The sequence below is a fragment of the Pseudomonas sp. PDM22 genome (genome assembly GCF_014851965.1).
In the GTDB taxonomy this organism is placed as follows: Bacteria; Pseudomonadota; Gammaproteobacteria; order Pseudomonadales; family Pseudomonadaceae; genus Pseudomonas.
On record NZ_JACVAR010000006.1, the window covers coordinates 164,731 to 221,930 of the forward strand.

Genomic DNA, 57,200 nt, shown 5'->3' on the forward strand with positions numbered 1-57,200 from the left:
TGCTCGGCCGCTATGGCGTGGACGCCCTGGTGATCGACAAGGCCCATGACATCCTGCCCATGCCGCGCGCCATCGCCCTGGACAACGAAGCGCTGCGCATCCTCCAGCTCGCCGGGCTGGAGGAAGACGCGTTCGAAACCGTGGTCATCCCCCAGGTGAAGATGCACTGCCCCATCGTCGGCCAGTTCGGCCAGGCCAACACCAGCGGCCGCATCGACGGCCACCACAAACTGGTGACCTTCTACCAACCGGACCTCGAGCAGGCGATGCGCCGACAGGCCCGGCACTACGAGAATCTGCGCTGCCGGGGAGGCCTGGAATTGCAGGAGTTCACCCAGAACGACTGCGGCGTCAGCGCCACCCTGCTTGACGGAGCCGGTGTGCAGCACCATGTACGTTGCCGCTATTTGGTCGGCGCGGACGGCGCAAGCTCGCGGGTACGCGGGTTGATCGGCCAGGAATTCAACGGCCAGAGCTATTCCGAGGACTGGCTGATCGTCGATGCCGGCTCACGCCAGGGAAAGGCCATCGACCACGTCGAATTCCTCTGCGACCACCGCCGGCCGACACCGCACATGCCCGCCCCCGGCGGCCGCGAGCGCTGGGAGTTCATGCTCCGCCCCGGCGAAACCCGCGACGAAATGGAAGACCAGGAGCGCATCCGCAGCCTGCTGGCGCCCTGGATCGAGCCGCAGCACCTGACCATCGAGCGCCAGGCGGTCTATCGCTTCCACGCCCGCTGCTGCGAACGCTTCCAGCAGGGTCGGATTTTCCTCGTCGGCGATGCCGCGCACATCACTCCGCCCTTCGTCGGCCAGGGGCTGGTGGCCGGCTTGCGCGACGTGGCCAACCTGGCCTGGAAGCTCTCCTGGGTACTCCAGGAACGCGCCTCGCCGCGGATACTCGACAGCTACGATCAGGAGCGCCAGCCCCACGCGCGGGAGATGATCGACCTGGCCAAGCTCATGGGTCGCCTGGTCATGCCCGGCAATGCCCTGGCCGCCGCCCTGATCCACGGCCTGATGAAGGCACTGAGGCTGATCCCGGCGGCGCGGCGGCACTTCGAGGAGCTGGACATCAAGCCCAAGCACCGCTTCCGCCGCGGCCTGTTCGTGCGCAGCCCGCGGCAGGCGCGACTGGTCAGCGGCGGGCTGTTCCCCCAGGGCTGGGTGCGCAACGCCGGACGTATCTGCCTGAGTGACCGGTTGCTGGGCGATCGCCTGCAACTGGTCGGCCTGGGCACCGACCCGCGCCAGTGGCTCGACGCTGCGCAACAGCAGCAATGGCTGGAACTGGGAGGCAGCTTCCTGCAGATCGTCCATGCCCGCGACGACAGCCGCGTGGATCTCGCCGAAACCCTCGACGGATCACTGCTCGCGCCCTGGCCTGATCCGACGCTGGTGGTGGTGCGCCCGGACCGCATCATCATGCATCAGGGCCGGCCCGAGCAGGCCGCCGAGTTGCTGCGCCATTGCCAGGCGCTGCTGCGGGCATGAGCGGGTACCGGTTGGCCATGGGCATCCCGTATCATCGCCGCAGCCCCGCAGACGAATGATCGCCATGACCGACCGCCAGCCCCGCGAAGACCACAGCGAACCCCTCACCCGCGGCCACAAGAAGCGCGCCCGCACCCGCCAGGGACTGCTCGATGCGGCGCTGCGGGTGTTCGCCCGGCAGGACATCGCGGCCACGGTGTTCCAGGATCTGGCCGCCGAGGCACAGGTCTCCACCGGCACCATCTACAACTACTTCAAGACCCGCGAGGAGCTGGCCGAGGCCGTGGGCATCTCGCTGGCCGGCGACTTCTCCGAGACCATCACCCAGCTCAGCGCCGGCATTTCCAGCGGTGCCCGGCGACTGGCCATTGGCGTGCGCATGTTCGTCCTGCACGCACAGGCCGACCCGCAATGGGCCAGCGCGCTACTGCGGGTGATCCACTATGACCAGGCCATGCATTCGACGCTGGCCAACCATGTTCGCGACGACCTGCGCGGCGGGCAGGCCGAAGGCGTCTTCAACTACGCGAACGAAGATGTCGCCCTGGACCTGGTGCTTGCCTGCGCCACCGGAGCCATCCGCGCCAGCCTCGAGAGCCGGGCGCCGGAGGGCCAGGACATCCTGCTCAGCGAGATGGTCCTGCGCGCTCTCGGCGCCACTCCCGCCAGGGCGGCGAAGCTAGCCGCCCTGCCCTTGCCGCAGGGCGACTGAACGCGCCTCAGGCCTGAGCGACCCAGAGCCGGTAGCGGCGCGACAGCTTGCGCAGCTTCAGCTGGTTGCCGATCAGCGCCAGCAGTGGCGAAGTGCGCGGGTTGGTCGGGCGGCCCTGGCTGAGCAATGTCAGTTGCTTCTTCACTACCGACTGGGTCGCCACGGCGGCGAAGGCCTTGTTCTTCCACGCCACGACTATCGGTTCGACCTGTGCGCCCTCGCCGGCCTGCCAGCGCCGTGGCAGCGTGGGATCGACTGCCAGGGCCGTGGCCATCCCCACCATCGCCACCGGGCCCTGCAGGGCGCGTTCGGCGACTTCGCGCCGGCGAATGCCACCGGTGACCATCAGCGGCATGCGTGCCGTCGCGGCGATACGCTCGGCGAACTCGAGGAAGTTGGCCTCCCGCGCCAGTGTGCTGCCGTCGCGAGTCTGCCCCTGCATCGCCGGGCTTTCGTAGCTGCCGCCGGACAGCTCGACCAGGTCCACGCCGCGCTCGTTGAGCAGACGCACCACGGCCTCGGCGTCCCGCGCCTCGAAACCGCCGCGCTGGAAATCGGCGGAGTTGAGCTTCACCGCCACGCAGAATTCCGGAGCCACCCGCTCGCGGATCGCCTCCACCGTGCGCAACAGGATACGCGCGCGGTTCTCCAGGCTACCGCCCCAGTCGTCCTTGCGCTGATTGCTCAGCGGAGAGAGGAACTGGCTGAACAGGTAGCCATGCGCGGCATGTACCTGCACGCCAGTGAACCCGGCGCTCTCAGCCAGCAGAGCGGTGTTCAGGTAGCGCTGGATCAGCCCGTCGATTTCCGCGCCGGACAAGGCACGCGGCTGCGCGAAGACGCCCTTCAAACCGGGAATGTCCACGGCGATAGCCGATGGCCCGAGGGCTTGCTGGCCAAGGTCGGCCATCAGTTGGCGGCCCGGATGGTTGACCTGCATCCAGGCCTGCGCGCCCCGGCTGCGACAGACCTCGGCCCAGCGACGAAAACGCGGTAGCAGGCGGTCATTCTCCAGCACTACTCCGGCCGGGCCGGTCAGCGCGCGGCGGTCGACCATCACGTTGCCGGTGATGATCAGCCCGGCCCCGCCTTCGGCCCACCGCTGGTAAAGGCGCAGCAGCGTTTCGCCAGGCGCGTGGTCGGCATCGGCGAGGTTTTCTTCCATCGCCGCCTTGGCGATGCGGTTGCGGATCACCTGTCCGTTGGGCAGGCGCAACGGTTCGAACAGGGTGCTCATGGGATCGCTTCTCCGTTAATCACTGGGACCTGGCTCAACGGCTGCGCACCCGCTCGACGTAGGCGCCCAGCGGACGGGTGAGACTGCGCTTGATCCGGCTGGCGAACGACTCGCCGCTGTAGATCGGCGCCGCCACCACCTGCTCGCGGGCATCGCGGTACTGCGGGAACAGGCTCAGCGCGTGCCCCCGGTTGATCCCGTAGCGCTGCGCATCCGACCACAGGGTGTTCTGCTCCAGGGTCTGGCAGGTCAGGGTGGTGACCGGCGCCGACGCGAAGGGGAAGTCGCTGCCGAAGAGAATCTGCGAGGGCTCCACCAGCTCCTTGAGCGCCGCCATGGAGTAACGCGACGGCGACAGCGCGGTGTCGAAGTAGAAGCGCTTGAGGTAGGTCATCACCCCCTGCGGGGCCTTGTCCTGGAACTGCGGCAGGGCATTGGCAAGGGACACGCGCCAGGCCACGTAGGGCAGGAAGCCGCCGCCGTGTGCGAGGACCCAGCGGATGCGCGGGTACTTCTCCAGGGTGCCGGTGAGGATCAGGTTCACTGCCGCACGGGTGGTGTCGCAGAGGAACTCGACGAGGAAACCCGGCGCGGCTATGCCCAGCTTCTCGCTGCTTTCGTGCATGTTCGGGTGGACGAAGACGATGGCCGCGCGGCGGTCCAGTTCGGCCATCAGCTCGTCGAAACGCTCGTCGCCAAGGAACACCCCATCGGTGCTGCCCAGCAGCACCACGCCTTCGGCCTTCAGCTCGTCCAGTGCGCGGATGGCCTCGCGACAGGCCGCTTCGGTGAAGGGAGTGGGCAGCACGGCGAAGTTGCCGAAGCGCCCCGGATGATCGGCCCGCATCTGCGCGGCGAAGTCGTTGCAGCGCATCGCCAGCTCGCGGGCCTGCTCCACTCCTCCGCCGAAATGCACGCCCGGCGCCGACAGCGAGGTAATGGCGGTCTGGATGCCGTTGAGGTCCATCACCTCGATGGACTTCTGCGGCGTCCATTTCGGCAGCGGCGCGCCGGCGACCATGTCCAGGCCTTTTTTCGCCATGACCTCGACGAAGGCCGGCGGAATGATGTGATGGTGCACGTCGATTCGACCTTGTTGGATCGTCATTCTTGTTGTCCTTGTGTGATCCGTGCGGGGCTAGGCAGCCCGGGCGATCTTCATGGCTTCGTTGAACCACAGGGCCACCGCGAAGCGCCCCTGCAACTGGCACTGCCCGCCTTCGACGGCGCGCAGCATGTCGGTCTCGTCGCGGCTGAGCATCACCCGCAGCGCGTCCGCGCTGCGTTGCCAGTTCTGGATGAAGTCCGGCCTGCGGTGCTCGCCACGGTGCAGGCTGAGCACCCCGCCGCGCAGTTGGTAATAACCGCCGACGCCATCACCGGTGCGAATCTGCAGCACGAACGAGTCCTCGTGGAGCAGCTCGCGCAGGCGCGCCGAGCGGCGTTCGGCCCGGCGCAGCAGCGGGATGGACGCCAGCAGGAGCAGGCGCAGTTTCAGCGAATCGATGAACAGGCTCATGGTCAGCGGGCTCCGCGCAGACGGTTGAACAACGAATAGCAATCGACCGGCAGGCTGTCGCCACGCCAGCACACATGCTGGTCCGGGCGTACCAGTACGAAGCGCCGTTCGTACAGGCTGGCCAGGTACTTCTCGTGAATCGGCAGAACGCTCAGCGGCACGCGGCATTCCTCGGCGGCCTCCTGCAGCGGTGCGCAACTCTCGGCGTCCACATCGAAGGCCAGCAAGGTATAGCCGCCCAGGGCCAACTGGTCGAAGACCGCCGTGCCATCCTCGCGGAACGCGCTGGGCAGGCGCGCGCTGGACCAGGTGGTGGGGGTGTAGCGAATCTCCTCGTAGGCCGGCTCACTCGCGGTGTCTGCTTCGATCGCCGGAGAGCCGTGATAGCGATAGCCGATCTCCACGCCCAGCGACTCGTAGAGCCGCGACACCTTGCGTTCGAACTCGCGCCCGGCGGCCTCTCGCGCCGCCTCACCGGCCGGCCCCTGGGCGAGGAGCGCGTCGTCGCGGCGCATCTGCGCCTCGAAGGTCGCTGCCGCGCATTTCTTCACGTGGTCGCGGTTGCGCCGGGCAACGGGCAGGCGCTCCGCCTCGTAGCTCTCCAGCAGGCGCGGGCCACCCCAGCCGGCCAGGCAGGCCGCGAGCTTCCACGCCAGGTTGTGCGCCTCGGCCACGCCGGTGTTCATCCCCAGTCCGCCGGTGGGCATGAACTGGTGGGTAGCGTCGCCGGCAATGAATACACGCTGCCGGCCGAAGGAACGGGCTACCAGGAACTGCGGGCGCCACTGGCCAGACTGGACGATCTCATAGCGCAGCCGGGTGCCGAGGGCAGCGTCCACCACGCTCTCCAGCGACTCGCCGGGGCGCGGCGCAAAGGGCCGGTGCAGCACGTAGTCGTTGCGGCTGGCATCCGGCGATACCAGCAGCCCGGCAAAACCCGGCCGGGTCAGCCAGGTGTGCCAGTAAGGCTGGTTGTTCGGAAACAATCCAGCGATCTCGTCGGAGCGCAGGTGGATGATGAACAGCTCGCCGACCAGGTCGCGGGTGCCGTCGTAATCGATGTTGAGGAAGTTGCGCACGCGGCTGTTGGGGCCGTCGCAGCCGATCAGGTACTGGGCGAAGAACTGCTGCGCCTCGCCGCTATCCACTTCGTGGGCCATCGCCACCACGCCGGTAGAGCCCTGCTCGAAGCCGTACAGGCGCCAGCCCATGCGCAGCTCGATGTTCGGGTCAGCTTGCACCTCGGCCATCAGCACCGGTTCCAGGTGCATCTGCGCGATTCGCTGCATCGACTCCAGCGGCAGGCTGCCGTCGCGGCAGGCGCGGATGGCCTGTTCGGCCTGGCTGACCGGCTGGTAGATGAGGTGACGGTCCGCCATCACGCTGTAGAACGGCCCGTTGGCCGACGCCGCCATTGCCGAGTACTGGTTGGCGTCGACCGGGTTGCCGGCCGCGCGGATGCGCTCGGCCAGGCCCAGCTGGCGGAAGATTTCCATCGAGCGGCAGTTCACCACGTCCAGCTTGGGATGCGTGGTGGTCTCCCGGCGATCGTTGAGCAGCACCGAGCGAATGCCCAGGCGGCTGAGGTTGAGCGCCAGGGTCAGGCCGACCGGACCGGCGCCGCTGATGAGAACGGGGGTGTCGATCATGCCGCCACTCCTTGGGTCTGGTTGCTGTGGCGGACCAGCGACAGGCCGGCGAGGAAGCGCTCGGCGACGCGGCCCAGCTGGTCGGCGTGGCCGGCATCGAAGACATAGCGGTCGGGGCGGATCAGCACGAAGTCCATGTCGGCTTCATCGAACCAGTCCTGCAGCGCCCCGGTGGGGTCGCCCAGCACCGGGCTGGTCGGGTCTTCGGCGAACTCCAGCACGCGCAGGTCCACCTGTTGCGCCAGCCGCTCCAGTTGCGCGTGCTGGCTATCGAGGCAGCCGCGCCGGGCGAGCAAGGCAAAGCCGTGACCCAAGGCTTCGTCGAGCAGCACACGCTCACCCTGCTCCTCGCGCAACACTTTCGGCTGCAGGGCCAGGTGCCCGGACAGTCGGTGCCCCCAGCCGCAGAAGCCGGCGGCCAGTGGTTTCTTGCGATTGGCCTTGTCGGCGAAAGCCTTGTTGGCGAAAGGCAGCATCCCGGCGATGCGGAACAGCAGCCAGTCGCGCAGGAAGGCCACGCCGCGGTGGCGGGTCTGGATGACGTTGCCGAGGAACATCGCGCCGTTGATGATTTCGCGCACGTGGGCCGAGCGCTCGGCCTCGTAGTCGTCGAACAGTTTCTCCTGCGCGGCCCCGCGCAGCACCATGTCCAACCGCCAGCACAGGCTGCTGGCATCGCGCACGCCCGAGCACATGCCCTGGCCGAGGAACGGCGGCATCTGGTGAGCCGAGTCGCCAGCCAGGATGATCCGGCCGTTGCGCCAGTCGTTGGCCCACAGGCCGTGGAACTTGTAGTAGGCGATGCGGGTGATCTCGATCTTGTCGAGGTCGACGAAGTCGCGCAGCTGCTGGCGCACCAGGTAGGGATCGGTGGCCTCGCGCTCGGACTTGCCGCCGGTGACCATGAACTGCCATTCGTAGTACGGGCCGGCCATCGGCACGTAAGTCACCGGCTGCGCCGGGTTGCACACCTGCGAGTGGTTGGCCGGCAGCAACGCATCCTTCTCGCCGGAGCGCGTCTTGGTATCGACGACCACCCAGGCCTCGTCGAAATCCGCTGACTCCAGGTGCAGCCCGGCCTCGCGGCGGACGAAGCTCTTGCCGCCATCGCAACCGATCAGGTAGCGGCCCTGAAACACCCGCTCGCGGCCGTCCCGCTGCACGGCGGTGGCGCGCACACCTTCGGCATCCTGCTCGACGCCGGTGACGCGGCAGCCGTACACCGAGGTGATATTGGGGTAGCGCTTGAGCCCGTCGTGGAAATGCCGTTCCAGGGTCGGCTGGTGGAACCACCAGGCGCCGGGATGGCCGTAGCGGCGGTCCTGGCTGCCGATGCGCGAGCGGGTCACCGGCTTGCGACCGGGGCGCAGGATGATTTCCATGTCGGTGAACGACTCGCTGGTGCGGCCGATGTCGTCGGCCAGGCCAGCGGACTGGAAGATGCGCATGATCTCGTCGTCGAAGTGCACGGCACGCGGGGCATAGTAAAGGTCCTCGTCGCGCTCCAGGCCGATCACCGACCAGCCATAGCGGCCCAGCAGGTTGGCCAGTACCGCCCCGGTGGGGCCGAGGCCGACGATGATCACGTCACAGGTTGTCGTTGTTGTTGTGGACTGTTGCATTGCTTGCTCCAGGGGAAGACATCGCCGAATCATTTTGAACACTAGTGTTCAATTCAGTCAACTGGAGATCAATTTTGATTCGAATTGCCTAACCAAACCCGCCGGCCAGAGCCTTTCCAGAGCACCGCCGCCGTACTGGAAAGGTCCGGAAGTCGGAAGAAACCGAGGAGAAAGCAGGAAAAATGACGACCAATGGACCCTGTTGACTTATTTTGAACGCAAGTGTTCAATCGCTCCAAGCTTGACCTTGGAGCCATTTCTTCATGGAAACCCTCAACCCCGTACAACGCCGCATCCATCAGGCCGCCCTGCGCCTGTTCGCCGAGAAGGGCGCCAGCCAGGTGAACATCAGCGATCTGGCGCAGGAGGCCGGTGTGGCCCGGGGCACCATCTACAACAACCTGCAGTCGATCGACGACCTCTTCCAGCACGTGGCCAGCCACCTGGCTGCGGAGATGCACCAGCGCGTGGTGAAGAGCTTCGGCGAGACCTCGGACCCGGCCCTGCGCCTGGCCAACGGCATGCGCTTCTTCGTCCGCCGGGCCCACGAGGAACCGCACTGGGGCGCCTTCATCAGCCGCTTCTCGATGAGCGAGGAATCGCTGCGCGGCATGTGGTTCGGGCCACCCACCGCCGACCTGCTCAGCGGGCTCGCCAACGGCCGCTACAGCTTCCGCCAGGAGCAGCTGCCGTCGGTGATATCGATGATTGCCGGGTCCGTGCTCAGCTCCATCTTCCTGGTCCTGGAGGGCCACCGCACGTGGCGCCAGGCTGGCAGCGATGCCGCGGAACTAACCCTGCGCGCGCTCGGCGTGGCGCCGGAGGAAGCACACAGCCTGTCCACCGGTGAGCTGCCGGTGCTACCGCCAGCGGACTGATCCAGCCGAACCTGCCAACGCTACTTTTCAGGGGCGATGGCGAAGCCTTGCCTGACGAAAGCCACGGAGAACAACAAACATGAGCCGTCAGCACTCCTCTACTTCCCTGGCAACGCCGCAGCCGGCGCGCCATCCGCAGCCGACGGTCAAGGCCCGCGCGCTGGCGCACCTGATCTTCGAGCGCCCGGACCTGGAGCAGGCCGAACGCTTTCTTGCCGACTTCGGCCTGACCCTGGCGCGCCGCGATGCCGACTGTCTCTATCTGCGCGGCACCGGCCCGGCGCCCTACTGCTATCGGGTGCAACAGGCGGCACAGGCGCGCTTCGTCGGCTTCGGCCTGGCCGTGGAATCGCGCGAGGACCTGCAACGGCTGGCACGCCTGCCGGGCGCCTCGCCGATCCAGAAGCTCGATACGCCCGGTGGCGGCGAAACCGTCAGCCTGCGCGACCCTTCCGGCTTCGTCGTCGAGGCGATCCACGGCCAGCAGCCGGCCAGCCAACTGGCGCACCGGGCGGCCCTGTCGCTGAACCAGGTCGACGACGCACCGCGGATCAACGCCACCCAGCGCCCGCCCGTGGCGCCGCCGGACATCATCAAGCTCGGCCACGTGGTGCTCGAAGTGGCCGACTACCAGGCCACCGCCGGCTGGTACACCGAGCATTTCGGCCTGATTCCCAGCGACGTGCAGGTGCTGCCCGATGGCTCCCCGGCGGTAGCCTTCCTGCGCCTGGACCTGGGCGACACACCCGCCGACCACCACACCCTGGCACTGGCCCAGGGCTTCATGGCGGCCTACAGCCACAGCGCCTACGAAGTAGTGGATGCCGACGCCGTCGGCATGGGTCAGCGGGTGCTGCGCGAACGCGGCTGGAAGCATGCCTGGGGTATCGGCCGGCACATCCTCGGCAGCCAGATCTTCGATTACTGGCAGGACCCCTGGGGCGACAAGCACGAGCACTACTGCGACGGCGACCTGTTCACCGCCGAGCGTCCCACCGGACTGCACGGCGTCAGCCCCGAAGCCATGTCGCAGTGGGGCCAGCGCATGCCCAAGAGCTTCACCAAGCCGGCGATGAACCTGCAGAAGCTGCGCATCCTGCTGCACAACCTGCGGCACAGCCCGGACCTGACGCTGCGCAAGCTGATCACCCTGGCGCGGATGTTCGGCTAGGCCCGCTGCACCACCAACAGCACAACAACAATCGCCGCCCCGACGCGGCCCACAGCAGTACCAGGAGTCGCCCCCATGCCCGTGCACCTTGTCCGCTTCGAACACCAGAACGAAACCCGCTGGGGCGTGCTGCGCCAGGGACGCATCAGCCCCCTGCCCGGCCGCTACGTCAGCACCGGCGAGCTGATCCGTCAGGTGCAGGTCGAGGAATTGACTGAGCTGCGCGGTGACGAACTGCCGCTGGATGCGGTGAAGCTGCTCTCGCCCATCACCCGCGACCAGCAGTTCGTCTGCCAGGGCGCCAACTACCGTCAGCACATGATCGAGTCGGGCATGAACCCGGACGCCAAGCACTTCAACATGATCTTCACCAAGGCGCAGAGCTGCATCGTCGCCGCCGACAGCGACCTGATCAAACCGCGCCAGGTACGCTTCCTCGACTACGAGATCGAACTGGGGCTGGTGCTGCGCCGCGAGATCACCGGCAAGGTCGCGGTGAACGACGCCAACCTGCACGAGTTCATCGCCGGCGTGGTGATCGTCAACGACTACTCGGCGCGGGATATCCAGATCCCGCAGATGCAGTTCTACAAGGGCAAGAGCTTCCGCACCTTCGGCCCGGTCGGCCCGTACCTGTGCCTGCTGCAGAAGAACGACATGCGTTACCTGAAGGATCTGCAGCTGCGCCTGACGGTCAACGGCGAAGTGCGCCAGAGCGACAGCACCGCCAACCTCGTGCACGGCCCGGCGGAGACTCTGAGTGAGCTCTCCGGCGTGCAGGACTTCGCCGCCGGCGACCTGATCGCCACCGGCACGCCGGCCGGCTGTGCGCTGTCGGTGCCGTCGCCGGCCAAGCAGCGCATCGCCGCGCTGCTACCCGAGCACATCAAGTGGAAAGCCTTCCTCAAGACGCAGGCGGGGCGTAGCCAGTACCTCAAGGCCGGCGATCTGGTCGAAGCCAGCATCCGTAGCGCCGACGGCGTGATCGACCTGGGCGTGCAGCGCAACCGTGTGGTGGAGCAAGCCTGATGGCCGTGCAGACCCTCGCCGACATCCAGGCACTGGAGAGCGTACCGCTGTCCCGTCGCGAACTGCCCGCCAGCACCTATGAGGCCCTGCGTCGCTGCACCGCGCAGCACGGCCAGGCAACGGCGCTGAGCTTCTTCCTCGAAGCAAAGGATTTCCGCCGTACCCACGACTGGACCTACGCCGAGCTGTTCGCCGACATCACCCGCGCCGCCAACGCCTTCCATCGGCTTGGCGTCGGGCCGAAGGACGTGGTCGCCTTCCTCCTGCCGAACCTGCCGGAGACCCATTTCGTCATTTGGGGCGGCGAGGCCGCAGGCATCGTCCTGGCGATCAACCCGCTGCTGGAAGCCGCGCAGATCGGCGACCTGCTGCGTGCCGCCAATGCTCGGCTGGTAGTGACCCTGGCGCCGACACCCGGCAGCGACCTGTGGCCCAAACTGGCCAGCCAACTCGACAGCTTGCCCGGGGTGCGCGATGTGCTCTGGGTGAGCATGGCGCCCTACGTCGGCAGCGTGGCGTCTCTCGCGCTGCGCTGGATGGCCCGGCGCGAACGCGCTCGCCACCCGCGCCTGCGCATCCACGACCTGCGCCGCCTGATGCGCCGCGAGAATGGCAAGCAGCTCAGCAGCGGCCGGGTGATCCGCGCGGAGGAGCCCTCTTCCTATTTCTGCACCGGAGGCACCACCGGTCTGCCGAAGATCGCCAAGCGCAGCCACGGCTCGGAAGTCTTCAACGCCTGGGCCATGGCCGCCAACATGCAGCCACGCCAGAGCGGCCAGGTAATCTTCTGCGGGCTGCCGCTGTTCCACGTCAACGGCCAGCTGGTGACCGGGCTGATGCCCTGGACCCATGGCGACCGGGTAATCATCGGCACGCCCCAGGGCTATCGCGGCGAGGGCGTGATTCCGGCGTTCTGGGCGATGGTCCAGCACTTTGGCATCAACTTCTTCTCCGGCGTGCCAACCGTCTATTCGGCACTCCTGCAACAACCGGTCGCCAACCATGACCTGTCCAGCCTGCAGTACGCGCTGTGCGGCGCCGCGCCTATGCCGGTGGAACTGTTCCGCGAGTTCGAGCGCGTGGTAGGCGTGCGTATCCTCGAAGGCTACGGCCTGACCGAAGGCGCCTGCGTCTCGTCGAGCAACCCGCCCGACGGCGAGCGCCCGATCGGCTCCATCGGGCTGCGCCTGGCCTACCAGGGCATGCGTGCGGTGATCCTCGATGACCACGGCGACTATCTGCGCGACGCCGAAGCCGACGAAGTCGGGGTGATCGCCATCCACGGCCCGAACGTCTTCCTCGGCTACCTCGACGACAGCCACAACAAGGGCCTGTGGATCGACATCGGCGGACAGCGCTGGCTGAACACCGGCGACCTCGGGCGACAGGACGCCCAGGGCTACTTCTGGCTCACCGGGCGCAAGAAGGAACTGATCATCCGCGGTGGCCACAACATCGACCCGAAGCAGATCGAGGAGGCACTGCAGGCGCACCCGGCGGTTGCTCTGGTAGCCGCGGTGGGCAGCCCCGATCCGCATGCCGGCGAGATTCCCGTGGCCTACGTGCAGCTCGCCGCCGGCCAGCGTACCGACAGCGCCGCGCTGCTGGACTTCGCCAACCAGCGGATCAGCGAACGCGCCGCGGTGCCCAAGCGCATCGAGATTCTCGACGCCCTGCCGGTCACGCCGGTGGGCAAGATTTTCAAGCCCGCATTGCAGCAACGCGAGATCGCTCGGGTGATCCACCAGGAAGCGGACAACCAGGGTCTGGCCGGCATCGCCGTGGAGGTGGTGCAGGACGCCCGTCGCGGGCTGGTGGCGCAGGTTCGCGCCGGCACCGGACGCGATGAACTGGCCCGCGCGCTGGGCCGCTACAGCTTCGCGGTGGACTGGCACGGCTGAGACCAATCGCACCACCGCCTCGCTCGCACCCGAAACAACAATAAAACGAAGGAAGTGCCATGCGCCCCCAACTGCCCCGAGCCCTTGCTCTGCTGCTCGTCCTCGCCCTGCCCGGCTGCGAACGCATCCAGCACGCGGCCCTGGATACGATGGTCAAGGACCACACCGACCAGTCCCTGATCCAGGGCGGCAACGCCATCCGCGTCATCCTCTGCGGCACCGGCACGCCGCAGGTCAACGCTACCCGTGGCCAGGCCTGCACCCTGGTGGCTGCCGGCGGTCGACTGTTCCTCTTCGATGCCGGCGAAAACGCCATGCGCAACCTGGAGACCAATCACGTGCCGGTGCAGGCGCTGAACCAGGTGTTTATCACCCACTGGCATTCCGACCATTTCAATGGCCTCGGCGCGCTGATCAACCACAGCTGGATCTACGGCCGGCAGACGCCCTTCGTGGTCTACGGCCCGCCCGGCGTCGAGCAGGTCGTCGAAGGTCTGGCCATGGCCTACGCCCAGGACGCCGGTTACCGCAGCGCCCACGCCCTGCCGCCGACCAACCAGCAGCTGGCGTTCGCCGAGCCGCGCCGGGTGGAGATCGTCGAGGGGCTGGAGTCGGTGCGTGTCTATGACCAAGGCGGGGTGACCATCGACGCCTACCGTGTCGATCACCACCCGGTGGAACCGGCCTACGGCTACGTACTGCACTACCAGGGCAAGAAGCTGTTCATCAGCGGCGACACCCGCGTCAGCGAGCGCTATCTCGAGGCCATGCGCGATGCCGACCTGGTGGTGCACGAGGCGATCAACGCCCATCTGGTCTGCGAAGGCGCCGCCGCGCTGGAACGCACCGGGCAGCCGGATCGCGGCGCGCAGGCCGTGCGCGTGCTCGACTACCACGCCGACACCCTGGAGCTGGCGCGCATGGCCCAGCGTGCCGGGGTGCGCCACCTGCTGCTTACCCACCTGATTCCCGCCCCGGACAACTTCCTCGCCCGACGCATGTTCGTCAGCGGCATGGCCGATGAGTATTCGGGCGAGATCACGCTCGGGGAGGACGCCCTCGACCTGAGCCTCTAGCGCCTCCACCTCACCACCTTCATCAACTGGCCCGCAGACCGCGGGCCAGCGGGGAGCCGCTGCGCCCGAAAAAGGGCCGGCAGACGACAGAACAACAACAAGAGGTCGTTTCAGATGAACCGCAGATCACCCGCCTTGCACAAGCTTGCGCTACCCGCCGCCATCGGCCTGGCCCTCTACGGTAACGGCGCGCAAGCCTTCACCTTCTCCCTTGGCGAGATCGAAGGGCAGTTCGACTCCAGCCTGTCAGTCGGCGCCAGCTGGGCCATGCGCAACGCCGACGCCGCACTGCTGCACAGCCACAGCTCGGATGACGGCAAGCGCAACTTCCGCGAGGGCGACACCTTCTCCAAGGTGTTCAAGGGCATCCACGACCTGGAGCTCAAGTACGGCGACTCCGGCGCCTTCCTCCGCGGCAAGTACTGGTACGACTTCAAGCTCAAGGACGAGCACCTGCACTTCAAGGACATCGATGACAACGGCCGCGAGGAAGGCGCCAAGGCGTCGGGCGCCGAGTTCCTCGATGCCTTCCTCTACCACAACTACAGCATCGGCGACCTGCCCGGCACCGTGCGCCTGGGCAAGCAGGTGGTGAGCTGGGGCGAGAGCACCTTCATCCAGGGCGGCATCAACGCCATCAACCCGATCGACGTCGCCGCCTTCCGCCGGCCCGGCTCGGAGATCAAGGAAGGCCTGATCCCGGTGAACATGTTCTACGTCTCGCAGAACTTCAGCGAGCACCTGTCCGCCGAGGCCTTCTACCAGTTGCAGTGGCAGAAGACAGTGATCGACAACTGCGGCACCTTCTTCTCCACCACCGACGTGATGGCCGACGGCTGCAACGGTCTCGCCGCCGGCCCGGTGATCAATCAGAACCCGCTGGCGGTACAGGCCCTGGCGCCAGCCGGAATCAACCTGACCGACGAAGGCATCGTCATCCCTCGCGGCAAGGACAACGAAGCGCGCGACGACGGCCAGTGGGGCGCGGCGCTGCGCTGGTTCGCCCCGGAACTGGACAGCGAATTCGCCGGCTACTTCATCAACTACCACAGCCGCCAGCCCTACCTCAGCGTGCGCAGCGGCCCGCACGCCGCCGACCTGGGCTTCGCCCCGCAACTGTGTGGCAACCTCGGCATTCCCGACGCGCTCTGCGGCGCGGTGATCGGCAGCAGCGCCGGCCAGCAACTGACCCAGGCCTATCGGCTGGGCAGCGCGCAGTACTTCGCCGACTACCCCGAGGACATCCAGCTCTACGGGCTGAGCTTCAGCACCAGCCTGCCCACCGGCACCACCCTGGCCGGCGAGATCAGCTACCGGCCGAACATGCCGGTGCAGATCAACCCGGTCGACCTGGTCACCTCGACCCTGGGCATACCGGCGCTCACACCGGTCTACGGCGATGCGCCGGCACCGGCCAACGACGCGGTCCTCAAGGGTTACCGGCGCAAGGAAGTGACCCAGGCGCAGGTCACCGCCACGCACTTCTTCGACCAGGTGATGGGCGCCGACCGCCTGACCCTGATCGGCGAGATCGGCGTCACCCACGTCGGCGGCCTGGGCGGCGACGACGAGCTGCGCTACGGCCGCAGCCCGGTGTTCGGCCAGGGCGCGTTGTACCCCGACAACAGCCTGTGCACCGGCAACAGCGTCACGCCGCAGTACTGCAACGACTCCGGCTTCGTCACCAGCACCGCCTGGGGCTACCAGACGCGGGCGATCTGGGAATACGCCGACCTCATCGACGGCGCCACGGTGCGACCCAACCTGGCCTGGTCCCACGACGTCCACGGCTACGCCCCGGAGCCGGGCTTCAACCAGGGCGCGCGGGCGATCAGCATCGGCGTCGATGGCACCTACCTCAACACCTACAACATGAGCCTTTCCTACACCAACTTCTTCGGCGGTAAGTACAACGTGAATACCGACCGGGACTTCCTTGCCCTGAGCTTTGGCGTGTCGTTCTAAGCGGAGAAAAACCGATGAACAAGAAACTTGCGTGCGCTTCACTGCTGTTCCTGGCCCTGCCCTTCAACCTCCAGGCTGCCGTTCCCGAAACGGAAGCGGCGAAACTGGGCAACACCCTCACGCCCCTGGGTGCGGAGCGCGCCGGCAATGCCGACGGCAGCATTCCCGCCTGGGACGGCGGCCTGCCAGCCAACGCAGGCAGTCGCGGCGCTGACGGCCGCCTGAGCGACCCCTTCGCCGCGGAAAAACCGCTGTTCACCATCACCGCGAAGAATATGGCGCAGTACGCGGCGAACCTCACGCCGGGCCAGCAGGCGATGCTGCAGCGCTACCCGGATTACCACCTCAACGTCTATCCCGCGCATCGCTCGGCGACCTACCCGGCAGCGGTACTGCAAGCTGTGTCCGCGAATGCGCGCCATGCCAGCCTGGTCGAGGGCGGCAATGGCCTGAAGGACTTCCAGACGGCGATTCCCTTCCCCATTCCGCAGAGCGGCGTCGAGGCGTTGTGGAACCACATCACCCGCTACCGCGGCGGCAGCGCCCAGCGTCTGCACGTGCAGGCGACGCCCACCGCCAGCGGCACCTACACGCCCACCTACTTCCAGCAGCAGTTCAGCTATCGCGACCAGCTCACCGACTACAGCCCGGACAAGGACAACAACGTCCTCTTCTACTACAAGCAGCTGGTCACCGCGCCGGCGCGCCTGGCGGGCGATGTGGTGTTGGTCCACGAGACCCTCGACCAGGTCCGCGAGCCACGCATGGCCTGGGTCTACAACGCTGGCCAGCGCCGCGTGCGCCGCGCCCCGCAGATCGCCTACGACGGCCCCTACCCGGCCTCCGATGGCCTGCGAGTCGCGGACAACCTGGACATGTTCAACGGCGCGCCGGACCGCTATGACTGGAAGCTGGTGGGCAAGAAGGAAATCTATGTGCCCTACAACAGCTTCGCCCTGGACTCCACCACCCACCGCTATGACGACCTGGTCAAACCCGGCCACCTCAACCAGGACCTGGTGCGCTACGAGAAACACCGCGTCTGGCAGGTCGAAGGCACCCTGCGCGCCGGCGAGCGACACATCTATGCACGCCGCGTGCTGTTCCTCGACGAGGACACCTGGCAGGCCGTGCTCGCCGACCACTACGACGGCCGCGGCACCCTCTGGCGCGTGGGCGAGAGCTTCATGACACCGCTGTACGACAAGCAGATTCCCTGGCTGGGCGTGGAGGCCATCTATGACCTCATCAATGGTCGCTACCTGGTGTCCGGCCTGACCAACCAGGAGAAGTCCCAGGTGGAGTTCGGCTTCAAGGCCAGCAGCGTCGACTACACCCCGACGGCGCTGAGGAACCAGGGCATCCGCTGACCTTCAGCGAACGGGATAAATCGACCTGCATGAAAAAGGCCGCCTTGTGGGCGGCCTTTTCGTGGATGACAGGATATCAGGCCATCGCTTCCTGGGGTTTGCCCAGCAGGCGATCAATCACCACCATTACGGCCAGCATCACGACCGAAGGGATCAGCCAGGCGAGGCCCTGTTCGGCCAGCGGCAGGTGTTCCATCCACGCCGGCATCCAGGCGTCGAGCTTGGCCCCCTTCAGGGCATCGATGAGGCCGAAGACGAAGGAGATCACCATTACCGGGGCGACGATGCGGGTCTGCGAACGCCACAGGCTGGCGCAGAAGCTCAGCGCCACCAGCACGATGCACGGAGGGTAGATGGCGGTCAGCACCGGGATCGAGAACTGGATGAGCTTGGTCAGGCCCAGGTTCGATACCAGCAGCGAGAAGCCGGCGAGGATGACCACCAGGCTGCGGTACGACAGCGGCAGGATGCGGCAGAAGTACTCGGCGCAGGCGCAGGTCAGGCCAACGGCGGTGACCAGGCAGGCCAGCGCGATGAGCACGGCGAGGAAGGTGCTGCCCAGCGAGCCGAAGGTGTGCTGTACATAGGCGTGCAGGACGGCAGCGCCGTTGGCGGCACCGGCGGCGATGTCGTGGCTGCCCGAGCCCAGGCGGAACAGGCTGATATATACCAGCGCCAGGCCGACCCCGGCGATCAGGCCGGCGATGATGGCGTAGCGGGTGATCAGCCGCGGCGAGTCGACGCCACGGGAGCGGATCGCGTTGACGATGACGATGCCGAAGACCAGCGCGCCGAGGGTGTCCATGGTCAGGTAGCCATTGACGAAGCCCTGGGAGAACGCCGCGGCCTGGTAGGCCGGTTCAGCGACGCCGATGGGACCGGCCGGCAGCATGAAGGCGGCGATGCCCAGGGCGGCCAGGGCAATGATCTTCAGCGGCGCGAGGAAGCGGCCGACGGTATCGAGCAGCTTGCCCGGATACAGCGAGATCACCAGTACCACCGCGAAGTACACCAGGCTGTAGAGGAACAGCGGCAGCGCGCCCTCCCCGGTCAGCGGCGCCAGGCCGACTTCGAAGGACACGGTGGCGGTACGCGGGGTGGCGAACAGCGGCCCGACCGACAGGTAGCAGACAGCCGCCAGCAACCCGCCGGCGACCTTGCCGATGGGGTGGCTCAGGGTGTCCATCGCCCCACCGACCTTGGCCAGCGCGACGACGGTGATCACCGGCAGGCCGACCGCGGTGATCAGGAAGCCCAGCGCGGCCATCCACACATGCGGCCCTGACTGCAGGCCCACGATCGGCGGGAAGATGATGTTGCCCGCGCCGACGAACAGCGCGAAGGTCATAAAACCAAGTGCCAGGACGTCCTGGCCTTTCAAGACTTTCATGAAGGGAAATACCACAGTGCTGAAACGGTTTCGTGGTCTCCCAAGGCACACACACCATACAGACGTGACAAAGCCGCATCGAACGGAATTGGCCGACTCACGCTGGGCGAGCCTGGGCATCCTGTGATGCTGCTGTCATCGGTACGGTGATTTGTTCTTGGAAGTCCGATAGCAGAGGTTTTCCATGGGCTCGTGGCCCGGTTGCTCCTGCATTCTGGTTATCCCGACATCCTTGCCGGTCAGGAATCGCCGTCGCTTCCGGGTAGGAATTGACGGTGAGCGAGCCTTCCCTTGTGGGGAACGCGACGCTTCATATAGTTGCTAGCCTAACGATCTATTCCGATGAACTGCACTGACATACGTCAGATCGTCCGCGGAATGAAAGCGGGTGTCGCCTGAACGACACTTTGTAGACGCCGCCATAACGACAGAGGCCACCCGAAGGTGGCCTCTGTTGACAGACGGTTAAATAAGCGAGGCGCTTACTTGACCGGCCAGCCGGTCAGCTCGGCCAGGGCCTTGCCGATGTCAGCCAGGGAACGCACGGTTTTCACGCCAGCGTCCTGCAGGGCAGCGAACTTCTCGTCCGCAGTGCCCTTGCCGCCGGAGATGATGGCGCCGGCGTGGCCCATGCGCTTGCCGGGCGGTGCGGTTACACCAGCGATGTAGGACACCACCGGCTTGGTCACGTTGGCCTTGATGTAGGCAGCCGCTTCTTCTTCGGCCGAACCACCGATTTCGCCGATCATGACGATGGCTTCGGTTTTCGGGTCTTCCTGGAACAGCTTCAGGATGTCGATGAAGTTGGAGCCCGGGATCGGGTCACCACCGATGCCCACGCAGGTGGACTGGCCGAACCCGGCGTCGGTGGTCTGCTTCACGGCTTCGTAGGTCAGGGTGCCGGAACGCGACACGATGCCTACCTTGCCCGGCAGGTGGATGTGACCCGGCATGATGCCGATCTTGCACTCGCCGGGAGTGATCACGCCCGGGCAGTTCGGGCCGATCAGGCGTACGCCCAGCTCGTCGCACTTGACCTTGGCTTCCAGCATGTCGATGGTCGGAATGCCTTCGGTGATGCAGACGATCAGCTTGATGCCGCCGAAGGCCGCTTCCAGGATCGAGTCCTTGCAGAACGGAGCCGGAACGTAGATGACCGAAGCGTCAGCGCCGGTAGCTTCCACGGCTTCCTTGACGGTGTTGAACACCGGCAGGCCCAGGTGGGTGGTGCCGCCCTTGCCGGGGGTCACGCCGCCAACCATCTTGGTGCCGTAGGCGATGGCTTGCTCGGAGTGGAAGGTACCCTGCGAGCCGGTGAAGCCCTGGCAGATGACTTTGGTGTCTTTATTGATCAGGACGCTCATTACTTACCCTCCGCGGCCTTGACGACTTGCTGGGCAGCGTCGGTCAGGCTGGTCGCCGCGATGATGTTCAGACCGCTTTCGGCCAGGACCTTGGCGCCGAGGTCGGCGTTGTTGCCTTCCAGACGAACGACAACCGGGATTTTCACGCCGACTTCTTTCACGGCGCCGATGATGCCTTCGGCAATCATGTCGCAGCGAACGATGCCGCCGAAGATGTTCACCAGAACGGCAGCGACGTTGCTGTCGGACAGGATGATCTTGAACGCTTCGGTCACGCGCTCTTTGGTGGCACCGCCGCCAACGTCGAGGAAGTTGGCCGGCTTGCCGCCGTGCAGGTTGACGATGTCCATGGTGCCCATGGCCAGGCCAGCGCCGTTGACCATGCAGCCGATGTTGCCTTCCAGCGCGACGTAGTTCAGTTCCCACTTCTGCGCATGGGCTTCACGAGCGTCGTCCTGGGACGGGTCGTGCATGGCGCGCAGCTTGGGCTGACGGTACATGGCGTTGGAGTCGATGTTGATCTTGGCGTCCAGGCAGTGCAGGTTGCCGTCTTTCTTGATCACCAGCGGGTTCACTTCCAGCAGCGCCAGGTCGTAGTCCTGGAACAGCTTGGCCAGGCCCACGAAGATGTGGGTGAACTGCTTGATCTGGTCGCCCTTCAGGCCCAGCTGGAAGGCCAGCTCGCGACCCTGGTAAGGCTGCGCGCCAACCAGCGGATCGATGGTCGCCTTGAGGATCTTCTCAGGGGTTTCGTGCGCAACTTTCTCGATGTCCACGCCACCTTCGGTGGAGGCCATGAAGACGATGCGACGGCTGGAACGGTCGACAACGGCGCCGAGGTACAGCTCCTTGTCGATGTCGGTGCAGGATTCCACCAGGATCTTGCTGACCGGCTGGCCATTGGCGTCAGTCTGGTAGGTCACCAGACGCTTGCCCAGCCAGTTGGCGGCGAACGCCTTGGCGTCCTCTTTGCTCTTGACCAGCTTCACACCGCCCGCTTTACCGCGGCCACCGGCGTGTACCTGGGCTTTAACGACCCACTCGGTACCACCGATTTTTTCACAGGCTTCTGCGGCCTCTTCGGGTGTGTCGACGGCGAAGCCCTTGGATACGGGCAGGCCGTACTCAGCGAACAGCTGCTTACCCTGATATTCGTGGAGATTCATGCTTGTCTACCGTTTTCGTCTTGGGTATTGCGCATTCGGCGCGGCGCTCGTGGCACCACGCCACCTGTGACCGAGTCCCCCTCGGGGGAGAAACGATCCGGCGGGATGGACGGCAGCCCCTCGCAAAAGACTGCCGCCCTCCCCGCCGTGGTCCCGTTCCTTAGCGCTTCTTGCGGTTGGCGATGTGGATGGCGTGGCCATTCACTGCCAGGGCCGCTTCGTGCAGCGCTTCGGACAGAGTCGGGTGGGAGAAGACCATCATGCCCAGGTCTTCGGCACTGGTGCCGAATTCCATGCCGATCGCGCCCTGCTGAACCAGCTCGGCGGCGCTCGGGCCGATCACGTGGACGCCCAGTACGCGGTCGGTCTTGGCATCGGCGATGACCTTGACCAGACCGCCGGTGTCGTTGGCAGCCATGGCGCGGCCGCTGGCGGCGAACGGGAAGGTACCGACGTTGACTTCGACGCCTTCACCCTTGAGCTGCTGCTCGGTCTTGCCGACCCATGCGATTTCCGGGTGGGTGTAGATCACCGACGGAATCAGGTCGTAGTTCATCTGGGCCTTGTGGCCGGCGATGCGCTCGGCAACCATCACGCCCTCTTCCGAGGCCTTGTGCGCCAGCATGGCGCCGCGGACCACGTCACCGATGGCGTAGACGCCCGGAACGCTGGTCTTGCACTGGTCGTCGACGAAGATGAAGCCACGCTCGTCCAGGGTCACGCCGCTGTCGGCAGCCAGCAGATCGGTGGTCACCGGGCGACGGCCCACGGCCACGATCAGCTTGTCGAAGACTTCCTTCTGCTCGCCGTTGGCGTCGGTGAAGGTCACGGTGACCTGCTTCTTCTTCACGTCCGAACCGGTGACGCGCGCGCCCAGGCGGATGTTCAGACCTTGCTTGGTCAGGGTCTTCAGGGCTTCCTTGGCGATCTGCTCGTCGGCAGCCGGAAGGAATTTGTCCAGGGCTTCCAGGACGGTGACTTCAGCGCCCAGGCGAGCCCAGACCGAACCCAGTTCCAGGCCGATGACGCCAGCGCCGATCACGCCGAGCTTCTTCGGTACGCTCTGGAATTCCAGGGCGCCGGTGGAGTCGACGATGATGTCTTCGGTCAGCGGGGCCGGCGGGATTTCGACCGGCTTGGAGCCCGAAGCGATGATGATGTTGTCGGCTTCCAGAACCTGGGTCTTGCCGTCCAGGCCGGTCACTTCGACCTGCTTGTTGGCCAGGACCTTGCCGTGGCCTTCGAAGGAGGTCACGCCGTTGGCCTTGAACAGGGTGGCGATGCCGCCAGTCAGGTTCTTCACGATGTTGGCCTTGCGACCAATCATCGCCGGAACGTCCATCTTCACTTCGCCAGTGGAGATACCGTGAACGTCGAAGCTCTCTTTGGCTTCCTTGTACTTCCAGGAGCTGTCCAGCAGCGCCTTGGACGGAATGCAGCCTACGTTCAGGCAGGTACCGCCGAGAGCGACCTTGCCCTCTTTACCGATGTACTTCTCGATGCAAGCGGTCTTCAGGCCGAGTTGGGCGGCACGGATGGCGGCTACGTAACCGCCGGGGCCGGCACCAATCACAACCACGTCGAATTTCTGGCTCATGTCTCAATCCTTATTCCGGTGAAGCGGACGGCCCCTTTCGGGGCCGTCGTGTAGTACGGGGCCGTCGTGTGAACTGACGTATCAGACGTCGAGCAGCAGGCGAGCCGGATCTTCCAGCAGATCCTTCATGGTGACCAGGAAGCTTACCGCTTCCTTGCCATCGATCATGCGGTGATCGTAGGACAGCGCCAGGTACATCATCGGCAGGATCACTACCTGGCCGTTAACGGCCATCGGGCGTTCCTGGATCTTGTGCATGCCGAGGATGGCGGTCTGCGGCGGGTTGACGATCGGAGTCGACAGGAGGGAACCGAATACGCCACCGTTGGAAATGGTGAAAGTACCACCGGTCATGTCTTCGATGGACAGCTTGCCGTCTTTGGCTTTCTTGCCGAAGGTGGCGATGCCGTTCTCGATCTCGGCCAGGCTCATGAACTCGGCGTTGCGCAGAACCGGTACGACCAGACCGCGGTCGCTGGAAACTGCCACACCGATGTCCTGGTAGCCGTGGTAGACGATGTCGTTGCCGTCGATCGAGGCGTTGACGCCCGGGAAGCGCTTCAGGGCTTCGGTGGCGGCCTTGACGAAGAAGGACATGAAGCCCAGGCGAACGCCGTTGTGCTTCTTCTCGAACAGGTCCTTGTACTTGTTGCGCAGGTCCATGATCGGCTTCATGTTGACTTCGTTGAAGGTAGTCAGCATGGCCATGGAGGACTGGGCTTCGACCAGACGCTCGGCAACCTTGGCGCGCAGGCGGGTCATCGGCACGCGCTTCTCGACGCGGTCGCCAGCGGCGAACACGGGAGCAGCGGCAGCGGCCGGAGCAGCTGCCTTGGCGGCCGGAGCGGCAGCCGGGGCATTCTTCTTGGCTTCAACGGCAGCTACGACGTCTTCCTTGGTCACGCGACCGCCCTTGCCGGTGCCGGCCAGGCTGTTCGGGTCGATGCCGTTCTCTTCGGCCAGCTTGCGGGCAGCCGGCGAGAGGATGTTGTCGTCGCCGGCAGTGGCGGCCGGGGCAGCAGCAGCCGGTGCGGCAGCCGGAGCCGAGGCAGCAGCCGGAGCGGCAGCGGCAGCACCGCCTTCGCTCAGCTTGCCCAGCAGTTCGTTGGAAAGAACGGTGTCGCCTTCGTTCTTGACGATCTCAGCCAGGACGCCGTCGGCCTCGGCCAGTACTTCGATCACGACCTTGTCGGTCTCGATGTCGACGATCAGCTCGTCACGCTTGACGGCTTCACCGACCTTCTTGTGCCAGGTTGCGACGGTGCCGTCGGCAACCGATTCCGGGAAGGTTGGGGCTTTGATTTCGATAGCCATTATGTGTGTTTCCTTAAATTCGGTATCAACTGCGCGTTGGCGTTAAACGGTGAAGGCGTCCTGCAGCAGTTTTTCCTGCTGCTCGGCGTGCATCGAAGCGTAGCCGCAAGCCGGAGCTGCCGAGCCTTCGCGGCCCGCGTATTCCAGGTTGAGACCTTTCTTGTGCGCGGCGATGACACGACGCATGTGGTGCTGCGAGCAGAACCAGGCGCCCTGGTTCATCGGCTCTTCCTGGCACCAGACGATGTGCTTGAGGTTCTTGTACTGCGACAGCACCTCGGTCAGATCGTCTTCCGGGAAGGGATACAGCTGCTCGATACGAACGATCGCGATGTTCTCGAGACCTTCGGCACGACGCTTCTCCAGCAGGTCGTAGTAGACCTTGCCGCTGCACAGCACGATGCGGTCGACTTTCTTCGGATCCAGGCTGTCGATCTCGTTGATCACAGTCTGGAACGAACCGTCGGCCAGATCTTCCAGGGTCGAGATGGCCAGCTTGTGACGCAGCAGCGACTTCGGAGTCATCACGATCAGCGGCTTGCGCAGCGGACGGATCACCTGACGACGCAGCATGTGGTAGACCTGAGCCGGAGTAGTCGGCACGCAGACCTGGATGTTCTGCTCGGCGCACAGCTGCAGGTAACGCTCCAGACGCGCGGAGGAGTGCTCCGGACCCTGGCCCTCGTAACCGTGCGGCAGCAGCATGGTCAGACCACACAGACGTTGCCACTTGGTTTCGCCGCTGGTGATGAACTGGTCGATCACGACCTGTGCACCGTTGGCGAAGTCACCGAACTGCGCTTCCCACACCACGAGTGCATCCGGGGTGGTGGTGGCGTAGCCGTATTCGAACGCCAGTACAGCTTCTTCCGAGAGGTAGGAGTCGTACAGGCTGACGCGCGGCTGGCCGTCGAACAGGTTGGCCAGCGGGATGTAGACCGAGTCGTCCTTCTGGTTGTGCAGCGCCGCGTGGCGGTGCGAGAAGGTGCCGCGGCCGACGTCCTGACCGGTCATGCGGACCGGGTGACCTTCGAACAGCAGGGTGGCGTAGGCCAGGTTCTCGGCGAAGCCCCAGTTGATCGGGAAGCCACCGGCAGCCATCTTGGCGCGGTCTTCGTAGATCTTCTGTACCTGACGCTGCATGACGAAGCCGTCCGGGGTTTCCAGCAGCTTGTTGGACAGGTCCTGCAGGGTCTTCAGGTCGCAACGGGTGTCGTGACGGGCGGTCCAGGCGTGGCCGATGTACGGACGCCAGTCGACGAAGAGCTCCTTGTTGGGCTCCTTCACCAGGCTCTTCACCACGTGCAGGCCGTTGTCGAGAGCGTCGCGGTATTCGTCGACCTTCTCCTGGGCCTGCTCGGTGGTCTGCACGCCAGCGGCGATCAGCGCGTCGGCATACAGGTCACGGGTGGTGCGCTGCTTGGCGATCTGCTGGTACATCATCGGCTGGGTGCCGCTCGGCTCGTCGGCCTCGTTGTGGCCGCGACGACGGTAGCAGACCAGGTCGATGACCACGTCACGCTTGAACTGCATGCGGTAATCGATGGCCAGCTGGGTCACGAACAGGACCGCTTCCGGATCGTCGCCATTCACATGGAAGATCGGCGCCTGGATCATCTTCGCCACGTCGGTCGCGTACTCGGTGGAACGAGCATCGTCCTGACGGCTGGTGGTGAAGCCGACCTGGTTGTTGATCACGATGTGGATGGTGCCGCCCGTCTTGTAAGCACGGGTCTGCGACATCTGGAAGGTTTCCATGACCACGCCCTGCCCCGCGAAGGCGGCATCGCCGTGGATGGAAATCGGCACGACCTTGTCGCCGCTGCCGTCTTTGCGACGGTCCTGGCGAGCGCGTACCGAGCCCTCGACCACCGGGGAAACGATTTCCAGGTGCGAGGGGTTGAACGCCAGGGCCAGGTGGACTTCGCCGCCGGTGGTCATGACGTTGGAGGAGAAGCCCTGGTGGTACTTCACGTCACCCGAGCCCAGTTCGACCAGTTTCTTGCCTTCGAACTCGTCGAAGAGGTCGCGCGGGTTCTTGCCCAGGGTGTTGACCAGGACGTTCAGACGGCCACGGTGGGCCATGCCGATGACGATTTCCTTGACGCCGTAGGAGCCGGAGCGCTGGATGATCTCGTCGATCATCGGGATCAGGCTCTCGCCGCCTTCCAGGCCGAAGCGCTTGGTGCCCGGGTACTTGGTGCCCAGGTACTTTTCCAGGCCTTCGGCAGCGGTCAGGCGCTCGAGCAGGTGGGAACGGGCGTCGGCGGAATACGTCGGACGGCCGCGCACGCTTTCAAGGCGCTGGGCGAACCAGTGGCGCTGCTCGGAATCGACGATGTGCATGAACTCGGCGCCGATGGTGCTGCAGTAGGTCTGCTTCAGCGCATCGATGATTTCACGCAGGGTCGCTTCTTCCTTGCCGATGTAGAGCTCACCGGTACGGAAAGTAGTGTCGAGGTCTGCAGCGGTGAGCCCGTAGTGTTCGAGCGACAGATCGGAGGGAGCGGTACGCACCCAGAGACCCAGCGGATCGAGCGATGCTGCCTGATGTCCACGCAGACGGTATGCCAGGATCAGACGCAGGACTTCAACCTGCTTTTTCTCGTGCTCGGTGCTTACGCTGCCAGCGGAAACAGGCGCAGCGCGGCGCTGGTTCTTGGCCAGGAGTACGAAATGATCACGGATAGAGGAATGCGAGACGTCGGGGGCAGGATTGCCGTCGGCGGGGAGCTTCTGGAAGTACGTGCGCCACTCTTCTGGCACAGCGTTCGGGTCGTGCAGGTAGAGCTCGTAGAGCTCTTCGACGTAGGCAGCGTTTCCACCGGATAGATGGGCACTGTTCCACATCCGCTGCATTACGCTTTCGTGCATGCTTGGTCACCCTCGGTAAGGGGACTCCACCTGTGGAATCTCTGGCGCGAAGTCATACACAGCGACTTCAAGCCACCGATCCCCGCAGATAGTCCGGGTACCAGCCCGGATGCCCCTGCTGGTCATATATACGTTTTCAAAACAGGACCCCCGCTTTGTGGGCTTGGGTCCTAGGGACTGTACCGCCGGAAAATGTTCCGGCGGTACAGGTGTCGCTCTTGCAATGATCTTTGGGCGCGAGGCCCTTGGATCAAGTGCCGCTCTGCAGCAGCATGTTACGGATGTGACCGATTGCCTTGGTGGGGTTCAGACCCTTCGGGCAGACGTTCACGCAGTTCATGATCCCGCGGCAGCGGAAGACGCTGAACGGGTCATCCAGGCTCGCCAGGCGCGCCTGAGTTTCGGTGTCACGGCTGTCGGCCAGGAAGCGATAGGCTTGCAGCAGTGCGGCGGGACCCAGGAACTTGTCGGGGTTCCACCAGAACGACGGGCAGGAGGTCGAGCAGCAGGCGCACAGGATGCACTCGTACAGACCGTCCAGCTTCTCGCGCTCTTCCGGGCTTTGCAGACGTTCGATGGCCGGCGCTGCATATTTGTTCTGCAGGAACGGCTTCACGCTCTCGTACTGCTTGTAGAAGATGCGCATGTCGACGACCAGGTCACGGATGACCGGCAGGCCGGGCAGCGGGCGAATGACCAGCTTGCCGCCCTTCAGGCCAACGGCCGACAGGGGGGTGATGCAGGCCAGGCCGTTCTTGCCATTCATGTTCATACCGTCGGAACCGCACACGCCTTCACGGCAGGAACGACGGTAGGAGAAGCCCTCGTCCTGTTCCTTGATCAGCGCCAGCACGTCCAGGACCATGATGTCCTTGCCGTCGGTATCGACCTGGAAGTCCTGCATGTAAGGTGCAGCGTCCTTCTCAGGGTTGTAGCGGTAAACACTCACTTGCAACATGGCGGGCACCCTTAGTAAGTACGAACCTTGGGTTCGAATGCCGGAACAGTTTTCGGCGCGAAGTTGACGGCACGCTTGGCTACACGCTTCTCACCCGGGAAGTACAGGGTGTGGCACAGCCAGTTCTCGTCATCGCGCTCCTCGAAGTCTTCACGGGCATGCGCGCCGCGGGACTCTTTGCGGGCTTCTGCCGCAATCGCAGTGGCTTCGGCCACTTCGAGGAGGTTCTGCAGTTCCAGCGCTTCGATACGCGCCGTGTTGAATGCCTGGCTCTTGTCGTTGATCTTGACCGCAGCGATACGCTCACGCAGATCAGCCAGCTGAGCGATACCTTTCTGCATGTATTCGCCGGTACGGAACACACCGAAGTAGTTCTGCATGCAGGATTGCAGCTCGCGCTTGAGCGGAGCGACTTCTTCGCCGCTGGTGCGCTCGTTCACGCCGTTCAGGCGCTTGAAAGCGGACTCCAGGTCGGACTCGGAAGCCTGGCGGTGCTCGATACCATCCTTGAGCGCCTTCTCCAGGTGCAGACCGGTGGCACGACCGAACACAACCAGGTCGAGCAGCGAGTTGCCGCCCAGGCGGTTGGCGCCGTGTACCGATACGCAAGCCACTTCGCCTACGGCGAACAGGCCTTCGATGATCTGCTCGTTGCCGTTGGCGTCCATGGTCAGGGCCTGGCCATGGATGTTGGTGGCAACGCCGCCCATCATGTAGTGGCAGGTCGGGATAACCGGGATCGGAGCGACAACCGGGTCAACGTGGGCGAAGGTCTTGGACAGTTCGCAGATGCCAGGCAGGCGGCTGTGCAGAACTTCTTCGCCGAGGTGGTCGAGCTTCAGCAGTACGTGGTCCTTGTTCGGGCCCACGCCGTTGCCGGCGATCACTTCTTTAACCATGGAGCGGGCAACCACGTCGCGGCCGGCCAGGTCTTTCGCGTTCGGAGCGTAACGCTCCATGAAACGCTCGCCATGGGCGTTGATCAGGTAGCCACCTTCACCGCGGCAACCTTCGGTGACCAGTACACCAGCGCCGGCGATGCCGGTCGGGTGGAACTGCCACATCTCGATGTCCTGCACCGGCACGCCAGCGCGCAGGGCCATACCGATGCCGTCACCGGTGTTGATCAGGGCGTTGGTGGTGGAGGCGTAGATACGGCCGGCACCGCCAGTGGCCAGGACCACGGCTTTGGAGCGGATATAAACGGTGTCGCCGGTTTCGATGTCGATGGCGATGACGCCAACCACATGACCGTCCTGGTTCTTCACCAGGTCAACCGCGTACCACTCATTAAGGAAGGAAGTACCGCTCTTCAGGTTGGCCTGATAGAGAGTGTGCAGCAGGGCGTGACCGGTACGGTCAGCCGCGGCGCAGGTACGGGCAGCCTGGCCACCCTTGCCGAAGTCCTTGGACTGGCCACCGAACGGACGCTGGTAGATGCGACCCTGCTCGGTACGGGAGAACGGCAGACCCATGTGTTCCAGTTCGAACACGGCTTCCGGGCCGACGGAGCACATGTATTCGATAGCGTCCTGGTCACCGATGTAGTCGGAGCCCTTGACGGTGTCGTACATGTGCCAGCGCCAATCGTCGTTCGGGTCGGCCGAAGCGATGGCGCAGGTGATGCCGCCCTGGGCGGATACGGTGTGCGAACGGGTCGGGAAGACCTTGGTCACCACGGCAGTCTTGTGACCGCCCTGGGCCAGTTGCAGCGCAGCGCGCATGCCGGCGCCGCCACCACCAACGATGATGGCGTCGAAGGAAAGAGTACGAATGCTAGCCATGGATCAGTTACCCCAGAGAATCTGCACACCCCAGACGAAGAATGCGAACATGGCCATGCCGCATACCGCCTGGACGAGGAAACGCACGACGGTCGCGGACTTGCCCAGCGCCATCGGAGTCAGGTAGTCGGTAGTGATGGTCCACATACCAACCCACGCGTGCACGCTCAGGGAAACCAGCGTCAACAGGCTGAAAATCTTCATCAGGCTGTGGGAGAACAGACCATGCCACTCGGTGTAGGTGATACCCGGGTGGGCGATCAGGAAGCCCAGCAGGAAGAGAACATAAGCCGCGAGAACGACCGCGGAGACGCGCTGGACCATCCAGTCATAGAGACCCGAACGCGACAAGTTAGTGACGTTAGTTACCATACCCATACCCCCGCCAGAACGATCAGCACCACTGCGACAGCGATGACGATTTTCGAACCACGCTTACCGCCTTCCAGCGTTTCGCCAATACCTGCGTCCATGACGAGGTGACGAATACCGGCTACCAGGTGGTACAGGAGCGCAGACAGCAGGCCCCAGATCACAAGCTTGACCAACGGATGGGTCAGACACGCCTTCACCTGCTCGAAGCTTTCTTCCGAAGCGAGGGAACGATCCAGTGCGAACAGCAGCACTGCGATGCCCACGAACAGAATGACGCCAGAGATGCGGTGGAGAATCGACGTGTAAGCAGTGATAGGGAGTTGGATGGTCCTTAGGTCTAGGTTTACGGGTCGTTTGCTATTCACGGCTTTTTTCACACTGAGAGCCCTTCTATGAATCAGGGCTAGTTGTCGGGAGGTGCACTTGTCAGGTACCCATCACCTTCGGGAGTGACAACCACCAATCAAGCGAGGCCGGACGGCCCTTGGCGGCTGGTCGCCGAGTATAGACAGTTAGGCTCCTAATGACAACGGAAAGACCTTCACCTAAGGACTAATTGCCGCACCCCCCGAAAAGGCGTAAACAGGCAAATTTTTCCGGCAAAACAGGGGCTTGGAGGAGCCAAACTTCTCCGATTGTGCAAATTGACATTCGGATTTATCTCTCTATAGTGGTGCGGGCCCTGCGTGGGGGGTCGTACAGATGATTTCAAGCATAAATAGGAGGCCATCATGGCTGACAAAAAAGCGCAGTTGATCATCGAGGGCGCTGCCCCCGTCGAACTGCCTGTCCTCTCCGGCACGCTGGGTCCCGATGTTGTCGACGTGCGGGGCCTGACCTCCACGGGTCACTTCACTTTCGACCCCGGCTTCATGTCCACCGCCTCCTGCGAGTCGAAGATCACCTACATCGACGGTGATAAAGGTGTACTGCTGCACCGCGGCTACCCGATCGAACAGCTCGCCGAGAAGTCCGACTACCTGGAAACCTGCTATCTGCTGCTCAACGGCGAACTTCCGACTGCCGAGCAGAAGGAAAAGTTCGTCGGCACCATCAAGAACCACACCATGGTTCATGAACAGCTGAAGACCTTCTTCAACGGTTTCCGCCGTGATGCGCACCCGATGGCCGTGATGTGCGGCGTGATCGGTGCCCTCTCCGCCTTCTATCACGACTCCCTGGACATCAATAATCCGAAGCACCGGGAAGTCTCGGCGCATCGTCTGATCGCCAAGATGCCGACCATCGCTGCCATGGTGTACAAGTACTCCAAGGGCGAGCCGATGATGTACCCGCGCAACGACCTGAACTATGCAGAAAACTTCCTGCATATGATGTTCAACACCCCTTGCGAGACCAAGCCGATCAGCCCCGTGCTGGCCAAGGCGATGGACCGCATCTTCATCCTGCACGCCGATCACGAGCAGAACGCCTCCACCTCCACCGTGCGCCTGGCGGGCTCCTCGGGTGCCAACCCGTTCGCCTGTATCGCCTCGGGCATCGCTGCCCTGTGGGGACCGGCCCACGGCGGTGCCAACGAAGCCGTTCTGCGCATGCTGGACGAGATCGGTGACGTGTCGAACATCGAGAAGTTCGTGGCCAAGGCCAAGGACAAGAACGATCCGTTCAAGCTGATGGGCTTCGGCCACCGCGTGTACAAGAACTTCGACCCGCGCGCCAAGGTCATGAAACAGACCTGCGACGAGGTTCTCCAGGAGCTGGGCATCAACGACCCGCAACTGGAACTGGCCATGAAGCTGGAAGAAATCGCCCGCCACGATCCCTACTTCGTGGAGCGCAACCTCTACCCGAACGTGGACTTCTACTCCGGCATCATCCTGAAGGCCATCGGCATTCCGACCAGCATGTTCACCGTGATCTTCGCCCTGGCACGTACCGTGGGCTGGATCTCGCACTGGCAGGAAATGCTCTCCGGTCCGTACAAGATCGGCCGTCCGCGTCAGCTGTACACCGGCGCCACCCAGCGCGACTTCGTGGACCTCAAGGCCCGCTAAGCGCTACGGCGTACGAGAAAAGGCCGCCTTCGGGCGGCCTTTTTTATTGCCGCGGGCAAGGCTTCGCCTTCCTGCAGGAGCGAGCCCCGCCGACGCACCACGACAGGAACGAAAAAGCCGCCCGAAGGCGGCTTTTTCATGCAGGGCAACGACAGCGCCGATTACTTCTCGGCAGCGCTGCGCAGGCCCTTCAGGGTGTTCATCGGCGCATCGACCACGAAGCTGTTGGCCAGCCAGGACGGGATGCTGCCACCCGGTTCGGTCTGCACCTGGTAGGTCACTTCGGTCACGCCGGCGCCCTTGGGTACCAGCTTCCACTCGCCGATCAGCTTCGGCACGCGGATTTCGCCCTTCTCTTCCGGGATGTAGGTCGGCTCGGCCTTCAGGTGACGGATCAGGCCGCCGTCGGCGGTCTTCTCGGTGGTCACATGGATCACCACGTCGCGGCCGGTCACCGGCCAGGGCATGTCGATCTTCGAGTAGGTCCAGGAATTGTCGCCTTCGGTCTTCAGCAGACGCATCTCGGCGCAGGCATGGATCCACTTGCAGGAACCGGCCACGTCTTCCTGCAGGGCGTTGATCTTGGCCACATCGGCCTTGATGTCGACGACGCCACGGTAGGCCTTGTACTTGGAGCCGGCCACAGGGCTGAGGAAGACCTTCACGCCGTCTTCTTCCTTCTCCAGCTTCCAGTCTTCCGCCAGGGCAGTGCCGGCAAAGCCCATCACGGCAGTGGCCAGCAGGGTCATACGCAATACACCACGCATCGTCTTACCTCTCTTTATTCTTGATCTTGTGGGGGCAGCAAACGCCGCCGCCCCGTCGCAATCCGCGGTCTTGAGCGGGTCGGGGCGTCAGTATGGACCGCGAAAACGTGACTTCCAAGTCACATCAGGCGGCGGTGATGCGTTCCCACTCGGTGAGGATCTGCAGGGCCTGCTCGTTGCTGCTGCCGCAGGCGTCGGCGTCTGCATCGAAGGCCGCACAGACCTTTGGACGCCGCGAGTCGCCGAATAGTTTGCACAGATTGCGTTCATCGAGCTGCACGCAGCGGACGCCCGCCGGCTTGCCGTCAGGCATACCGGGGATGGGCGAGGAAATCGACGGCGCTATGCAGCAGGCGCCACAGCCGATACGGCATTGCATGGATGAACTCTCGACAGGGAAATCATGGACTGGAGCGCAGCATCCCCTGCTTGCGCAGGGCCGCCACCAATTGCTCGCCATCGGTGGAGCCGGCGCGATAGAACACCGCCGGCTCGCCAATCGGCGCGGGAACCTCGACCGTCCCGCCGGCAGCGACTTCAAAGGTCGCACCGCTCCACAGATGCACCCAGCGCCCCTCGGGCAACGCCACGTTCAGACGCTGCACGCCAGGCTCTAGCACCGGGGCCACCAGAAATTGGTCGCCGAGCATATAGCTCGTCGGCGTTTCCGCCAAGCTGGCCGGATCAGCGGGGAACTCCAGCCAGAGCGGGCGCGCCAGCGGCCAGCCATGCTGCGCCGCCTCTTCCATCAGGCGCTGGCGGTACGGCGCCAGCTCGCGGAACACCGTGGCGAAGCGCTGCAACTGCGCCACGGTCGCCGGCGAACTGTAGGCCTGTACATTGTCGTCCGGGCGGTTGCCCTCGTGGGTGCGCAGCAGGCTGGTGAAGGCGGAGAACTCCATCCAGCGCAGCAGCAGCTCCTCGCTGCGGTGGTAGTTCCTGATCGGGCTGCTGATGGTGGTGTAGCCGCCGGTGTCGCTGTGGTTCAGGCTGAAACCGGATACTCCGCCCGACAACAGCCCCAGCAGCGCACTGTGCAGGCCGTCGTCGGCATCCCAGGTCACCAGTTGGTCGCCCAGCCACATACTGGTGGTCAAGCCAGGGCTGCGGCTGTACGCGGAGCGCATGAAGAACAGCAGGTCACCGGCGCCCTCCTCCTCCACCAACTGCCGGTTCAGCTTGGCCCACAGCTCCGGATAGCGATTGTGCACGACGGAAGCCGGCTCACCGGAGGCCAGCTTCGCCTCGTAAGGCAACGCCTCGCCGAAGTCCGCCATCCAGCCGGAGAAGCCCGCGCCGAGCATCTCCTTGCGCATCACCCCGCGCAGCCAGTCAGCCGCCCGGGGGTTGGTCAGGTCCACCAGGCCGGCGCTGAAGCTGGTGTTCTGCAACAGCAACGGCTGCCCCTGTTGATCCAGGGTCAGGTAGCCGTGTTCCAGCGCTTCACGGTAGAGGTTGCGGGTCGCCCCGCCCTTCTCAGCCGTATCCACCAGGAAGGGATTCACATAGGCCAGGCTGCGAATGCCCTTGGCCCGCAGTTCAGTGTTGAACGCCGACCAGCCCGGATAGCGCTCTCCATCCAGCACCCAGTTCCACCACAGTTGCTTGCCGAAGCTGGTGGTGCGCTGGCCGACCCAGTCCTGCACCCAGACGCCCGCCAGCGGCACCTTCGCCTGCTCGAATTGCCGGACGATGCCGCGCACGCGCTCGGTGCCGCCCTGCAGCCCGAGGATCGCGCCCTGCTGGGTCCAGGCCGGCAACGGCGGCATGCGCCCGACCACCGAGGTGTGCGCCTCGATCAGCGCCTTGGGGCTGCTGCCTTTATAGAAGTGGGCCTGGAGCTTGTCAGCATGCACCTCCAGCGCCACGCGCTGGTCGTCGCGCAGGTCGAAGACCTGGTACTCCGGCGCCTCGCTGAAGAAGCCGTGCAGGCGCGAGGTGAGATAGAAAGGCACCGGCGCGTAGGTGGTCCACCAATCGCCACCAGCACGAGCACTGAGGTCCGCGGCCAGGGTGATCGGTTGAAGACCGCGCCCCACGCCCTGCTCCTGCACCAGGATCGGCAGCCGCCGCCCGCTCAGGTCGAAGCGGGTGAATTGCTCGCCGAAGCCATGGAACTGCTCGTCCGCCTCCCGTGCCCAGGCCAGATAGAGGCGATTCAGCGCCGGATCAGCCAGGCTCACGTTCATCACCACGCCGCGCTCGCCGTCGGCGCGCAACGAGAAGGTATAAGGAGCCTGCCGACCATCGGCACAACCGAGCGTACCGGCGATCAGCAACCTGTCCGTTTCAGCGCGCACGGAGTCCAACTGTTGCTGGCGACACAGCAGCTCGCGGTGTTCGCGGACGAACATCGCGCCGCGATGCTCTTCGGCATCCACGCGACCGATGCCCGCGGCCAGGAATCCGCCACGGGTCTGCCACTGCGTCTGCGCGGGATGTTCGCCCGCGCGCAGGGCGAAGGACGCACCGTCCCACTCCAGGCGGTAGTCACCCAGCGGCCAGTTCTGCCCGGCAGCCATGGCCGGAGCCACCGTCAGCTGCGCCCAGACCGGCCGCTGCTGCCACCACTGCCAACCTTTCCAGCCGCCGAACGCCAATACCCCCAGCGCCAGCAGCGCCGCCGTTCCCCGCAATACGAACCTGATCAATATCCCGCCCCTTGGCTGTCGCGTCGCGCATCCACTAGGCTCAGGCGCAGTCCCCTTCTGGAGCCGCTGCCATGCCGGTCTGGCTGCAAACCGCGTTTCTTCTGTCACTCTCCAACCTGTTCATGACCTTCGCCTGGTACGGCCACCTGAAAACCCTGAGCAGCAAGCCGTGGATAATCGCGGCGCTGGTCAGCTGGAGCATCGCACTGTTCGAATATCTGCTGCAGGTGCCGGCCAACCGCATCGGCTACACGGTGATGTCGGTGGGGCAGCTGAAGATCATGCAGGAGGTCATCACGCTGGCGGTCTTCGTGCCGTTCAGCGTGTACTTCATGCAGCAGCCACTGAAGCTCGACTATCTATGGGCCGGCTTGTGCCTGCTGGGCGCGGTGTACTTTATCTTCCGCGCCTGAGGCGATCAGGAGCGGCGCACGACGATCTCTGCGACCGATGGCGCCACCTGAGGGGGAGAAACGGATCAGGCCTCGGGCGAGTCCTGAAGGCGGGTGATCAGGCTGGAAGTGTCCCAGCGTCCGCCGCCGGCGGCCTGCACCTCGGCGTAGAACTGGTCGACCAGCGCGGTCACCGGCAACTGCGCGCCGTTGCGGCGAGCCTCATCCAGGACGATACCCAGGTCCTTGCGCATCCAGTCCACCGCAAAGCCGAAGTCGAAGCGACCTTCCAGCATGCTCTGGTGGCGATTTTCCAGTTGCCAGGACTGCGCGGCGCCCTTGCTGATCACTTCCATCGCCGCCATACCGTCGAGGCCGGCGCTCTGGGCGAAGTGCAGCGCCTCGGACAACCCCTGCAGCAGGCCGCCGACGCAGATCTGGTTGACCATCTTGGTCAACTGGCCGCTGCCCACCGGGCCCATGCGCCGCACCATGCGCGAATAGGTGGCGATCACCGGCTCGGCGCGGGCGTAGAGGTCAGCGTCACCGCCGACCATCACCGTCAGCGCACCGTTCTCGGCGCCGGCCTGGCCGCCGGAAACCGGCGCATCGAGGAAGCCCAGCTCGCGCTCGGCCGCCGCCACCGCCAGCTCGCGGGCCACTTCGGCCGAGGCGGTGGTGTGGTCCACCAGCACGGAGCCGGGCTGCATGCCGGCCAGCGCGCCATCCTCACCCAGCACCACACTGCGCAGGTCGTCATCGTTGCCCACGCAGCACATCACGAAGTCGGCCCACTGCGCGGCCTCGCGCGGGGTCTGCGCCGAGCTGCCGCCGAACTGCTTGACCCACTGGGCGGCGCGGCTCGCGGTGCGGTTGTAGACGCACACCTCGTGCCCTTCGCGCGCCAGATGCCCGGCCATGGGGTAACCCATCACGCCCAGGCCGATGAAAGCCACTTTCGCCATCGCAGTCCCCTTGTCCGATCAAGTCGCTCAGCCTAGCACAGCGGTTTGCCGGTCCCGCAAACGCCTTCCATACTCGATTCGAACCCAACCACGAGCACCGACTATGCCCCACTGGCTGGTGATCGACCTGGAAGCCACCACCGAGGAAGGCGGCTGGCCGGTCGAGGAAATGGAGATCATCGAGATCGGCGCGAGCCTGGTTGCCGAGGCCGACGGCCGCGAGCTGGACCATTTCCAGCGTTTCGTCCGCCCGCAGCGACGCCCGCTGCTGACGACCTTCTGTCGCGAACTCACCCACATCACCCAGGCCAATGTCGATGCCGCCGCGCCGCTGCGCGAGGTCTGGCCGCAGTTCGAGCGCTGGCTCGCCCAGCACAGCCCGCGCCTGGCCGGCTGGACCAGTTGGGGCGACTACGACCGTCACCAGCTGGAACTGGAATGGCGCCGCCAGCACCTGGACAGCCACCTGTCCCGCGTCCCCCACGTCAACCTCAAGCAGCGCTTCGCCCAGGCCCGTCAGCTCAAGCGCCAGGTAGGCCTGAACGCCGCGCTGCACCTGGCCGGCCTGCACTTCCAGGGACAGCCGCACCGCGCCCTGGAGGACGCCCGCAATACCGCCCGCCTGCTGCCGCTGACCCTGCCCGTCGCCGGCTGAAACCGCCAACTTATCGTCGATTCAGCGCCGACCTGGCACTGACCGCACGGTCGCCTGCGCCGCTCTAGTGACGGGGCCTGCGGCCTTGGGCATACTGGCGGGCCCTTTTTCACCCCTCTAGCAGGAGAAGCCCATGTTCAAGGTCAACGAGTACTTCGACGGCACCGTCAAATCCATCGCCTTCGACATGACCGCAGGCCCCGCCACCATTGGCGTGATGGCTCCCGGCGAATACGAATTCGGCACCAGCCAGCTGGAGGTGATGCACGTCGTCGCCGGCGCACTGACCGTCAAGCTGCCGGGCAGCGACAGCTGGGAAACCTTCGAAGGCGGCAGCAACTTCACCGTGCCGGCCAACAGCAAGTTCCAGCTGAAAGTCGCCCAGGACACCGCCTACCTCTGCGAATACCGCTGAGTTCGAGCGTCATGAAAAGCCGGCCCTGAGGGCCGGTTTTTTATTGCCTGCGAAAAGACCGGGCGAACTCTCGGTACTCGAGCGAGCCCTCTCCCCCGCCCTGGCTGCGCGCCCCGCTCCAAAGGGAGAGGGAGCTATCCTTACCGGCTGACAATAAGGTTTCCGCCTGCACCGAACGGTCCCCTCTCCCTTCAGGGAGAGGGTTAGGGAGAGGGCATCCCAAGGCACAGAGTTCCAGGCAGCTAAGAAATGCACCCTCGCAGCCCGACCTCAAGATCCGCCCGCAACCCCGCATCCTTCTCGGCAATGAACACCAGCCGCGAGCCCTGCGCCGCCTCGGCCGCAGTGGCCGGGCGCAGCTGATAGCGCCCGCCGACATATTGCAGCCAGACCGTCTCGCCCTGTCCCGCCAGGCGAATCAGCCCCTTGAGGCGCAGCAGGCCGCGGGGCAGTGCCTCCAGCCATTGTTTCAACCGCGCGCCATCGAAGCTCGCCTCGCCCTGCCAGCTCCAGCTGTCGAACAGGTCGCCATGGTCGATGCCTTCCTGCCCATGGGGCCGCAGCTTGCGCGACGGCTCACCGAGCAGCAACGCGTCGGGAATCTGCGCCTGGATAGTTTCCAGCACCCGCGCGCCCCGGCCGAAACGCTCGCGCTGGCTGGCGCGCTCGTCGGCGTCCAGCAGGTCGCACTTGTTCAGCAGCAGCAGGTCGGCGGCGGCGGCCTGCATGCGCTCCAGTCGCGCATACTCGCCTTCCAGCGGCTCCCGGCGGGCAGCATCGACCACGGTGAGCACCGCATCCAGATGCAGGCGCCGGCGCAGTTTCGGGTAACCCAGCGTCTGCACGATGCGCTGCGGGTCGGACACCCCACTGCACTCGATCACCACCTGCTCCAGCGGCGGGTGCATAGTCGCCAGGCGCTCCAGCTGCGCCAGCAGGTCGTCCTGCACGCTGCAGCAGATGCAGCCGTTCTCCAGGCTGTACACCGCCTCGGTCTGCTCGGCGATCATCCCGGCATCGATGTTCAGCTCGCCGAAATCATTGACGATCACCGCCAGGCGCCGGCCTTCGCAACGCTCCAGCAGGTTGCGCAGCAGCGTGGTCTTGCCCGCGCCGAGGAAGCCGGCGACCACCGTCACCGGGATGCTAGCGGCGTTCATGCGTTGACGCCTTCGATGCGCGGCGGTTCGCCCTGCCACACCGCCGCCAGGGCGGTATCGCTGAACTGGCCGAGACGGTCGTACACCGGGCGGCCTTCGACGAAGGTCAGTTGCACCTCGGTGCGGTGGATGAAGTTGCGCGCCGGCTGCTCGAACAGGTTGCGGTCGAGCACGATGAAGTCCGCCGACTTGCCAGCCTCCAGGCTGCCGGTGAGCTTCTCCAGGCCCATGGCATAGGCGCCATTGAGGGTCGCCACGCGGATCGCCTGCTCCAGGCTGATCGGCTCGCCGAAGCAGGCCGGGTCGTCATTCCACGGGTTTTGCCGGGTGACCAGGGTTTCCAGCGCCAGCCAGGGGTCGATGGATGCCACCGGCCAGTCGGTTCCGAATACCGCGATGCCGCCGGCGGCCAGCACGCCCTTGAAGTCGTAGATGCGCTTCAGCCGATCCGTGCCGTAGCCCGAACGCGCGCCGCTGGCGAAGGGAGTCGGGTACCAGGCTGCCGGGGAGAACTCGGCGATCACTTCCAGCTCGCGGAAGCGCTTGAGGTTGCCCGGATGCAGGATGGTGCTGTGCGCGCACTGGTGGCGCACACCGCTGAAACCATTGCGCCGGCGCGCTTCGGCCACCGCATCGAGGAACACGTCGGACGCCGCATCGCCAGTGCAGTGGGCGATGACGCGGATGCCACGGCTGTCCATGTCCACCACCATGTCGGTGATGTGCTCGGGCGTCAGGTTGAGCTTGCCGCGCCAGGCGTCCTCGCCCGGCCAGGGTGTAATAAGGAAGGAGGAGCGCGGCTCGACGGTACCGTCGAAGTGGAACTTCACAGCGTTCGCCGACAACCGTGCGCTGCGATAGTAGTGACGCTCGCCGCTGAGCAGCTCCCAGCGGCGGCGCACCGGGAAGATGTCGTCCTGCCAGCTGATCGCTGCTTCCACGCGCAGGGTCAGTTGGCCGGCGTCGTCGAGATACTTGAGAGCGTCCAGGCGGTTCTCGCAGACGTGCAGGTACTTGGCCGCGGTGACGCCGCGCGAGCTCTGGAAGTGCACGCCCTCGCGGTAGGACTGGCGCAGCACCTTCGCCGGGGTCGGCGGCATGGCGGCGTGGATCAGCGCGTAGGCGCCGTCGATCATCAGACCGTTGGGCTCGCCGGTCAGCTCGTCGCGCTCCAGGTAGCCGTTGCGCGGGTCGGCGGTGCTGGCGTCGATACCGGCCAGTTCCAGCGCGCGGGAGTTGACCATCATGGTGCCCCACATGCGGTCGAGCAGCGCCACGGGGCGATCCGGCAGGATACTGTCGAGCCACTCGCGGCCCGGCTTCAGCCCGGCTTCGCGGAAGGTGTAGCGCACCCAGTACTGGCCGTAGACCCAACCGTCACCGGGATGGCTGGCGGCGTAATCGAGGATGGCTTTTGCAAGCTGCTCCGGGGTCGGGTCCTCGATGCCGACGTCGAGGTCGTCGGCGTAACGCGGGTTCAGCGCCAGGTCCGGGTGGGTGTGCATGTCGTGCAGGCCGGGCATGCAGAACGCGCCTTCGAGGTCGCGAACCAGGGTGTCCGGGCCGATCAGGTGCTCCATGTCCTCGCGACGGCCCACCGCCAGCAGCCGGCCATCGCGGATGGCCACGGCCTCGGCCCAGGGCTGGGCGGGGTCGAGGGTATAGAAGCGGCCGTTGTGCAGCAGCAGTTCGGCGAAGCGCTCGGTGGGGGAATTGGAGGAGCGGAAGCGGTCCGGAGCGGTCATGGGAAGCCCTTGTTGTTCTTGTCCGTGGAGGCAGTATAGGGCTCGGCTTTCGGCCATCGGCTAGCATAAGATGACAACTCACTAGCATCAGACGACAGCTTGAGCCTGCGCCATGCCCACCGCGTCCTTCGACATCGATTACGCTGCCCGCCAACTGTTCCGCCACTTCCTCGACGAGTGGCGCGCACGCCCCACCCTGCCGGCGCTGGCGCCCTTGCTGGGTGGCCTCGGGCTGCCCAGCAACAGCGAAGCGGCGGCCGCCGAGATGAACTTCGCCCGCTATTACCGCCTGCTGCAGCAGGCCGCCGGGCTGCTCGGCCCAAGCGACTTCTTCCTGCGCCTGGGCCAGCGCTACAACCTCTATGACCTGGGGGTGATCGGCTACGCGCTGATCAGCGCGGCCAACCTGCGACGCTCCTGGGACATCTCCCTCGGCCAGCCGTCGAGCCTGATGCCACACCCGATCCACACCCACCGCGAGGAAGTCGGCGAGCACATCCGCCTGACGCTGCAGCTACCGCCCTTCGGCGAGGTGGAACGCATCGCCCTCTGCGAGGAGTGGCTGAGCAGTACCTGGCGCTGGCTATGCCAGCGCCTGCCGGACCTGGAGGCCTGCACCGGCATGCAACTGCACCTGCCCTACCCGCCACCCGCCCACGCGGCCCTGTATGGCGAGCTCTTCCCCGGCCCCAGCCAGTTCAATGCCGGGCAGGCCGAGCTGTGGATGCCGAAGGCCTTCCATGACCAGCCCTTCTCCACCGCCAACCCGTCGGTGAGCCGGCTGTGCCAGGCCCAGGGCGCGGCAACCCTGGCCAGCTTCGAGCGCGGCCCGGCGCTGCCGGACGATGTGCGCTACTACCTGCTGCAGAACGCGCGCATCCCGCTGCCGGACCTGGAGCAGACCGCCGCCTGGCTGCGTCTGCCGCCGCATACATTGCAGCGCCGGCTGCGCGAGCACGGGCTGACCTTCAAGGGAATCGTGCTGGAGGTGCGGATGGCGCTGGCCCAGCGTTATCTGCTGGCCAGCCGGATGGCGCTGCAGGAGATCGCCTTCCTGCTCGGGTATGAGCACGTCACCAGTTTCCACCGGGCTTTCCAGCGGTTCACCGGGACAACGCCGGAGCGCTTCCGCGCCGACGCCGGGAAGGACTCCCTGTAGGAGCGGGCCATGCCCGCGATCGCGCCCATGGGGCGCTCCTACAGGGAGAGTCCTGCGATCAGACCTCTTTCTCGCAATTGATCATCCACGGCACCCCGAAACGGTCCTCCAGCGCGCCGAACAGATCGGCCCAGAAGGTCTGCTCCAGCGGCATGGTGACCTTGCCGCCCTGGCCGAGGGCGTCGAAGATGCGCCGCGCTTCGGCCTTGGTGTCGACGTTGAGGGTGATCGACACGCCCTTCACGCCCTCGTACTGGCCGCACTGGGGCGAGGCGTCCGAGCCCATCAGCACGTGGCCGCCCACTTCCAGGCGAACGTGGATGATGCGGCTCTTCAGCGCCTCGGGCATGTCCTCGCAACCCGGCGCATCGGAGAAACGCATCAGATGCGGCAGCTCGCCGTGCAGTACTTCGGCGTAGTGACGGAAGGCTTCTTCGCAGTTGCCGTCGAAGACCAGGTAGGCATTCATCAACATGGCGGTTTCCTCCAGGCTCAGGATTTGCTGGCGATTTCAGCGCGCAGGCGTTCTTCCTGCTCGCGCAGTTCGGGGGTGAATTCGGCGCCGAAGTCCTCGGCTTCGAAAATCTGCCGGATTTCGATCTCGGACTCGCCGTCGAAGGGATTGGGCGAGCGCCTGACCCAGTCGATGCACTCCTGCAGCGACGCGGTCTGCATGATCCAGAAGCCCGCGATCAGCTCCCTGGTCTCGGCGAACGGGCCGTCGATCACCTGCCGCGACGCGCCATCGAAGCGCACTCGCGCCCCCTTGACACTGGGGTGCAGGCCTTCACCGGCCAGCATCACGCCGGCCTTCACCAGCTCCTCGTTGTAGGCTCCCATGGCGGCAAGCAGCTCTTCCTTGGGCATCACACCGGCTTCGGAGTCGGCGGTGGCTTTGACGATCACCATGAAACGCATGGTCTTTCTCCTCTTGTTGTCATTCTCTTGTAAGGGCCAGCGTGGCGGCCGGTTGCTTCCGGTTCCTGACAAGTAGTCGAAGGGCGCAACGACAGATCGACAGGCCACGCGAAATTTTTTTCGAGCGGGGCGACGGGGCTTTTGAGCATAGGTCGCGCCAGGGTTCCCGGAGGCGATATGGGAAAATTCGCTATGGACGCTCGGGGGCAGTGCCCTTAGAACGTGCCGCTCAGCAAACTCCCGGCGGTCCCATGCAGGTTCAGCTCATCCCCGTCATCGAAATCTTCTACCTGGTCGACTCCGTTCCCTTGCCGTCCCACGGGCCGTACTGGGACCACGTGGCAGGCTGGCGTGATTACCATGAGCGCAACCTGCGGGCCAACGGCTTCAGCCCGCGACTGCGACCGTACCTGCAGGGCAGTGCGTTCCATCGCATTGCCGAGCTGAGCGACACGGACATTTCGCGGTTGGTCCGCCTGCACTGCGCCGAGGGCCTGGAAGGCTCCGGAGACTGGCGCCAGGTTCCGCCCCTGTCTGGCGGCTACGTGTTGCGGATCGGCGATCTCGACGTCCTGTTCCCGCAATGCTGCAGCGACCTGGGCGACATGCACAGCTGGAAGCGCATCGCCGCCGGCAAGGGCGCCTACCTGTACAGCGGCCATCCCTCTCCCGATATCAATCAGCACAACCAGTCCGTCAGCTTCGACTTCAACGGGCCGGGCGAGACCTTCATCCCGCCGCCGCCGCTGCATTCGGTCACGGTACCGCTGTCCGCGCTGACCCGCGCGGTGCAGGCGGCCGACCGCGAGCTGAGGATCTTCGCGGCTCGCCTGGAGCTGCTGAACGCCAACCAGTCCATGGGCATACCCGACATCGAGACGCTGCTCATTCGCGGACACTGAAAACCCGCTCTGGACAGCTCCGCCCACGCTCCCTAGATTCAGTCCTTTTCGCACCACACGGAGCATCGCCCCATGAGCCTGGAATCGGTTCGCGCCTTCTTCGCCGAAAAGGCCCCCGACATCGCCATCATCGAGCTGGAAACCAGCACCGCCACCGTGGCCCTGGCCGCCGAGGCCCATGGCGTGGAGCCGGGCCGTATCGCCAAGACGCTGTCCCTGCGCGTCGGCGAACGCACCGTGCTGGTGGTGGCCCGCGGCGACGCGCGGCTGGACAACCGCAAGCTCAAGGAAGCCTTCGGCGGCAAGGCCAAGATGCTCGGTGCCGAGGACGTCGTGGCCCTGACCGGCCACCCGGTGGGCGGTGTCTGCCCGTTCGGCCTGGCGACGCCGTTGCCGGTGTATTGCGATGTGTCGCTGCAGGCGTTCGACGAAGTACTGCCGGCGGCCGGCGCGGTGCACAGCGCAGTGCGGATCGAACCGCAGCGCATGGCGCAGCTGGTGGCAGCGGATTGGATCGACGTCTGCCAGGAACTGGCCTGAAGGTTTTTGATGCCCATGCCTCCTGACCTGTAGCACGCAGGGCGCATAACCCGGAACGGGTTATGCGCCGATGCCACAATGGCGGATAACGCTGGCGCGTTATGCGCCCTACTGAATGCTCACGATATCCAGCCCGCTCTGGGCGCATCGCGATTGATGGGTATCGCTGCGCTCCACGCCATCCTACGTTGATGCTCTGTGTGGCTGGGAACTCTGATCGCCGAGAAGCTTCGCTCCTGCCAGGCCAATCGCTGCTCCAGCACTGTTGCTCCAGCAACACCCGCCCAACACTTTGCTGCCTGCCCAGCGCCAAAACTGTTGGATAAAATATTCAAGACATTGAATTCAAAGGATTTTAATTTACGGCACAGCTTGTGCAATGACCTCATCAGACAGATCCGAACGCCGGGTCGAATCATCTGCCGAGGTCGCTGTACTGCCATGCCCCCACTCCCCGAATCCGCCCACTACGACATCCGCGAACCCAACGCGCAGCGGATCGTCTCCGACGCGCAAGCCATCGAAGTCGCCCACAAGGTCGCCGCGTTCCTGCTCGAAGGCGCCGCCGAACGCGACCGCAACCGCGTCGTCCCGCCCGAGGTCGTCGAGGTCTACTCCAACAGCGGCCTGTGGGGCATCACCGTGCCCCGCGAGTTCGGCGGCGCTGAGGTGTCCTACGCGACCCTCGCCGAAGTCATCGCCATCGTCTCCGCTGCCGATCCCTCGCTGGGCCAGATTCCACAGAACCACTACTGCCTGCTGGAAGACATCCGCCTGCAGGGCAGCGACGAGCAGAAGCGCTTCTTCTTTGATCTCGCGCTCAAGGGCAACCGCTTCGCCAACGCGCTGTCGGAAACCGGCGGCAAGAACGTCCAGGACATCCAGACCCGCCTGCGCCACGACGGCGACAGCGTGCTGATCGACGGCCGCAAGGGCTACTGCACCGGCTCGCTCTACGCCCACTGGATCGGCGTGCTCGGCCTGGACGAACAGAACAACGCCCAACTCGCCTTCGTCCCGCGCGGCACGCCGGGGCTGGTGATCGTCGACGACTGGGCCAGCATCGGCCAGCGCACCACCTCCAGCGGCACCGTGCTGGTGGAAGGCCTGCGCGTACCGGCGTTCAACGTCTTCCCCACGCACCGCTCGTACGACGTGCCGACCCTGGCCGGCCCCTTCGCGCAGATCACCACCGCCGCCATCGATGCCGGCATCGCCCGCGCGGCGCTGCGCGACACCATAGCCTTCGTCCGCGAGCAGGCGCGCCCGTGGATCGACGCCGGCGTGGAAAAGGCCAGCGACGACCCGCTGACCATCATCCAGATCGGTGAACTGGGCATCCGCATCGAAGCCGCCGACGCCCTGCTGGAACGCGCCGGCAAGGTGATGGACGCCGCTCGCCCGGCGCCGGACGAAGACAGCGTGGCCCGCGCCTCGGTCGCCGTGGCCAAGGCCAAGGTGCTGACCACCGAGGTCGCCATCGAGGCCTCGAACAAGCTGTTCGAACTCGGCGGCACCCGCTCCACCCTCGCCCGCCACGGCTTCGACCGCCACTGGCGCAACGCCCGCGTGCACACCCTGCACGACCCGGTTCGCTGGAAGTACCACCTGGTCGGCAACTGGCTGCTCAACGACAAGCGCCCGCCGCGCCACGACTGGAATTGAGGACGCGCGATGAGCAAGCAGATCCGTCTCAACGCCTTCGCCATGAACTGCGTCGGTCACCTTTCGCCCGGCCTCTGGCGCCACCCGCGCGACCAGCAGGCCGCGCGGTACACCGACATCCACTACTGGATCGAACTGGCGAAAACCCTCGAACGCGGCAAGATCGACGGGCTGTTCCTCGCCGACGTGCTGGGCGTGTATGACGTCTACCACGGCAACGCCGACGCGGCCCTGTGCGCCGGCGCGCAGGTGCCGGCCAACGACCCGCTGCAGATCGTCCCGGCCATGGCCTCGGCCACCGAGCACCTGGGTTTCGGCATCACCGCCTCGGTGTCCTTCGAGCACCCGTACCCCTTCGCCCGGCGTATCTCCACGCTGGACCACCTGACCCGTGGCCGCGCCGGCTGGAACATCGTCACTTCCTACCTCAACAGCGGCGCGCGCAACCTGGGGCTGAAGCAGCAGCTCAACCACCAGCAGCGCTATGCCCTGGCCGAGGAGTACCTGGAGGTCTGCTACAAGCTCTGGGAAGCCAGCTGGGATGATGACGCGGTGGTCGCCGACCGTGCTAGCGGCATCTACGCCGACCCACGCAAGGTGCACCCCATCGAGCACAAGGGCGAGCACTTCGAAGTACCCGGCTTCCACCTGAGCCAGCCGTCGCCGCAGCGCACACCAGTGCTTTACCAGGCCGGCGCATCGAGCCGGGGCAAGGCGTTCGCCGCCGGCAATGCGGAGTGCGTGTTCGTTGCCGCGCCGACCAAGCGCATCCTCCGCGACCAGGTGGCCGACCTGCGCCGCCTCGCCGTGGAAGCCGGCCGCGAGCCGAGCGACGTGCTGGTGCTGAACCAGCTCACCGTGATCGTCGCACCGACCGACGCGGAGGCCCTGGCCAAGCTGGAAGACTACCGCCGCTACAGCGACCGCGAGGGCGCCCTGGCGCTGGTCTCCGGCTGGACCGGCATCGACTTCGGCCAGTACGCGCCGGACCAGGTGTTGCGCCACGTACAGAGCGACGCGATCCAGTCCGCGGTGGACGCCTTCAGCGCTGCCGACCCGGAGCGCCAGTGGACCGCCGCCGAGATCGCCGACTACTGCGCCCTGGGTGGCGACGGCCCGCTGCTGGTGGGTTCGCCGCAGACCGTGGCGGACCAGTTGCAGGCCTGGGTCGAGGAAACCGACGTCGACGGCTTCAACCTCTCCAGCCTGGTGGCGCCGGAGACCTTCGTCGACATCGTCGACCTGCTGGTGCCCGAGTTGCAGGCGCGTGGGCTGTTCAAGCGCGAGTACGAACAAGGCACCCTGCGCCACAAGCTGTTCGGCCAGGGCGATCGCCTGCGCGCGCCGCACCGTGCGGCGAAACTCAGACGAGGTGGCGCCTGATGGACGGCTGGTTCCGCAACCTCGACTGGCACGATCTCGCCCAGGCCTGCCTGGACACCCTCGCCATGCTCGGCGGCGCACTGGCCTTCACCGTGTTGCTGGGGCTGCCGCTGGGCGTGCTGCTGTACCTCACCGGCAAGCGCCAGTTGCATTCCAGGCCCGGCCTGTACCGCGCTCTGTCGGTGGTGGTGAACATGCTGCGCTCGCTGCCATTCATCATCCTGCTGATCGTGCTGATCCCGGTCACCACGCTGATCACCGGCACCTCGCTGGGCGTCGCCGGCGCGATTCCGCCGCTGGTGGTGGGTTGCACGCCGTTCTTCGCGCGGCTGGTGGAGACTGCCCTGCGCGAAGTCGACCGCGGCCTGGTGGAAGCCACCCAGGCGATGGGCGCCAGCACCTGGCAGATCATCTGGCACACCCTGCTGCCGGAAGCGCGCACCGGGCTGATCGCCGCCGTGACCGTCACCGCCATCGTGCTGGTGGACTACACCGCGATGTCCGGCGTGATCGGCGGCGGCGGTCTCGGCGACTTGGCCATCCGCTTCGGTTACCAGCGCTTCCAGACCGACGTGATGATCATCACCGTCGCCCTGCTGATCCTGCTGGTGCAGGCCCTGCAGATGAGCGGCGACCGTCTCGTGGTGCGCTACACCCGGCGTTGAATTCCCCGCCCACTCCCCCACCGGGAGCGGCACTTGCGATCCACCCGCCGGCAGCCGGGCCCCGCTGCCATCAAGGCCCCACGTCCACACCACGACGGCCCACCCACTACTGCCAAGGAGCAACACCCATGAAAAAGGCCATCGCCATTCTGGCGGCCGTCGTCGCCTTCTCCGCCCACGCGGGGGAGAAGCTAGTGGTCGGCGCCACCCCGGTGCCCCACGCCGAGATCCTCGAGTTCGTCAAACCGGAACTGGCCAAGGAAGGCGTCGACCTCGATATCAAGGTCTTCACCGACTTCATCCAGCCCAACCTGCAGCTCGCGCAGAAGAACCTCGACGCCAACTACTACCAGTACCGTCCCTTCCTCGATGACTTCAACAAGACCCGCCACACCGACCTGGTGCCGGTGGTTGGCATCCACATCGAGCCCTTCGGCGCCTACTCCACCAGGTACAAGTCCCTTGCCGAGCTGCCCGACGGCGCCAGCGTGGCCATCCCCAATGACCCGGTGAACACCGGCCGCGCCCTGGTGCTGCTGGCCGAGAGCGGCCTGATCAAGCTCAAGGACCCGAGCAACCCGCAGTCCACCGAGCGCGACATCATCGACAACCCCAAACACCTGAAGATTCGTGAGCTGGAAGGCGCCCTGCTGGCCCGCGCGGTGAAGCAGGTGGACCTGGCGTTCATCTTCGCCAACTACGCGCTGGAAGCCGGGATCGACACCAAGAGCGCGCTGATCGTGGAGAAAGGCAAGGACCTCTACGCCGAGTTCCTCGTCGCCCGCCCGGACAACATCCAGGACCCGGGCATCCAGAAGCTGGCCAAGGTGCTGAATTCGCCGGAGGTCCGCCAGTTCATCCTGACCCGCTACAAGGGTGAGATCGCTCCCGCCTTCTAAGCACCGATTCTCCCCTGTAGGAGCGAGCTTGCTCGCGAACCCTGCCCGCAGCGGGTGTCGTTCGCGAGCAAGCTCGCCCCTACGAAGAGATGCTCCGTCAACACAGGAAACCGCATGACCGACGAATCCGCACCCAAGGACCTTCGTGACCAGGCGCCCCGGCAACTCCCGGCGCGCCGCATCGACAACGACGCCCAGGCCATCGACGCCGCCCACGAAGTGGCCCGCCTGGCGAAACCCGGCGCTGCCGCCCGCGACCGCGAGCGCGCACTGCCCTGGCGCGAGCTGGAGCACTTCACCGCCCTGGGCCTGGGCGGCATCAGCATTCCCCGCGAGTACGGCGGCGCGCAGGTTTCCTACGCCACCGTGGCCGAAGTCTTCCGCGTGATCTGCGCCGCCGACCCGGCGCTGGGGCAGATTCCGCAGAACCAGTTCGGCCTGCTCAACGTGATCGACAACGTCGCCAGCGACGCGCAGAAGCGCGTGCTGTTCGGCGGCGTACTCAACGGCCGGCGCATCGGCAATGCCGGCCCCGAACGCAACACCCGCAACACCCTCGAACTCAAGGCGCGGCTGCTGCGCGACGGCGAGCACTTCCGCGTCAGTGGCGAGAAGTTCTATTCCACCGGCGCGCTGTTCGCCCACTGGGTCGCGGTGAAGGCCATCGACGAGCAAGGCCGCGCGGTCATGGGCTTCGTCGAGCGCGGCGTGGAAGGCCTGCGCATCGTCGACGACTGGTCCGGCTTCGGCCAGCGCACCACCGCCAGCGGCACCGTGCTGCTGGACAATGCCCCCGTTGCCGGTTCGCTGGTGATCCACAACGGCCGCCTCGCCGACGTGCCGAACATCCAGGGTGCCGTCTCGCAACTGATCCAGGCCGCCATCGATGCCGGCATCGCGGCGAACGCCCTTGAAGATGCCATCGACTTCATCCGCACGCGCACCCGTCCCTTCATCGACGCCAACGTCGAGCAGGCCAGCGAAGAGCCCTTCACCATCGCCGAGATCGGCCGCCTGCAGGTCGAACTGCACGCCGCCGAGGCGCTGCTGGAGCGCGCCGGCCATGTGCTCGACGAAGTCAGCGCACGCCCCATCGACGACGAGTCCGCCGCCCGTGCCTCCATCGCCGTGGCCGAGGCCAAGGTGCTGACCACCGAGGTCAGCCTGGCCGCCAGCGAAAAACTCTTCGAGTTGGCCGGCAGCCGCGCCACCCTTGCCGAATTCAACCTCGACCGCCACTGGCGCAACGCCCGCGTGCACACCCTGCACGACCCGGTGCGCTGGAAGGTCCAGGCGGTCGGCGCCTACCACCTCAACGGCGCACGCCCCGCGCGTCATTCCTGGATCTGAGGAGCGCCGATGAACAGCCTCGTACAATCTCCCGCACAGATCGCCCCCATCCACATCATCCGCAGCGACGACGAAGCCCTCGACGTCGCCCGCACCCTGGCCGCCGACTTTCGCGAAGACGCCATCGCCCGTGACCGCGAGCGGCGCTTGCCCATCGACGAACTGGAGCGTTTCAGCCGCTCCGGTCTGTGGGGCATCACCGTGCCGCGCGAGCACGGCGGCGCGGGGGTTTCCCGCGTCACGGTGGCCCGTGTGATCGCGATCATCTCCGCCGCCGACGGATCGCTGGGGCAAATTCCGCAGAACCATTTCTATGCCGTCGAGCTGCTGCGGGTGAACGGCAGCGAAGAGCAGAAAGCCCGCCTGTTCGCCGAAGTGCTGGCCGGCGTGCGCTTCGGCAACGCGCTGGCAGAAATCGGCACGCGCACCGCCCACGAGCGCACCACCCGCCTCAAGCGCGAAGACGGCCAGCTGCGCATCCGTGGCCGCAAGTTCTACTGCACCGGTGCGCTCTACGCACAGCGCATTCCGACCCTGGTGATCGATGACGACGGCGTCCAGCAGTTCGCCTTCATCGCGCGCGACAGCCAGGGCGTGGAGGTGATCGACGACTGGTCCGGCTTCGGCCAACGCACCACCGGCAGCGGCAGCGTGGTGTTCGATGGCGCGCCCGTGAGCGAGGACGACATCGTGCCGTTCCAGAGCGCCTTCGAGCGTCCGACCACGGTCGGCCCCTTCGCACAGATTCTCCACGCCGCCATCGATGTCGGCATCGCCCGTGGCGCCTATGAAGATGCTTTGGTGTTCCTGCGCGAAAAGGCGCGGCCGTGGATCGACGCGGGCGTGGACAAGGCCAGCGACGACCCACTGGCGATCAATGAAGTCGGCCGCCTGGCGATCCGCTTGCACGCCGCCGAAGCGCTGCTGGATCGCTCCGGCCGCGTGCTCGATGCCGCCACTGCCGAGCCAAGCGCCGAGAGCGTCGCCGCCGCCTCCATCGCCGTGGCCGAGGCGCGGGCGATCACCACCGAGGTCTCGCTGCTGGCCGGCTCCAAGCTGATCGAACTGGGCGGCAGCCGCGCCAGCCTCGCCGAGCTGGGCCTGGACCGCCACTGGCGCAACGCCCGCGTGCACACCCTGCACGACCCGGCGCGCTGGAAGTACTTCGCGGTGGGCAACTACTACCTCAACGACCAGCTGCCGCCGCGCCGGGGGACCCTATGAGCCAGAAGCAGATCCTCCTCAACGCCTTCAGCATGAATTGCGTCGGCCACATCAACCACGGTCTGTGGACCCATCCGCGCGACCGCTCCAGCGACTTCAACAAGCTCAGCCACTGGACCGACCTCGCCCGCCTGCTGGAGAAAGGCCTGTTCGACGGCCTGTTCCTCGCCGACATCCTCGGCGTCTACGACGTCTACCAGAACGGCATCGAACTCACCGCCAGGGAAGCCATCCAGCTGCCGGTGAACGACCCGCTGATGCTGGTCTCGGCCATGGCCGGGGCAACGGAGCACCTGGGCTTCGGCATCACCGCGAACCTCACTTACGAGGCGCCCTACCCGTTTGCCCGGCGACTCTCCACGCTGGATCACCTGAGCGACGGCCGGGTCGGCTGGAACATCGTCACCGGCTACCTGGAAAGCACCGCCCGCGCCATGGGCCAGGACCGACAGATCGACCACGATCGTCGCTACGACCGCGCCGACGAATACCTGGAGGTGCTCTACAAGCTCTGGGAAGGCAGCTGGGAAGACGATGCCGTCGTCGCCGACCGCCAGCGGCGCATCTACGCGCAGCCGGCCAAGGTGCACAAGGTCCGCCACCACGGCGAGTTCTTCGACGTCGAGGGTTACCACCTCTGCCAGCCGTCGCCGCAGCGCACGCCGCTGCTGTTCCAGGCCGGTGCGTCGAATCGCGGGCTGGCCTTCGCCGCACGCCACGCCGAGTGCGTGTTCGTCTCGGCGCAGACCCGCGAGGCCACCCGCGTGCTGGTGGAGCGCATCCGTCAGGCGGCGGTGGATGCCGGCCGCCGGGCGGACGACATCAAGGTATTCATGGGCATCAACGCCATCGTCGCACCGACCGAAGCCGAGGCCCGCGACAAGCTCGCCGAATACCGCCGCTTCGCCAGTGCCGAGGCCGGCCTTGCGCACTTCGCCAGCACCACCGGCATCGATTTCTCGCGCTACGCACTGGACGAGCCGATCCGCTACGAGAAGACCAATGCCATCGAGTCCGCCACCAAGGCGCTGACCGTCGCCCGCACCGACGCCACCGTGCGCCAGTTGCTGGAACAGCTCGCCCTCGGCGGCCGCTACACCACGCTGGTCGGCGACCCGCTGCAGGTGGCCGATGAGCTGCTGGGCTGGATCAACGAGGCCGGTCTGGACGGCTTCAACCTTACCCGCACCGTGGAGCCGGAAAGCTACGCCGACTTCATCGACCTCGTGGTACCCGAACTGCAGAACCGCGGCGCCTACAAGACCGCCTACGCGGACGGCACCCTGCGGGAAAAACTCTTCGGCGCCGGCCGCGCCCGACTGCCCGCGCGGCACGTCGGCGCAGGCTTTCGCCAGGCAACCGCCACTGGAGCGACTCCAGCTTTCTCGCTTTGACGATCGGCTTAAAAAATCACAAAGGATTCGTTGCCATGCATGCACGCTTCAAACTGGCCCTCGGGCTCTCCCTCAACCTCCTCGCCGCCGGCCTCGCCCAGGCCGCCGACACCCTGCGCCTGGGCACCACCGCCGCCTTCGCCCCACCGCTGGAAGTAGCGGTGAAGGAAGCCGCCGAGCAGGGCCTGAAGGTCGAGCTGGTGGAGTTCACCGACTGGAACGCACCGAACATCACCCTCGACCACGGCGACATCGACGCCAACTACTTCCAGCACACGCCCTTCCTGGAGAACGCCAACCGCGAGGGCGGCCTGCACCTGAAGGCGTTCGCGCCGGGAATCATCAACAACGTCGGCCTGTACTCGACCCGATACAAGGCCATCGCCGACCTGCCCGAGGGTGCCAAGGTCGCCATCGCCAACGACCCCATCAATGGCGGCCGTGGCCTGCAGCTGCTGCAGAAGGCCGGGCTGCTCAAGCTCAAGGATGGCGTCGGCTACAAGGCGACACTGGACGACATCGTGGCCAATCCCAAACACCTCCAGATCATCGAGCTGGAGGCCGTGCAGCTGGTCCGCGCGCTGGACGACGTCGATCTCGCCCAGGGCTACCCGCATTACATCCGTCTGGCCGGGACCCTCGATCCGAACAGCGCGCTGCTGTTCGATGGCATCGAGAACCGCGAGTACGTCATCCAGTTCGTGACCCGCGATGACTACAAGGACCCGGACGGCAAGCTGAAGAAATTCGTCGATCTCTACCAGCACTCGCCGCAGGTCCGCGCCGCGCTGGACAAGGCCCACGGTTCGCTCTACCAGCCGGGCTGGCAGTAAACGCGCCAGCATCACCGCTGGCGCGCTATTTCGTAGGGCGCATAACGCGTCAGCGCTATCCGCCGCGCAGGCGCCGGCGGATAACCTGTTCCAGGTTATGCGCCCTACGTTCCGGCCGCGCCGAAATCTCCGGCAAGAACCGCAATTGCCGAACACACCGAACCAGTCCCCTCTCCCTTCAGGGAGAGGGTTAGGGAGAGGGCAAGGCGCCCGCTCCGAACTACCGAACAGGCCCCCACCATGGTCAGCTTCAACCGCAATCTCGAACTCGCCACCCAGCACATCGCCCTGCGCGGGCTGGGCAAGACCTACGCCGGCCACCACGGCCCGGTGGAAGCACTGAGCGACATCGAACTCGCCGTCCGCCGTGGCGAAGTGTTCGGCATCATCGGCCGCAGCGGCGCCGGCAAGAGCTCGCTGATCCGCACCCTCAACCGCCTGGAACAACCCAGCGTCGGCCAGGTACTGATCGATGGCGAGGACATCGGCGCCTTCGACGCCCAGCAACTGGTCGGCCTGCGCCGTCGCGTCGGCATGATCTTCCAGCACTTCAACCTGATGTCGGCCAAGACGGTCGCGCAGAACATCGCCCTGCCCCTGCGCGTAGCCGGCGTGCCCAAGGCACGCATCGCCGAGCGGGTGGACGAACTGCTGCAGCTGGTGGGGCTGGAAGACAAGCGCCACGCCTACCCCGCGCAACTCTCCGGCGGGCAGAAGCAGCGCGTCGGCATCGCCCGCGCACTGGTGCACCAGCCGGAAATCCTGCTCTGCGACGAGGCCACCTCGGCGCTGGACCCGGAGAGCACCCAGGCCATCCTCGCGCTGCTGCGCGACATCAACCGCCGCCTGGGCCTGACCATCGTGCTGATCACCCACGAGATGGCGGTGATCCGCGAAATCTGCGACCGCGTGGTGGTCCTCGAACGCGGGCGCATCGTCGAGCAGGGCGACGTCTGGGAAGTCTTCGGCAACCCGCAGCACGAGGTCAGCCGCACCCTGCTCGGCTCGCTGCAACAGCACCTGCCGCCGGACCTGCTGGCACGGCTGGAGCATCCCTCGGACAACGAAGTGATCCTCGACCTGCACTACACCGGCGTACGCGAACAGGAGCCGGACCTGCTGGCCATCGCCCAGGCCCTGGGCAGCCGCATCAGCCTGCTGCACGGCGGCATCGAGCGCATCCAGGGCCGCGCCCTCGGCCGGCTTCTGCTGAGCGTCGCAGCACCCGCCGCCAGTGCCCCGCAACTGCTCGAACGTGCCCGCGATGTCGCCGACAGGCTGGAGGTGCTCAGCCATGCCTGATCGCCTGCTGCAAGGCCTGCTCGACACCCTGCTGATGATCGGCGCGTCCTCGGCCATCGTCCTGCTGGTGGGCATCCCACTGGCCCTGGTGCTGGTCACCACCGGGCCCGGCGGGATCTTCCAGGCGCGCCTGGTCAACCATGGCCTGGGCAGCGTGGTCAACGTGCTGCGTTCGATCCCGTTCCTGATCCTGATGGTCGCGCTGATCCCCTTCACCCGGCTGATAGTCGGCACCAGCTACGGCGTGTGGGCGGCAGTCGTGCCGCTGACCCTGGCCGCGACGCCGTTCTTCGCGCGCATCGCCGAGGTCAGCCTGCGCGAGGTCGACCACGGCCTGATCGAAGCGGCCCAAGCCATGGGCTGCCAGCCCCGGCACATCATCTGGAACGTGCTGCTGCCCGAGGCACGACCGGGCATCGTCGCCGGCTTCACCATCACCCTGGTGACCATGATCAACTCCTCGGCCATGGCCGGCGCCATCGGCGCCGGCGGCCTGGGCGACCTGGCCTACCGATATGGCTACCAGCGTTTCGACACCCAGGTGATGCTCACCGTGATCATCCTGCTGGTCGCCCTGGTGACCCTGATCCAGTTCGGCGGAGATCGCCTCGCGCGCTGGCTCAACAAGCGGGCGTGACGTTCGTCGGCTGGACTCGGCGCAACCCTGCCCCCACGCGGGTTGCGTCTAACCTGACAACACACCCGCCCCTCCGTGCCCAGGCACAGCTCGTGGATGCGTGGCGTCCCTGTGCTCACTGCGGAGGCGTTCGTCATGGCCAATCCCCTTTCCACCCTGGGCATCGTGCATACCGCCATCAGCCTGGTACCACTGGTTGCCGGGTTGTGGGCTTTCTACCAGGCGGGGCGCATCGATCCGCGCAGCCCGGCCGGACGCTGGTATGTCTACGGAATGATCCTCGGCGTGCTGACGGCCTTCGGCCTGTCCAGCACCGGCGGCTTCAACGCCGGCCACGCCATCGGCATCCTCTGCCTGATTGCCATCGCGGCAGGCAGCTACGCGCAGCGGATCAGCGCGCTCGGCGGGCTGCGCGAATATGTGGAAACCGGCGCGATGAGCTTCAGCTTCTTCCTGATGATGATCCCCACGCTCAACGAGTCGCTGTCGCGCCTGCCGCCGTCCAATCCCATCGGTCAGGGCCCGGATTCACCGCCGGTGCAGACGGCGGTGCTGGTCGCGCTGCTGGTGCTGGTGGTCGGCGTGCTCTACCAGTTCTACCGCATCCACCGCCGCCGCATGCCACCGGCACGCCCGGCACACTGAACGTCTCTGCTGGCGGCGTCCCTTCACGGAGCGCCGCCATGACCGTCCGCCGCATCGTCGCCAACCTCGCCACCGGCCAGCCTGCCGAGGTCGCGCGTTTCTACCGCGAGCTGTTCGACCTCGACGTGGTGATGGACCACGGCTGGCTGATCACCCTCGCCAGCGGCGACAGCGCGCTGGCGCAGATGAGCCTGGCCAGCGAAGGTGGCTCCGGTGCGCCGGTGCCGGACCTGTCCATCGAGGTGGACAATCTCGACGAGGTGTACGAGCGCGCCCACGCGGGCGGCCACGAGATCACCTACGCACTGACCGTCGAGCCCTGGGGCGTGCGGCGCTTCTTCCTGCGTGACCCGTTGGGGACGCTGTTGAATGTGCTGGAGCACCGCTAGCCACTGACCGTTCGTCACTCCCGCCTTTGCTTGCCCCTCTTTCCCGGCAAACCGCCTGGGGCGACCTAAACTGCTTCTGGGCG

General features: G+C 65.7%; 51 protein-coding genes (1 of these 51 running past the window's edge). 28 read left to right on the forward strand and 23 right to left on the reverse strand.

Features of this window, described 5'->3' with window-relative positions:
- Together IB255_RS21410 and IB255_RS21415 are read left to right on the forward strand one after the other, a co-directional pair.
- On the forward strand, window positions 1-1,496 hold the 3' portion of the coding sequence (locus IB255_RS21410; protein WP_081516715.1) for a bifunctional 3-(3-hydroxy-phenyl)propionate/3-hydroxycinnamic acid hydroxylase. It extends 85 nt beyond the left edge of the window; only the last 1,496 of its 1,581 coding nucleotides appear in the window; its start codon lies beyond the left edge, outside the window; its stop codon occupies window positions 1,494-1,496.
- Between the two features lie 64 nt (window positions 1,497-1,560).
- Window positions 1,561-2,208: a TetR/AcrR family transcriptional regulator gene (locus tag IB255_RS21415; RefSeq protein ID WP_081517059.1), complete on the forward strand. Its 648-nt coding sequence runs from the start codon at window positions 1,561-1,563 to the stop codon at window positions 2,206-2,208.
- A 7-nt stretch (window positions 2,209-2,215) separates the two neighbouring features.
- Here the strand turns inward: IB255_RS21415 and IB255_RS21420 are convergent, their stop codons facing one another.
- The 5 genes from IB255_RS21420 to IB255_RS21440 are packed head-to-tail and all read right to left on the reverse strand — an operon-like array spanning window position 2,216 to window position 8,235.
- The gene (locus tag IB255_RS21420; RefSeq protein WP_081516714.1) at window positions 2,216-3,445 is read right to left on the reverse strand and encodes an NADH:flavin oxidoreductase/NADH oxidase family protein; all 1,230 of its coding nucleotides are present in this window, start codon (window positions 3,443-3,445) and stop codon (window positions 2,216-2,218) included.
- Between the two features lie 34 nt (window positions 3,446-3,479).
- On the reverse strand, window positions 3,480-4,553 hold the full coding sequence (locus tag IB255_RS21425; RefSeq protein WP_192210827.1) for an amidohydrolase family protein: 1,074 nt from the start codon (window positions 4,551-4,553) through the stop codon (window positions 3,480-3,482).
- A gap of 30 nt (window positions 4,554-4,583) precedes the next feature.
- Entirely contained in the window at window positions 4,584-4,964 is a 381-nt protein-coding gene (locus IB255_RS21430) for a hypothetical protein (protein ID WP_081516712.1), read from the reverse strand.
- A 2-nt stretch (window positions 4,965-4,966) separates the two neighbouring features.
- Window positions 4,967-6,613 (reverse strand): FAD-dependent monooxygenase, encoded by a 1,647-nt coding sequence (locus tag IB255_RS21435; RefSeq protein WP_192210828.1) that lies wholly within the window; start codon window positions 6,611-6,613, stop codon window positions 4,967-4,969.
- A complete protein-coding gene (locus IB255_RS21440; protein ID WP_168190472.1) occupies window positions 6,610-8,235 on the reverse strand; it encodes a bifunctional 3-(3-hydroxy-phenyl)propionate/3-hydroxycinnamic acid hydroxylase in 1,626 nt (541 codons plus the stop codon). Before IB255_RS21440 ends, IB255_RS21435 begins: the two co-directional genes overlap by 4 nt.
- A 263-nt stretch (window positions 8,236-8,498) precedes the next feature.
- On the opposite strand from IB255_RS21440, the gene IB255_RS21445 reads away from it, so the two are divergent.
- The 7 genes from IB255_RS21445 to IB255_RS21475 all read left to right on the forward strand — a co-directional run bounded on the left by IB255_RS21445 (window position 8,499) and on the right by IB255_RS21475 (window position 17,625).
- Window positions 8,499-9,113: a TetR/AcrR family transcriptional regulator gene (locus IB255_RS21445; RefSeq protein WP_081516709.1), complete on the forward strand. Its 615-nt coding sequence runs from the start codon at window positions 8,499-8,501 to the stop codon at window positions 9,111-9,113.
- Window positions 9,114-9,192: 79 nt separating this feature from the next.
- A complete protein-coding gene (locus tag IB255_RS21450; protein ID WP_192210829.1) occupies window positions 9,193-10,284 on the forward strand; it encodes a VOC family protein in 1,092 nt (363 codons plus the stop codon).
- A 75-nt stretch (window positions 10,285-10,359) separates the two neighbouring features.
- Window positions 10,360-11,313: a fumarylacetoacetate hydrolase family protein gene (locus tag IB255_RS21455; RefSeq protein WP_192210830.1), complete on the forward strand. Its 954-nt coding sequence runs from the start codon at window positions 10,360-10,362 to the stop codon at window positions 11,311-11,313.
- Complete coding sequence (locus IB255_RS21460; RefSeq protein WP_151186677.1) at window positions 11,313-13,214, forward strand: acyl-CoA synthetase; 1,902 nt, start codon at window positions 11,313-11,315, stop codon at window positions 13,212-13,214. Before IB255_RS21455 ends, IB255_RS21460 begins: the two co-directional genes overlap by 1 nt.
- A gap of 59 nt (window positions 13,215-13,273) precedes the next feature.
- A complete protein-coding gene (locus IB255_RS21465; RefSeq protein WP_192210831.1) occupies window positions 13,274-14,290 on the forward strand; it encodes an MBL fold metallo-hydrolase in 1,017 nt (338 codons plus the stop codon).
- Between the two features lie 114 nt (window positions 14,291-14,404).
- Window positions 14,405-16,255, forward strand: coding sequence for a DUF1302 domain-containing protein (locus IB255_RS21470; protein ID WP_081516704.1), 1,851 nt, complete (start codon window positions 14,405-14,407; stop codon window positions 16,253-16,255).
- Window positions 16,256-16,269: 14 nt separating this feature from the next.
- Window positions 16,270-17,625: a DUF1329 domain-containing protein gene (locus IB255_RS21475; protein ID WP_151186674.1), complete on the forward strand. Its 1,356-nt coding sequence runs from the start codon at window positions 16,270-16,272 to the stop codon at window positions 17,623-17,625.
- Window positions 17,626-17,701: 76 nt separating this feature from the next.
- On the opposite strand, the gene brnQ is transcribed toward IB255_RS21475, so the two are convergent.
- From brnQ to sdhC, 10 genes are all read right to left on the reverse strand, one after another.
- The gene (gene brnQ, locus IB255_RS21480) at window positions 17,702-19,015 is read right to left on the reverse strand and encodes a branched-chain amino acid transport system II carrier protein (RefSeq protein WP_081516702.1); all 1,314 of its coding nucleotides are present in this window, start codon (window positions 19,013-19,015) and stop codon (window positions 17,702-17,704) included.
- A 482-nt stretch (window positions 19,016-19,497) separates the two neighbouring features.
- Window positions 19,498-20,379: a succinate--CoA ligase subunit alpha gene (sucD, locus tag IB255_RS21485; protein ID WP_038803160.1), complete on the reverse strand. Its 882-nt coding sequence runs from the start codon at window positions 20,377-20,379 to the stop codon at window positions 19,498-19,500.
- Window positions 20,379-21,545 (reverse strand): ADP-forming succinate--CoA ligase subunit beta, encoded by a 1,167-nt coding sequence (gene sucC / locus IB255_RS21490; protein ID WP_015477516.1) that lies wholly within the window; start codon window positions 21,543-21,545, stop codon window positions 20,379-20,381. Before sucC ends, sucD begins: the two co-directional genes overlap by 1 nt.
- A 160-nt stretch (window positions 21,546-21,705) precedes the next feature.
- A complete protein-coding gene (gene lpdA / locus IB255_RS21495; RefSeq protein WP_081516701.1) occupies window positions 21,706-23,142 on the reverse strand; it encodes a dihydrolipoyl dehydrogenase in 1,437 nt (478 codons plus the stop codon).
- Window positions 23,143-23,223: 81 nt separating this feature from the next.
- Window positions 23,224-24,456, reverse strand: a complete 1,233-nt coding sequence (gene odhB / locus IB255_RS21500) for a 2-oxoglutarate dehydrogenase complex dihydrolipoyllysine-residue succinyltransferase (RefSeq protein WP_081516700.1) — start codon at window positions 24,454-24,456, stop codon at window positions 23,224-23,226.
- 42 nt (window positions 24,457-24,498) lie between these two features.
- On the reverse strand, window positions 24,499-27,330 hold the full coding sequence (locus IB255_RS21505) for a 2-oxoglutarate dehydrogenase E1 component (RefSeq protein ID WP_081516699.1): 2,832 nt from the start codon (window positions 27,328-27,330) through the stop codon (window positions 24,499-24,501).
- Between the two features lie 250 nt (window positions 27,331-27,580).
- On the reverse strand, window positions 27,581-28,288 hold the full coding sequence (locus tag IB255_RS21510; RefSeq protein ID WP_045208028.1) for a succinate dehydrogenase iron-sulfur subunit: 708 nt from the start codon (window positions 28,286-28,288) through the stop codon (window positions 27,581-27,583).
- 11 nt (window positions 28,289-28,299) lie between these two features.
- A complete protein-coding gene (gene sdhA / locus IB255_RS21515) occupies window positions 28,300-30,072 on the reverse strand; it encodes a succinate dehydrogenase flavoprotein subunit (RefSeq protein ID WP_045208031.1) in 1,773 nt (590 codons plus the stop codon).
- Window positions 30,073-30,075: 3 nt separating this feature from the next.
- Entirely contained in the window at window positions 30,076-30,444 is a 369-nt protein-coding gene (gene sdhD / locus IB255_RS21520) for a succinate dehydrogenase, hydrophobic membrane anchor protein (protein ID WP_081517058.1), read from the reverse strand.
- The gene (gene sdhC, locus IB255_RS21525) at window positions 30,438-30,824 is read right to left on the reverse strand and encodes a succinate dehydrogenase, cytochrome b556 subunit (RefSeq protein ID WP_167523168.1); all 387 of its coding nucleotides are present in this window, start codon (window positions 30,822-30,824) and stop codon (window positions 30,438-30,440) included. Before sdhC ends, sdhD begins: the two co-directional genes overlap by 7 nt.
- Before the next feature lie 354 nt (window positions 30,825-31,178).
- On the opposite strand from sdhC, the gene gltA reads away from it, so the two are divergent.
- Window positions 31,179-32,462: a citrate synthase gene (gene gltA / locus IB255_RS21530; protein WP_045208034.1), complete on the forward strand. Its 1,284-nt coding sequence runs from the start codon at window positions 31,179-31,181 to the stop codon at window positions 32,460-32,462.
- Between the two features lie 161 nt (window positions 32,463-32,623).
- Here gltA and IB255_RS21535 read toward each other — a convergent pair whose 3' ends face one another.
- The 3 genes from IB255_RS21535 to IB255_RS21545 form a co-directional block, all read right to left on the reverse strand.
- A complete protein-coding gene (locus tag IB255_RS21535; RefSeq protein ID WP_138216627.1) occupies window positions 32,624-33,229 on the reverse strand; it encodes an START domain-containing protein in 606 nt (201 codons plus the stop codon).
- A 124-nt stretch (window positions 33,230-33,353) separates the two neighbouring features.
- On the reverse strand, window positions 33,354-33,608 hold the full coding sequence (locus IB255_RS21540) for a YkgJ family cysteine cluster protein (RefSeq protein WP_054907940.1): 255 nt from the start codon (window positions 33,606-33,608) through the stop codon (window positions 33,354-33,356).
- Window positions 33,609-33,630: 22 nt separating this feature from the next.
- Window positions 33,631-35,880 carry an alpha-glucosidase gene (locus tag IB255_RS21545; protein ID WP_192210832.1) on the reverse strand — a complete coding sequence of 750 codons (2,250 nt, stop codon included), beginning with the start codon at window positions 35,878-35,880 and terminating at the stop codon, window positions 33,631-33,633.
- 71 nt (window positions 35,881-35,951) lie between these two features.
- Between IB255_RS21545 and IB255_RS21550 the strand changes: the two genes are divergently transcribed.
- Entirely contained in the window at window positions 35,952-36,293 is a 342-nt protein-coding gene (locus IB255_RS21550) for a DMT family protein (RefSeq protein WP_192210833.1), read from the forward strand.
- A gap of 65 nt (window positions 36,294-36,358) precedes the next feature.
- On the opposite strand, the gene IB255_RS21555 is transcribed toward IB255_RS21550, so the two are convergent.
- On the reverse strand, window positions 36,359-37,237 hold the full coding sequence (locus IB255_RS21555; RefSeq protein ID WP_081516696.1) for an NAD(P)-dependent oxidoreductase: 879 nt from the start codon (window positions 37,235-37,237) through the stop codon (window positions 36,359-36,361).
- A 103-nt stretch (window positions 37,238-37,340) separates the two neighbouring features.
- Between IB255_RS21555 and IB255_RS21560 the strand changes: the two genes are divergently transcribed.
- Complete coding sequence (locus IB255_RS21560; protein ID WP_045208048.1) at window positions 37,341-37,892, forward strand: exonuclease domain-containing protein; 552 nt, start codon at window positions 37,341-37,343, stop codon at window positions 37,890-37,892.
- Window positions 37,893-38,025: 133 nt separating this feature from the next.
- On the forward strand, window positions 38,026-38,307 hold the full coding sequence (locus IB255_RS21565; RefSeq protein WP_024765480.1) for a pyrimidine/purine nucleoside phosphorylase: 282 nt from the start codon (window positions 38,026-38,028) through the stop codon (window positions 38,305-38,307).
- 242 nt (window positions 38,308-38,549) lie between these two features.
- On the opposite strand, the gene IB255_RS21570 is transcribed toward IB255_RS21565, so the two are convergent.
- A complete protein-coding gene (locus tag IB255_RS21570; RefSeq protein WP_192210834.1) occupies window positions 38,550-39,467 on the reverse strand; it encodes a CobW family GTP-binding protein in 918 nt (305 codons plus the stop codon).
- Window positions 39,464-41,212: an amidohydrolase gene (locus IB255_RS21575; protein WP_081516694.1), complete on the reverse strand. Its 1,749-nt coding sequence runs from the start codon at window positions 41,210-41,212 to the stop codon at window positions 39,464-39,466. Before IB255_RS21575 ends, IB255_RS21570 begins: the two co-directional genes overlap by 4 nt.
- A gap of 112 nt (window positions 41,213-41,324) precedes the next feature.
- Here IB255_RS21575 and IB255_RS21580 point away from each other — a divergent pair, with 112 nt between their 5' ends.
- Window positions 41,325-42,371 carry a helix-turn-helix transcriptional regulator gene (locus IB255_RS21580; protein ID WP_081516693.1) on the forward strand — a complete coding sequence of 349 codons (1,047 nt, stop codon included), beginning with the start codon at window positions 41,325-41,327 and terminating at the stop codon, window positions 42,369-42,371.
- Window positions 42,372-42,429: 58 nt separating this feature from the next.
- On the opposite strand, the gene IB255_RS21585 is transcribed toward IB255_RS21580, so the two are convergent.
- Both IB255_RS21585 and IB255_RS21590 read right to left on the reverse strand, forming a co-directional pair.
- On the reverse strand, window positions 42,430-42,846 hold the full coding sequence (locus IB255_RS21585; RefSeq protein ID WP_192210835.1) for a VOC family protein: 417 nt from the start codon (window positions 42,844-42,846) through the stop codon (window positions 42,430-42,432).
- A gap of 17 nt (window positions 42,847-42,863) precedes the next feature.
- A complete protein-coding gene (locus IB255_RS21590; RefSeq protein WP_192210836.1) occupies window positions 42,864-43,289 on the reverse strand; it encodes a YciI family protein in 426 nt (141 codons plus the stop codon).
- A gap of 251 nt (window positions 43,290-43,540) precedes the next feature.
- On the opposite strand from IB255_RS21590, the gene IB255_RS21595 reads away from it, so the two are divergent.
- The 14 genes from IB255_RS21595 to IB255_RS21660 all read left to right on the forward strand — a co-directional run bounded on the left by IB255_RS21595 (window position 43,541) and on the right by IB255_RS21660 (window position 57,117).
- A complete protein-coding gene (locus tag IB255_RS21595; protein ID WP_192210837.1) occupies window positions 43,541-44,191 on the forward strand; it encodes a hypothetical protein in 651 nt (216 codons plus the stop codon).
- A gap of 72 nt (window positions 44,192-44,263) precedes the next feature.
- Window positions 44,264-44,731 carry a YbaK/EbsC family protein gene (locus tag IB255_RS21600; protein WP_045208063.1) on the forward strand — a complete coding sequence of 156 codons (468 nt, stop codon included), beginning with the start codon at window positions 44,264-44,266 and terminating at the stop codon, window positions 44,729-44,731.
- Window positions 44,732-45,172: 441 nt separating this feature from the next.
- Window positions 45,173-46,396, forward strand: coding sequence for an SfnB family sulfur acquisition oxidoreductase (locus IB255_RS21605; RefSeq protein ID WP_192210838.1), 1,224 nt, complete (start codon window positions 45,173-45,175; stop codon window positions 46,394-46,396).
- A 9-nt stretch (window positions 46,397-46,405) separates the two neighbouring features.
- Window positions 46,406-47,779, forward strand: a complete 1,374-nt coding sequence (locus tag IB255_RS21610) for an LLM class flavin-dependent oxidoreductase (protein ID WP_192210839.1) — start codon at window positions 46,406-46,408, stop codon at window positions 47,777-47,779.
- Window positions 47,779-48,444 carry a methionine ABC transporter permease gene (locus tag IB255_RS21615; protein WP_192210840.1) on the forward strand — a complete coding sequence of 222 codons (666 nt, stop codon included), beginning with the start codon at window positions 47,779-47,781 and terminating at the stop codon, window positions 48,442-48,444. Before IB255_RS21610 ends, IB255_RS21615 begins: the two co-directional genes overlap by 1 nt.
- A 128-nt stretch (window positions 48,445-48,572) precedes the next feature.
- Window positions 48,573-49,343 carry a MetQ/NlpA family ABC transporter substrate-binding protein gene (locus tag IB255_RS21620; protein WP_192210841.1) on the forward strand — a complete coding sequence of 257 codons (771 nt, stop codon included), beginning with the start codon at window positions 48,573-48,575 and terminating at the stop codon, window positions 49,341-49,343.
- 114 nt (window positions 49,344-49,457) lie between these two features.
- A complete protein-coding gene (locus IB255_RS21625) occupies window positions 49,458-50,693 on the forward strand; it encodes an SfnB family sulfur acquisition oxidoreductase (RefSeq protein ID WP_192210842.1) in 1,236 nt (411 codons plus the stop codon).
- A 9-nt stretch (window positions 50,694-50,702) separates the two neighbouring features.
- A complete protein-coding gene (locus IB255_RS21630; RefSeq protein WP_192210843.1) occupies window positions 50,703-51,917 on the forward strand; it encodes an SfnB family sulfur acquisition oxidoreductase in 1,215 nt (404 codons plus the stop codon).
- The gene (locus IB255_RS21635; protein WP_192210844.1) at window positions 51,914-53,311 is read left to right on the forward strand and encodes an LLM class flavin-dependent oxidoreductase; all 1,398 of its coding nucleotides are present in this window, start codon (window positions 51,914-51,916) and stop codon (window positions 53,309-53,311) included. The genes IB255_RS21630 and IB255_RS21635 overlap by 4 nt, the downstream gene beginning before the upstream one ends.
- Window positions 53,312-53,346: 35 nt before the next feature.
- The gene (locus IB255_RS21640; RefSeq protein ID WP_192210845.1) at window positions 53,347-54,144 is read left to right on the forward strand and encodes a MetQ/NlpA family ABC transporter substrate-binding protein; all 798 of its coding nucleotides are present in this window, start codon (window positions 53,347-53,349) and stop codon (window positions 54,142-54,144) included.
- A gap of 240 nt (window positions 54,145-54,384) precedes the next feature.
- Window positions 54,385-55,446: a methionine ABC transporter ATP-binding protein gene (locus tag IB255_RS21645; protein ID WP_192210846.1), complete on the forward strand. Its 1,062-nt coding sequence runs from the start codon at window positions 54,385-54,387 to the stop codon at window positions 55,444-55,446.
- The gene (locus IB255_RS21650; protein WP_412548130.1) at window positions 55,409-56,083 is read left to right on the forward strand and encodes a methionine ABC transporter permease; all 675 of its coding nucleotides are present in this window, start codon (window positions 55,409-55,411) and stop codon (window positions 56,081-56,083) included. Before IB255_RS21645 ends, IB255_RS21650 begins: the two co-directional genes overlap by 38 nt.
- 135 nt (window positions 56,084-56,218) lie before the next feature.
- Entirely contained in the window at window positions 56,219-56,728 is a 510-nt protein-coding gene (locus tag IB255_RS21655) for a hypothetical protein (protein WP_225594956.1), read from the forward strand.
- A gap of 38 nt (window positions 56,729-56,766) precedes the next feature.
- Window positions 56,767-57,117, forward strand: a complete 351-nt coding sequence (locus IB255_RS21660) for a VOC family protein (protein WP_081516679.1) — start codon at window positions 56,767-56,769, stop codon at window positions 57,115-57,117.
- The last annotated feature ends 83 nt before the right edge of the window (window positions 57,118-57,200 follow it).

Coding starts and splice junctions, on each gene's coding strand:
- IB255_RS21415 (WP_081517059.1), top strand. CDS start 1,561: ATGACCGACCGCCAGCCCCGCGAAGACCACAGCGAACCCCTCACCCGC.
- IB255_RS21420 (WP_081516714.1), bottom strand. CDS start 3,445: ATGAGCACCCTGTTCGAACCGTTGCGCCTGCCCAACGGACAGGTGATC.
- IB255_RS21425 (WP_192210827.1), bottom strand. CDS start 4,553: ATGACGATCCAACAAGGTCGAATCGACGTGCACCATCACATCATTCCG.
- IB255_RS21430 (WP_081516712.1), bottom strand. CDS start 4,964: ATGAGCCTGTTCATCGATTCGCTGAAACTGCGCCTGCTCCTGCTGGCG.
- IB255_RS21435 (WP_192210828.1), bottom strand. CDS start 6,613: ATGATCGACACCCCCGTTCTCATCAGCGGCGCCGGTCCGGTCGGCCTG.
- IB255_RS21440 (WP_168190472.1), bottom strand. CDS start 8,235: ATGCAACAGTCCACAACAACAACGACAACCTGTGACGTGATCATCGTC.
- IB255_RS21445 (WP_081516709.1), top strand. CDS start 8,499: ATGGAAACCCTCAACCCCGTACAACGCCGCATCCATCAGGCCGCCCTG.
- IB255_RS21450 (WP_192210829.1), top strand. CDS start 9,193: ATGAGCCGTCAGCACTCCTCTACTTCCCTGGCAACGCCGCAGCCGGCG.
- IB255_RS21455 (WP_192210830.1), top strand. CDS start 10,360: ATGCCCGTGCACCTTGTCCGCTTCGAACACCAGAACGAAACCCGCTGG.
- IB255_RS21460 (WP_151186677.1), top strand. CDS start 11,313: ATGGCCGTGCAGACCCTCGCCGACATCCAGGCACTGGAGAGCGTACCG.
- IB255_RS21465 (WP_192210831.1), top strand. CDS start 13,274: ATGCGCCCCCAACTGCCCCGAGCCCTTGCTCTGCTGCTCGTCCTCGCC.
- IB255_RS21470 (WP_081516704.1), top strand. CDS start 14,405: ATGAACCGCAGATCACCCGCCTTGCACAAGCTTGCGCTACCCGCCGCC.
- IB255_RS21475 (WP_151186674.1), top strand. CDS start 16,270: ATGAACAAGAAACTTGCGTGCGCTTCACTGCTGTTCCTGGCCCTGCCC.
- brnQ (WP_081516702.1), bottom strand. CDS start 19,015: ATGAAAGTCTTGAAAGGCCAGGACGTCCTGGCACTTGGTTTTATGACC.
- sucD (WP_038803160.1), bottom strand. CDS start 20,379: ATGAGCGTCCTGATCAATAAAGACACCAAAGTCATCTGCCAGGGCTTC.
- sucC (WP_015477516.1), bottom strand. CDS start 21,545: ATGAATCTCCACGAATATCAGGGTAAGCAGCTGTTCGCTGAGTACGGC.
- lpdA (WP_081516701.1), bottom strand. CDS start 23,142: ATGAGCCAGAAATTCGACGTGGTTGTGATTGGTGCCGGCCCCGGCGGT.
- odhB (WP_081516700.1), bottom strand. CDS start 24,456: ATGGCTATCGAAATCAAAGCCCCAACCTTCCCGGAATCGGTTGCCGAC.
- IB255_RS21505 (WP_081516699.1), bottom strand. CDS start 27,330: ATGCACGAAAGCGTAATGCAGCGGATGTGGAACAGTGCCCATCTATCC.
- IB255_RS21510 (WP_045208028.1), bottom strand. CDS start 28,288: ATGTTGCAAGTGAGTGTTTACCGCTACAACCCTGAGAAGGACGCTGCA.
- sdhA (WP_045208031.1), bottom strand. CDS start 30,072: ATGGCTAGCATTCGTACTCTTTCCTTCGACGCCATCATCGTTGGTGGT.
- sdhD (WP_081517058.1), bottom strand. CDS start 30,444: ATGGTAACTAACGTCACTAACTTGTCGCGTTCGGGTCTCTATGACTGG.
- gltA (WP_045208034.1), top strand. CDS start 31,179: ATGGCTGACAAAAAAGCGCAGTTGATCATCGAGGGCGCTGCCCCCGTC.
- IB255_RS21535 (WP_138216627.1), bottom strand. CDS start 33,229: ATGCGTGGTGTATTGCGTATGACCCTGCTGGCCACTGCCGTGATGGGC.
- IB255_RS21540 (WP_054907940.1), bottom strand. CDS start 33,608: ATGCAATGCCGTATCGGCTGTGGCGCCTGCTGCATAGCGCCGTCGATT.
- IB255_RS21550 (WP_192210833.1), top strand. CDS start 35,952: ATGCCGGTCTGGCTGCAAACCGCGTTTCTTCTGTCACTCTCCAACCTG.
- IB255_RS21555 (WP_081516696.1), bottom strand. CDS start 37,237: ATGGCGAAAGTGGCTTTCATCGGCCTGGGCGTGATGGGTTACCCCATG.
- IB255_RS21560 (WP_045208048.1), top strand. CDS start 37,341: ATGCCCCACTGGCTGGTGATCGACCTGGAAGCCACCACCGAGGAAGGC.
- IB255_RS21565 (WP_024765480.1), top strand. CDS start 38,026: ATGTTCAAGGTCAACGAGTACTTCGACGGCACCGTCAAATCCATCGCC.
- IB255_RS21570 (WP_192210834.1), bottom strand. CDS start 39,467: ATGAACGCCGCTAGCATCCCGGTGACGGTGGTCGCCGGCTTCCTCGGC.
- IB255_RS21575 (WP_081516694.1), bottom strand. CDS start 41,212: ATGACCGCTCCGGACCGCTTCCGCTCCTCCAATTCCCCCACCGAGCGC.
- IB255_RS21580 (WP_081516693.1), top strand. CDS start 41,325: ATGCCCACCGCGTCCTTCGACATCGATTACGCTGCCCGCCAACTGTTC.
- IB255_RS21585 (WP_192210835.1), bottom strand. CDS start 42,846: ATGTTGATGAATGCCTACCTGGTCTTCGACGGCAACTGCGAAGAAGCC.
- IB255_RS21590 (WP_192210836.1), bottom strand. CDS start 43,289: ATGCGTTTCATGGTGATCGTCAAAGCCACCGCCGACTCCGAAGCCGGT.
- IB255_RS21595 (WP_192210837.1), top strand. CDS start 43,541: ATGCAGGTTCAGCTCATCCCCGTCATCGAAATCTTCTACCTGGTCGAC.
- IB255_RS21600 (WP_045208063.1), top strand. CDS start 44,264: ATGAGCCTGGAATCGGTTCGCGCCTTCTTCGCCGAAAAGGCCCCCGAC.
- IB255_RS21605 (WP_192210838.1), top strand. CDS start 45,173: ATGCCCCCACTCCCCGAATCCGCCCACTACGACATCCGCGAACCCAAC.
- IB255_RS21610 (WP_192210839.1), top strand. CDS start 46,406: ATGAGCAAGCAGATCCGTCTCAACGCCTTCGCCATGAACTGCGTCGGT.
- IB255_RS21615 (WP_192210840.1), top strand. CDS start 47,779: ATGGACGGCTGGTTCCGCAACCTCGACTGGCACGATCTCGCCCAGGCC.
- IB255_RS21620 (WP_192210841.1), top strand. CDS start 48,573: ATGAAAAAGGCCATCGCCATTCTGGCGGCCGTCGTCGCCTTCTCCGCC.
- IB255_RS21625 (WP_192210842.1), top strand. CDS start 49,458: ATGACCGACGAATCCGCACCCAAGGACCTTCGTGACCAGGCGCCCCGG.
- IB255_RS21630 (WP_192210843.1), top strand. CDS start 50,703: ATGAACAGCCTCGTACAATCTCCCGCACAGATCGCCCCCATCCACATC.
- IB255_RS21635 (WP_192210844.1), top strand. CDS start 51,914: ATGAGCCAGAAGCAGATCCTCCTCAACGCCTTCAGCATGAATTGCGTC.
- IB255_RS21640 (WP_192210845.1), top strand. CDS start 53,347: ATGCATGCACGCTTCAAACTGGCCCTCGGGCTCTCCCTCAACCTCCTC.
- IB255_RS21645 (WP_192210846.1), top strand. CDS start 54,385: ATGGTCAGCTTCAACCGCAATCTCGAACTCGCCACCCAGCACATCGCC.
- IB255_RS21650 (WP_412548130.1), top strand. CDS start 55,409: ATGTCGCCGACAGGCTGGAGGTGCTCAGCCATGCCTGATCGCCTGCTG.
- IB255_RS21655 (WP_225594956.1), top strand. CDS start 56,219: ATGGCCAATCCCCTTTCCACCCTGGGCATCGTGCATACCGCCATCAGC.
- IB255_RS21660 (WP_081516679.1), top strand. CDS start 56,767: ATGACCGTCCGCCGCATCGTCGCCAACCTCGCCACCGGCCAGCCTGCC.